The sequence below is a fragment of the Rhizobium sp. N122 genome (genome assembly GCF_002211295.1).
Taxonomy (GTDB): Bacteria; Pseudomonadota; Alphaproteobacteria; order Rhizobiales; family Rhizobiaceae; genus Rhizobium.
This window is the reverse complement of sequence record NZ_LOKU01000008.1, coordinates 112,195-167,677: the sequence shown is the minus strand read 5'-3', so window position 1 is coordinate 167,677 and position 55,483 is coordinate 112,195. Positions and strand designations below refer to the sequence as shown.

60 protein-coding genes, 1 tRNA gene and 2 pseudogenes (2 of these 63 running past the window's edge) are annotated in these 55,483 nt (G+C 61.8%); 22 read left to right on the top strand and 41 right to left on the bottom strand.

Annotated elements, in window-relative coordinates:
- Positions 1-445, top strand: partial view of a DUF2778 domain-containing protein gene (locus ATY75_RS08200; protein WP_088937142.1) — the final stretch only. Its footprint begins 890 nt before the window's first position; only the last 445 of its 1,335 coding nucleotides appear in the window; the start codon falls outside the window, past its left edge; its stop codon occupies positions 443-445.
- A 40-nt stretch (positions 446-485) separates the two neighbouring features.
- On the opposite strand, the gene ATY75_RS08195 is transcribed toward ATY75_RS08200, so the two are convergent.
- Entirely contained in the window at positions 486-1,643 is a 1,158-nt protein-coding gene (locus tag ATY75_RS08195; protein ID WP_088937141.1) for an aminotransferase class I/II-fold pyridoxal phosphate-dependent enzyme, read from the bottom strand.
- A 210-nt stretch (positions 1,644-1,853) separates the two neighbouring features.
- Here ATY75_RS08195 and ATY75_RS08190 point away from each other — a divergent pair, with 210 nt between their 5' ends.
- The 6 genes from ATY75_RS08190 to ATY75_RS08165 all read left to right on the top strand — a co-directional run bounded on the left by ATY75_RS08190 (position 1,854) and on the right by ATY75_RS08165 (position 6,697).
- Positions 1,854-2,612 carry a DsbA family protein gene (locus tag ATY75_RS08190; RefSeq protein ID WP_064838267.1) on the top strand — a complete coding sequence of 253 codons (759 nt, stop codon included), beginning with the start codon at positions 1,854-1,856 and terminating at the stop codon, positions 2,610-2,612.
- Between the two features lie 161 nt (positions 2,613-2,773).
- Positions 2,774-3,211: a type II 3-dehydroquinate dehydratase gene (gene aroQ, locus ATY75_RS08185; RefSeq protein WP_088937140.1), complete on the top strand. Its 438-nt coding sequence runs from the start codon at positions 2,774-2,776 to the stop codon at positions 3,209-3,211.
- Positions 3,212-3,231: 20 nt separating this feature from the next.
- Positions 3,232-3,708, top strand: a complete 477-nt coding sequence (accB, locus tag ATY75_RS08180) for an acetyl-CoA carboxylase biotin carboxyl carrier protein (protein WP_088937139.1) — start codon at positions 3,232-3,234, stop codon at positions 3,706-3,708.
- Positions 3,709-3,712: 4 nt separating this feature from the next.
- A complete protein-coding gene (gene accC, locus ATY75_RS08175; RefSeq protein ID WP_171899769.1) occupies positions 3,713-5,068 on the top strand; it encodes an acetyl-CoA carboxylase biotin carboxylase subunit in 1,356 nt (451 codons plus the stop codon).
- Positions 5,069-5,075: 7 nt separating this feature from the next.
- The gene (aat, locus tag ATY75_RS08170; RefSeq protein WP_088937138.1) at positions 5,076-5,690 is read left to right on the top strand and encodes a leucyl/phenylalanyl-tRNA--protein transferase; all 615 of its coding nucleotides are present in this window, start codon (positions 5,076-5,078) and stop codon (positions 5,688-5,690) included.
- A 77-nt stretch (positions 5,691-5,767) separates the two neighbouring features.
- Positions 5,768-6,697, top strand: a complete 930-nt coding sequence (locus ATY75_RS08165; RefSeq protein WP_190241329.1) for a DUF2167 domain-containing protein — start codon at positions 5,768-5,770, stop codon at positions 6,695-6,697.
- A 121-nt stretch (positions 6,698-6,818) separates the two neighbouring features.
- Here the strand turns inward: ATY75_RS08165 and ATY75_RS08160 are convergent, their stop codons facing one another.
- The 5 genes and pseudogenes from ATY75_RS08160 to gatB all read right to left on the bottom strand — a co-directional run bounded on the left by ATY75_RS08160 (position 6,819) and on the right by gatB (position 10,103).
- Positions 6,819-7,259, bottom strand: a complete 441-nt coding sequence (locus ATY75_RS08160) for a DUF2155 domain-containing protein (protein ID WP_088937136.1) — start codon at positions 7,257-7,259, stop codon at positions 6,819-6,821.
- Between the two features lie 114 nt (positions 7,260-7,373).
- Positions 7,374-7,772, bottom strand: coding sequence for an NADH:ubiquinone oxidoreductase subunit NDUFA12 (locus ATY75_RS08155; protein ID WP_088937135.1), 399 nt, complete (start codon positions 7,770-7,772; stop codon positions 7,374-7,376).
- Between the two features lie 154 nt (positions 7,773-7,926).
- Positions 7,927-8,085 (bottom strand): annotated as a pseudogene (locus ATY75_RS08150) (GNAT family N-acetyltransferase); the annotation flags it as partial.
- A gap of 7 nt (positions 8,086-8,092) precedes the next feature.
- Complete coding sequence (locus tag ATY75_RS08145) at positions 8,093-8,596, bottom strand: GNAT family N-acetyltransferase (protein ID WP_088937133.1); 504 nt, start codon at positions 8,594-8,596, stop codon at positions 8,093-8,095.
- A gap of 4 nt (positions 8,597-8,600) precedes the next feature.
- Positions 8,601-10,103, bottom strand: a complete 1,503-nt coding sequence (gene gatB, locus ATY75_RS08140; RefSeq protein ID WP_088937132.1) for an Asp-tRNA(Asn)/Glu-tRNA(Gln) amidotransferase subunit GatB — start codon at positions 10,101-10,103, stop codon at positions 8,601-8,603.
- 147 nt (positions 10,104-10,250) lie between these two features.
- On the opposite strand from gatB, the gene ATY75_RS08135 reads away from it, so the two are divergent.
- On the top strand, positions 10,251-10,562 hold the full coding sequence (locus ATY75_RS08135) for a DUF1294 domain-containing protein (RefSeq protein WP_088937131.1): 312 nt from the start codon (positions 10,251-10,253) through the stop codon (positions 10,560-10,562).
- Positions 10,563-10,565: 3 nt separating this feature from the next.
- Here the strand turns inward: ATY75_RS08135 and ATY75_RS08130 are convergent, their stop codons facing one another.
- Positions 10,566-11,075: a GNAT family N-acetyltransferase gene (locus ATY75_RS08130; RefSeq protein WP_088937130.1), complete on the bottom strand. Its 510-nt coding sequence runs from the start codon at positions 11,073-11,075 to the stop codon at positions 10,566-10,568.
- Positions 11,076-11,373: 298 nt separating this feature from the next.
- Here ATY75_RS08130 and ATY75_RS08125 point away from each other — a divergent pair, with 298 nt between their 5' ends.
- Positions 11,374-11,631 (top strand): YjhX family toxin, encoded by a 258-nt coding sequence (locus ATY75_RS08125; protein WP_003586907.1) that lies wholly within the window; start codon positions 11,374-11,376, stop codon positions 11,629-11,631.
- A gap of 48 nt (positions 11,632-11,679) precedes the next feature.
- Here ATY75_RS08125 and ATY75_RS08120 read toward each other — a convergent pair whose 3' ends face one another.
- The 4 genes from ATY75_RS08120 to ATY75_RS08105 all read right to left on the bottom strand — a co-directional run bounded on the left by ATY75_RS08120 (position 11,680) and on the right by ATY75_RS08105 (position 14,658).
- Positions 11,680-11,955 (bottom strand): hypothetical protein, encoded by a 276-nt coding sequence (locus tag ATY75_RS08120; protein WP_088937129.1) that lies wholly within the window; start codon positions 11,953-11,955, stop codon positions 11,680-11,682.
- Positions 11,956-12,057: 102 nt separating this feature from the next.
- The gene (gene gatA, locus ATY75_RS08115) at positions 12,058-13,539 is read right to left on the bottom strand and encodes an Asp-tRNA(Asn)/Glu-tRNA(Gln) amidotransferase subunit GatA (RefSeq protein WP_088937128.1); all 1,482 of its coding nucleotides are present in this window, start codon (positions 13,537-13,539) and stop codon (positions 12,058-12,060) included.
- 57 nt (positions 13,540-13,596) lie between these two features.
- Complete coding sequence (gene gatC / locus ATY75_RS08110; RefSeq protein WP_049734290.1) at positions 13,597-13,884, bottom strand: Asp-tRNA(Asn)/Glu-tRNA(Gln) amidotransferase subunit GatC; 288 nt, start codon at positions 13,882-13,884, stop codon at positions 13,597-13,599.
- A 69-nt stretch (positions 13,885-13,953) separates the two neighbouring features.
- Positions 13,954-14,658: a metal-dependent hydrolase gene (locus ATY75_RS08105; RefSeq protein WP_088937127.1), complete on the bottom strand. Its 705-nt coding sequence runs from the start codon at positions 14,656-14,658 to the stop codon at positions 13,954-13,956.
- A 227-nt stretch (positions 14,659-14,885) separates the two neighbouring features.
- Here ATY75_RS08105 and ruvX point away from each other — a divergent pair, with 227 nt between their 5' ends.
- Positions 14,886-15,377: a Holliday junction resolvase RuvX gene (ruvX, locus tag ATY75_RS08100; protein ID WP_088937126.1), complete on the top strand. Its 492-nt coding sequence runs from the start codon at positions 14,886-14,888 to the stop codon at positions 15,375-15,377.
- Here the strand turns inward: ruvX and ATY75_RS08095 are convergent.
- The 3 genes from ATY75_RS08095 to ATY75_RS08090 form a co-directional block, all read right to left on the bottom strand.
- Positions 15,317-15,646, bottom strand: a complete 330-nt coding sequence (locus ATY75_RS08095) for a DUF6105 family protein (protein ID WP_088937125.1) — start codon at positions 15,644-15,646, stop codon at positions 15,317-15,319. The two genes, ruvX and ATY75_RS08095, sit on opposite strands and share 61 nt — an antisense overlap.
- Positions 15,643-15,843, bottom strand: a complete 201-nt coding sequence (locus ATY75_RS33805; RefSeq protein ID WP_143535276.1) for a hypothetical protein — start codon at positions 15,841-15,843, stop codon at positions 15,643-15,645. The genes ATY75_RS08095 and ATY75_RS33805 overlap by 4 nt, the downstream gene beginning before the upstream one ends.
- Positions 15,844-15,947: 104 nt before the next feature.
- Positions 15,948-16,607, bottom strand: a complete 660-nt coding sequence (locus tag ATY75_RS08090) for a TetR/AcrR family transcriptional regulator (RefSeq protein ID WP_088937124.1) — start codon at positions 16,605-16,607, stop codon at positions 15,948-15,950.
- A 248-nt stretch (positions 16,608-16,855) separates the two neighbouring features.
- Between ATY75_RS08090 and map the strand changes: the two genes are divergently transcribed.
- From map to ATY75_RS08060, 6 genes are all read left to right on the top strand, one after another.
- Positions 16,856-17,692, top strand: a complete 837-nt coding sequence (gene map / locus ATY75_RS08085) for a type I methionyl aminopeptidase (protein ID WP_088937123.1) — start codon at positions 16,856-16,858, stop codon at positions 17,690-17,692.
- Positions 17,693-17,699: 7 nt separating this feature from the next.
- The gene (gene radC / locus ATY75_RS08080; RefSeq protein WP_088937151.1) at positions 17,700-18,527 is read left to right on the top strand and encodes a DNA repair protein RadC; all 828 of its coding nucleotides are present in this window, start codon (positions 17,700-17,702) and stop codon (positions 18,525-18,527) included.
- A gap of 29 nt (positions 18,528-18,556) precedes the next feature.
- Positions 18,557-18,676 (top strand): DNA repair protein RadC, encoded by a 120-nt coding sequence (locus tag ATY75_RS08075; protein WP_245317546.1) that lies wholly within the window; start codon positions 18,557-18,559, stop codon positions 18,674-18,676.
- 97 nt (positions 18,677-18,773) lie between these two features.
- Complete coding sequence (gene sthA / locus ATY75_RS08070) at positions 18,774-20,180, top strand: Si-specific NAD(P)(+) transhydrogenase (RefSeq protein WP_088937121.1); 1,407 nt, start codon at positions 18,774-18,776, stop codon at positions 20,178-20,180.
- 61 nt (positions 20,181-20,241) lie between these two features.
- Positions 20,242-21,045: an endonuclease/exonuclease/phosphatase family protein gene (locus tag ATY75_RS08065; protein WP_088937120.1), complete on the top strand. Its 804-nt coding sequence runs from the start codon at positions 20,242-20,244 to the stop codon at positions 21,043-21,045.
- A 150-nt stretch (positions 21,046-21,195) separates the two neighbouring features.
- Positions 21,196-22,965: a radical SAM protein gene (locus tag ATY75_RS08060; RefSeq protein WP_088937119.1), complete on the top strand. Its 1,770-nt coding sequence runs from the start codon at positions 21,196-21,198 to the stop codon at positions 22,963-22,965.
- Between the two features lie 68 nt (positions 22,966-23,033).
- Here the strand turns inward: ATY75_RS08060 and ATY75_RS08055 are convergent, their stop codons facing one another.
- The 6 genes and pseudogenes from ATY75_RS08055 to ATY75_RS35535 form a co-directional block, all read right to left on the bottom strand.
- Positions 23,034-23,456, bottom strand: coding sequence for a nuclear transport factor 2 family protein (locus ATY75_RS08055; protein WP_088937118.1), 423 nt, complete (start codon positions 23,454-23,456; stop codon positions 23,034-23,036).
- Between the two features lie 178 nt (positions 23,457-23,634).
- Positions 23,635-25,119 carry a trigger factor gene (gene tig / locus ATY75_RS08050; RefSeq protein ID WP_088937117.1) on the bottom strand — a complete coding sequence of 495 codons (1,485 nt, stop codon included), beginning with the start codon at positions 25,117-25,119 and terminating at the stop codon, positions 23,635-23,637.
- A gap of 202 nt (positions 25,120-25,321) precedes the next feature.
- Positions 25,322-25,406 (bottom strand) — tRNA-Leu (locus ATY75_RS08045).
- A gap of 153 nt (positions 25,407-25,559) precedes the next feature.
- Positions 25,560-26,150 (bottom strand): GDYXXLXY domain-containing protein, encoded by a 591-nt coding sequence (locus ATY75_RS08040; RefSeq protein WP_088937116.1) that lies wholly within the window; start codon positions 26,148-26,150, stop codon positions 25,560-25,562.
- Positions 26,147-27,250, bottom strand: a complete 1,104-nt coding sequence (locus tag ATY75_RS08035) for a DUF2157 domain-containing protein (RefSeq protein WP_088937115.1) — start codon at positions 27,248-27,250, stop codon at positions 26,147-26,149. Before ATY75_RS08035 ends, ATY75_RS08040 begins: the two co-directional genes overlap by 4 nt.
- Positions 27,251-27,460: 210 nt before the next feature.
- A pseudogene (locus ATY75_RS35535) lies at positions 27,461-27,653 on the bottom strand (hypothetical protein).
- 464 nt (positions 27,654-28,117) lie between these two features.
- Here ATY75_RS35535 and ATY75_RS08025 point away from each other — a divergent pair.
- The 3 genes from ATY75_RS08025 (at position 28,118) to trmFO (ending at position 30,259) form a co-directional block, all read left to right on the top strand.
- Positions 28,118-28,264, top strand: a complete 147-nt coding sequence (locus ATY75_RS08025; RefSeq protein WP_003586937.1) for a DUF1127 domain-containing protein — start codon at positions 28,118-28,120, stop codon at positions 28,262-28,264.
- 296 nt (positions 28,265-28,560) lie between these two features.
- Positions 28,561-28,704: a DUF1127 domain-containing protein gene (locus ATY75_RS08020; RefSeq protein WP_003573524.1), complete on the top strand. Its 144-nt coding sequence runs from the start codon at positions 28,561-28,563 to the stop codon at positions 28,702-28,704.
- Between the two features lie 121 nt (positions 28,705-28,825).
- The gene (gene trmFO / locus ATY75_RS08015; RefSeq protein WP_088937114.1) at positions 28,826-30,259 is read left to right on the top strand and encodes a methylenetetrahydrofolate--tRNA-(uracil(54)-C(5))-methyltransferase (FADH(2)-oxidizing) TrmFO; all 1,434 of its coding nucleotides are present in this window, start codon (positions 28,826-28,828) and stop codon (positions 30,257-30,259) included.
- Positions 30,260-30,274: 15 nt separating this feature from the next.
- On the opposite strand, the gene ATY75_RS08010 is transcribed toward trmFO, so the two are convergent.
- From ATY75_RS08010 to yajC, 5 genes are all read right to left on the bottom strand, one after another.
- A complete protein-coding gene (locus ATY75_RS08010; RefSeq protein WP_088937113.1) occupies positions 30,275-30,742 on the bottom strand; it encodes a hypothetical protein in 468 nt (155 codons plus the stop codon).
- Positions 30,743-30,815: 73 nt separating this feature from the next.
- The gene (locus ATY75_RS08005; protein WP_088937112.1) at positions 30,816-31,673 is read right to left on the bottom strand and encodes a phytoene/squalene synthase family protein; all 858 of its coding nucleotides are present in this window, start codon (positions 31,671-31,673) and stop codon (positions 30,816-30,818) included.
- 2 nt (positions 31,674-31,675) lie between these two features.
- Positions 31,676-32,062, bottom strand: a complete 387-nt coding sequence (locus tag ATY75_RS08000; RefSeq protein ID WP_088937111.1) for an Mth938-like domain-containing protein — start codon at positions 32,060-32,062, stop codon at positions 31,676-31,678.
- A gap of 4 nt (positions 32,063-32,066) precedes the next feature.
- Entirely contained in the window at positions 32,067-34,607 is a 2,541-nt protein-coding gene (gene secDF / locus ATY75_RS07995) for a protein translocase subunit SecDF (protein ID WP_088937110.1), read from the bottom strand.
- 42 nt (positions 34,608-34,649) lie between these two features.
- Positions 34,650-34,997: a preprotein translocase subunit YajC gene (gene yajC / locus ATY75_RS07990; protein WP_003573534.1), complete on the bottom strand. Its 348-nt coding sequence runs from the start codon at positions 34,995-34,997 to the stop codon at positions 34,650-34,652.
- A 202-nt stretch (positions 34,998-35,199) separates the two neighbouring features.
- Here yajC and ATY75_RS07985 point away from each other — a divergent pair, with 202 nt between their 5' ends.
- Complete coding sequence (locus ATY75_RS07985) at positions 35,200-36,072, top strand: ATP-binding protein (RefSeq protein WP_088937109.1); 873 nt, start codon at positions 35,200-35,202, stop codon at positions 36,070-36,072.
- A gap of 53 nt (positions 36,073-36,125) precedes the next feature.
- On the opposite strand, the gene ATY75_RS07980 is transcribed toward ATY75_RS07985, so the two are convergent.
- The 13 genes from ATY75_RS07980 to ATY75_RS07920 all read right to left on the bottom strand — a co-directional run bounded on the left by ATY75_RS07980 (position 36,126) and on the right by ATY75_RS07920 (position 51,606).
- Positions 36,126-37,718, bottom strand: coding sequence for a peptidoglycan DD-metalloendopeptidase family protein (locus ATY75_RS07980; RefSeq protein WP_088937108.1), 1,593 nt, complete (start codon positions 37,716-37,718; stop codon positions 36,126-36,128).
- 139 nt (positions 37,719-37,857) lie between these two features.
- Entirely contained in the window at positions 37,858-38,511 is a 654-nt protein-coding gene (locus ATY75_RS07975; protein ID WP_088937107.1) for a protein-L-isoaspartate(D-aspartate) O-methyltransferase, read from the bottom strand.
- Positions 38,508-39,281 (bottom strand): 5'/3'-nucleotidase SurE, encoded by a 774-nt coding sequence (surE, locus tag ATY75_RS07970; RefSeq protein WP_003578888.1) that lies wholly within the window; start codon positions 39,279-39,281, stop codon positions 38,508-38,510. The genes ATY75_RS07975 and surE overlap by 4 nt, the downstream gene beginning before the upstream one ends.
- 4 nt (positions 39,282-39,285) lie before the next feature.
- The gene (gene serS, locus ATY75_RS07965) at positions 39,286-40,569 is read right to left on the bottom strand and encodes a serine--tRNA ligase (protein WP_088937106.1); all 1,284 of its coding nucleotides are present in this window, start codon (positions 40,567-40,569) and stop codon (positions 39,286-39,288) included.
- Between the two features lie 99 nt (positions 40,570-40,668).
- Complete coding sequence (tatC, locus tag ATY75_RS07960; RefSeq protein ID WP_088937105.1) at positions 40,669-41,496, bottom strand: twin-arginine translocase subunit TatC; 828 nt, start codon at positions 41,494-41,496, stop codon at positions 40,669-40,671.
- Complete coding sequence (tatB, locus tag ATY75_RS07955) at positions 41,493-42,116, bottom strand: Sec-independent protein translocase protein TatB (protein WP_088937104.1); 624 nt, start codon at positions 42,114-42,116, stop codon at positions 41,493-41,495. Before tatB ends, tatC begins: the two co-directional genes overlap by 4 nt.
- A 51-nt stretch (positions 42,117-42,167) precedes the next feature.
- Positions 42,168-42,359 (bottom strand): twin-arginine translocase TatA/TatE family subunit, encoded by a 192-nt coding sequence (locus ATY75_RS07950; protein ID WP_003538990.1) that lies wholly within the window; start codon positions 42,357-42,359, stop codon positions 42,168-42,170.
- A gap of 186 nt (positions 42,360-42,545) precedes the next feature.
- Positions 42,546-43,262: an SMC-Scp complex subunit ScpB gene (gene scpB, locus ATY75_RS07945; RefSeq protein ID WP_088937103.1), complete on the bottom strand. Its 717-nt coding sequence runs from the start codon at positions 43,260-43,262 to the stop codon at positions 42,546-42,548.
- Positions 43,259-44,116 carry a ScpA family protein gene (locus ATY75_RS07940; protein WP_064838228.1) on the bottom strand — a complete coding sequence of 286 codons (858 nt, stop codon included), beginning with the start codon at positions 44,114-44,116 and terminating at the stop codon, positions 43,259-43,261. The genes scpB and ATY75_RS07940 overlap by 4 nt, the downstream gene beginning before the upstream one ends.
- Positions 44,117-44,134: 18 nt before the next feature.
- Entirely contained in the window at positions 44,135-45,148 is a 1,014-nt protein-coding gene (nagZ, locus tag ATY75_RS07935; protein WP_088937150.1) for a beta-N-acetylhexosaminidase, read from the bottom strand.
- A gap of 114 nt (positions 45,149-45,262) precedes the next feature.
- Positions 45,263-48,508, bottom strand: a complete 3,246-nt coding sequence (locus ATY75_RS07930; RefSeq protein WP_088937102.1) for an SPOR domain-containing protein — start codon at positions 48,506-48,508, stop codon at positions 45,263-45,265.
- 61 nt (positions 48,509-48,569) lie between these two features.
- On the bottom strand, positions 48,570-50,327 hold the full coding sequence (gene argS / locus ATY75_RS07925; protein WP_088937101.1) for an arginine--tRNA ligase: 1,758 nt from the start codon (positions 50,325-50,327) through the stop codon (positions 48,570-48,572).
- A gap of 61 nt (positions 50,328-50,388) precedes the next feature.
- Positions 50,389-51,606, bottom strand: a complete 1,218-nt coding sequence (locus ATY75_RS07920; RefSeq protein WP_088937100.1) for a deoxyguanosinetriphosphate triphosphohydrolase — start codon at positions 51,604-51,606, stop codon at positions 50,389-50,391.
- A 222-nt stretch (positions 51,607-51,828) separates the two neighbouring features.
- Between ATY75_RS07920 and erpA the strand changes: the two genes are divergently transcribed.
- A complete protein-coding gene (gene erpA / locus ATY75_RS07915) occupies positions 51,829-52,161 on the top strand; it encodes an iron-sulfur cluster insertion protein ErpA (RefSeq protein WP_088937099.1) in 333 nt (110 codons plus the stop codon).
- A gap of 124 nt (positions 52,162-52,285) precedes the next feature.
- The gene (gene xth / locus ATY75_RS07910; RefSeq protein ID WP_088937098.1) at positions 52,286-53,077 is read left to right on the top strand and encodes an exodeoxyribonuclease III; all 792 of its coding nucleotides are present in this window, start codon (positions 52,286-52,288) and stop codon (positions 53,075-53,077) included.
- Positions 53,078-53,212: 135 nt separating this feature from the next.
- On the opposite strand, the gene exoR is transcribed toward xth, so the two are convergent.
- The 3 genes from exoR to ATY75_RS07895 all read right to left on the bottom strand — a co-directional run.
- Positions 53,213-54,016 carry an exopolysaccharide production regulator ExoR gene (exoR, locus tag ATY75_RS07905; protein ID WP_088937097.1) on the bottom strand — a complete coding sequence of 268 codons (804 nt, stop codon included), beginning with the start codon at positions 54,014-54,016 and terminating at the stop codon, positions 53,213-53,215.
- A 22-nt stretch (positions 54,017-54,038) separates the two neighbouring features.
- On the bottom strand, positions 54,039-54,596 hold the full coding sequence (locus ATY75_RS07900; RefSeq protein WP_245317545.1) for a hypothetical protein: 558 nt from the start codon (positions 54,594-54,596) through the stop codon (positions 54,039-54,041).
- A gap of 141 nt (positions 54,597-54,737) precedes the next feature.
- Positions 54,738-55,483: the 3' portion of an OmpP1/FadL family transporter gene (locus tag ATY75_RS07895; RefSeq protein ID WP_088937095.1), read on the bottom strand. Its footprint extends 502 nt past the window's final position; 746 of the gene's 1,248 nt are visible here — the last part of the coding sequence; its start codon lies off the right edge, out of view; it ends in the stop codon at positions 54,738-54,740.

Genomic DNA, 55,483 nt, shown 5'->3' with positions numbered 1-55,483 from the left:
CTTCGCGCCGAAGCTGCGCGCCGGTGTGGCGATCTACGACATCGAAAACAGCACGGTCTATCTGCCGAACGGCGAGAGGCTGGAAGCCCATTCCGGCCTCGGCAAGATGCGCGACAACCCGCGTTACGCCAACAAGAAGATGCGCGGGCCGACGCCGCCGCACACCTACGCCCTCACCATGCGTGAAAGCCTTTTCCACGGTGTCGAGGCGTTGCGGCTGACGCCGCTCGAGGGCTCGGATGCCATCTATGACCGTGTCGGCCTGCTCGCCCACACCTACATGCTCGGCAAGAACGGCGATTCCAACGGCTGCGTCTCCTTCAAGGATTACAAGCGCTTCCTCGCCGCCTACAAGCGCGGCGACATCAAGCAGCTCGTCGTCGTGCCGCGGCTGAACAACAAGCCCTCTTCGACGCTCGCCTCGCTGTTTTCGTCGCGCAGCTAAGCGATACGAGCGCGGGCAGCCGCTCGCCCTCGTAGATCCGCTACTTCAACCAGACTGCAATCCGCTCCACTGCCTCTGCAATCTCGGTTTGCGAGCCCGCATAGGACAGACGCAGAGTGCGACGTCCCTCCAGCGGATCGAAGTCGAGACCGGGTGTTGCAGCGACGTCGATTTCCGCCAGCATGCGCTTGGCAAAACCCATGCTGTCATTGGTGAAGCGGGTGACGTCGAGATAGGCATAGAAGGCGCCGTCCATCGGCGAGGCGATCGAAACACCGATCTGCGGCAGGCGCTTCATCAGCAAATCGCGGTTGGCGGCATAGCTCGCCTTATAAAGATCGAGCTCGGCGCCGGCGCCGAGCGCGGCCGTGGCGGCGATCTGGGAGAGTTCGGGCGGAGAGATATAGAGGCTCTGCGCCACCCGCTCGATCGGCCGCACCAGCCGTTCCGGCAGCACCATCCAGCCGATTCGCCAGCCGGTCATACAATAATATTTGGAGAAGGAGTTGATGACGATCGCCTCGTCGGTCAGCTCGAGCGCACTCGCCTCCTCGCCGGCAAAGGTCAGCCCGTGGTAGATTTCATCGGAGATGAAGGCGATGGAATGGGCCTCGCAGTAATCCGCAAGCGCCTTCAGCCCGTCGCGGCCGGTCACCGTGCCGGTCGGATTGGCGGGGCTCGCCAGCAGCACGCCTTTCAGCGTCACGCCGCTTTGCTTCTGCGCCGCCTCGAGGCTCGCAGGGGTGAGTGTGAAGTGGGTGTCGGCGGTTACCGGCACTTCGACCACCTTCAGACCAAGCGCACCGAGGATATTGCGATAGGCGGGATAACCGGGCCTTGCGATCGCCACCGCATCACCGGCATCGAAGAGCGTGAGGAAGGCGAGATTGAAGCCGGCCGAGGAGCCGGTGGTGATGGCGATCCGCGCGGGATCGATCTCCAGGCCATGGCGTTCCCGGTAGTGCCCGGCAAGCGCGGATTTCAGCCGCGCCGTTCCCAGCGCATCGGTATAGCCGATCCGGCCTTCGGCAAGGGCTGCGCGCGCCGCTTCTAAGGCAGCCGCGGGTGCCGGATGCGACGGCTGGCCGACGGCCATCGAGATCACCGGATGGCCGGCTGCGCGCCGTTTCGTCGCCTCCGCCAGCACGTCCATGGCATGAAAAGGCTCGACTTCGCTGCGTTTCGATATGGAAAACAAGATCGCTTCTCGCTCGGCTTCTGCAATGACGGCCTGACAATTGCCGCAATAATCGGCTCATCACAATCCCGCGAGGGCCGCGCGGGGATGAAAATTCCTGTTTGAGCAGAACCCGACGCGCCGTACCTTGACGCGACGCATTCAAGTCCATTAACCCGGCGACGGTCATCTCGATAAGGAGACGACCCCATCGCCGTTGACGAGGATATCATGGCCTTTCTTCCGAAAACCTTCACCGCACTGGCGCTTGCCGCATCGATCGCCCTTCCGTTTCCGGCAGCAGCGCTCGACGACCAGCAGAAGAAGGAGTTCGGCGAATTCATCAAGCAATACCTGATCGAAAATCCCGAGATCATGCTCGATGTCCAGGATGCGCTGCAGAAGAAGCAGGAAGCCCAACGGCTGGTGAAGGCCAATATGGCGATCGAAGAGAACACCGCCGACATCTTCGATTCGAAGAACGACGTCACGCTCGGCAATCCCAAGGGCGACGTCACCGTCGTCGAATTCTTCGATTATAACTGCAGCTACTGCCGTCACGCGCTTCCCGACATGCAGGCAATGCTGAAGAAGGACAAGAATGTCCGTTTCGTGCTGAAGGAATTTCCGATCCTCGGCCCGGATTCGGTCGCCGCCCACAAGGTGGCCGACGCCTTCCGCAAGCTGGCGCCGGAGAAATATGCCGATTTCCACGTCGCCCTTCTCGGCACGGAAGGCCGCGCTTCCGACGAAACGGCGATTGCGGTTGCCGCCTCACTCGGCGTCAGCGAGGACAAGATCCGCGCCGAAATGGCAAAGAGCCCGAATGACGGCATCGTGCAGGCGACCTACCAGCTCGCCTCCAGTCTCGGCATCAGCGGCACGCCGTCCTATGTGATCGGCAACGAACTGGTGCCGGGCGCCGTCGGGCTCGACGATCTCGAAGCCAAGGTCAAGAATATGCGCAGCTGCGGCAAGACCGCCTGCTGAGCAGACCAGCCGCCGGACGGCTGCCCATCAAATCGCCAAAATCGAAGCGTTTCAACCATGTGGACAAATGTGGCGCGATTCCTGCTGGCCAATCCGTAAGGGCTTTCATTCAGCCGTCGCGGAGTCTATAGGTTGCCGTCGTGCATTTTACGGAACATTCGATGACGCAAACGATTTTTGTCCTGAACGGCCCCAACCTGAACATGCTGGGTAAACGAGAGCCCGGCATTTATGGCGGCAAGACGCTGAAGGACATCGAGGCGGACTGCAAGGCCGCCGGCCGCGAACTCGGCTTCGATATCGATTTCCGCCAGAGCAATCACGAAGGCGCGCTTGTGGACTGGTTCCATGAGGCCGACGAAAAGGCTGCCGGCGTTGCCATCAATGCAGGCGCCTACACGCATACATCGGTCGCGCTGCATGATGCGATCCGCGCCATTTCCATTCCCGTCATCGAGCTCCACATATCCAACGTTCATGCACGGGAAGAATTCCGCCACAAGTCGATGATCGCCCCGGCATGCAAGGGCGTGATCTGCGGCTTCGGGCCTCATAGCTACATCCTGGCGCTGCAGGCGCTGAAGAACATCACGGCATAAGAAGAAGACAGGGCAACACGATGGTTGAAAAGAAATCGGGTATCGATCAGGCACTGATCCGCGATCTCGCCAATATCCTCAACGAGACCGATCTGACGGAAATCGAGGTCGAGCAGGACGACCTGCGCATCCGCGTCTCGCGCGCCGGCACCCAGCAATATGTCCAGGCGCCGATCGCAGCGCCGGCCTATGCCGCACCCGCAGCCGCCGCTCCAACAGCAGCAGCAGGCGCTGCACCGGCCGCAGCTCCCGCCCGCAACCCGGCCAATGTCGTCAGTGCACCGATGGTCGGCACCGTCTATATGGCGCCGGCGCCGGGCGCGCGTGCCTTCATCGAAGTCGGCGCGACCGTCAAGGAAGGCCAGACGCTGATCATCATCGAAGCGATGAAGACGATGAACCAGATCCCCTCGCCGAAGTCGGGCAAGGTAACCGAGATCCTCGTCGATGACGGACATCCCGTCGAATACGGCCAAGCCCTCGTCGTCATCGAATAGGCCCATGCCCATGATTTCGAAAATCCTCATCGCCAATCGCGGGGAAATCGCCCTTCGCGTGCTTCGAGCCTGCAAGGAGCTCGGCATCGCCTGCGTCGTGGTTCATTCCACCGCCGACGCCGATGCCATGCATGTGCGGCTTGCCGACGAAAGCGTCTGCATCGGTCCGCCCTCCTCACGCGAGAGCTACCTCAATATCCATCAGATCGTCGCCGCCTGCGAGATCACCGGCGCCGATGCCGTGCATCCGGGCTACGGCTTTCTGTCGGAGAACGCCAAGTTCGCCGATATTCTCGAAGCGCACGGTATCACCTTCATCGGGCCGACGGCTGACCATATCCGCATTATGGGCGACAAGATCACCGCCAAGACCACGGCGCTGGAACTCGGCATTCCCGTCGTTCCGGGCTCGGACGGCGAAGTGAAGACCGAAGAGGATGCGCTGAAGACGGCGGCCGAAATCGGCTATCCGGTGCTGATCAAGGCAACGGCCGGCGGCGGCGGACGCGGCATGAAGGTCGCCAAGAGCGAGGCCGACCTGATCGAGGCCTGGTCGACGGCGCGTACCGAAGCGGCAGCCGCCTTCGGCAACGATGCCGTCTATATGGAAAAATATCTCGGCAAGCCGCGCCACATCGAAATTCAGGTGTTCGGCGACGGCGAAGGCAATGCCATCCATCTCGGCGAGCGCGACTGCTCGTTGCAGCGCCGCCACCAGAAGGTCTGGGAAGAGGCGAATTCACCGGCGCTCAACGTCGAGCAGCGCATGAAGATCGGCCAGGTCTGCGCCGACGCCATGAAGAAGCTGAAATATCGCGGCGCCGGCACGATCGAATTCCTCTACGAGAATGGCGAGTTCTATTTTATCGAAATGAACACCCGCCTGCAGGTGGAGCATCCGATCACCGAAGCCATCACCGGCATCGACCTCGTGCACGAGCAGATCCGCGTCGCCTCCGGCGGCGGTCTTTCGGTGACGCAGGACGAGGTGCATTTTTCCGGTCACGCCATCGAATGCCGCATCAATGCCGAGCACGCGCGCACCTTCGTGCCCTCGCCCGGCACGATCACGCATTTCCACGCGCCTGGCGGTCTCGGCGTGCGCATCGATTCCGGCGCCTATCAGGGCTACAAGATCCCGCCCTATTACGACAGCCTCATCGGCAAGCTGATCGTGCACGGCCGTACCCGCGTCGAATGCATGATGCGGCTGCGCCGGGCACTCGACGAATTCGTCGTCGACGGCATCAATACGACGCTGCCGCTGTTCCAGGATCTCGTCTCCAACCAGGATATCGCCAACGGCGATTACGACATCCACTGGCTGGAACACTACCTCGCCAACACACCGGCGGCATAGGGCAGGAATGGCAGGATCGCGCAGGAAGTCACCAGGCATTACCCCTGAAATCCTCCTGCGCGCCTATTCCATCGGCCTCTTCCCGATGGCCGAATCTGCCGACGACCCGGAGATTTTCTGGGTCGAACCGGAACTGCGCGGCGTACTGCCGTTCGACCATTTCCACGTGTCGAAGAGCCTTGCCAAGACGGTGCGCAGGAAACCCTTCCAGATCCGTTTCGATCACGCTTTCGACCAGGTGATCGCGGCCTGCGCGGAGGAGACATCCGGGCGCCCGAGCACCTGGATCAACAAGACGATCAGATCTCTCTACTCGACGCTGTTCGACATGGGCCATGCCCATACCGTCGAAGCCTGGGACGGCGATGAGTTGGTCGGCGGCCTCTACGGCGTCTCGCTCGGCTCGGCCTTCTTCGGCGAAAGCATGTTCTCACGCCGGACGGATGCCTCGAAGATCTGCCTCGTGCATCTGGTCGAGCGACTGCGGGAAAGAGGCTTCACGCTGCTCGATACACAATTCACCACCGAGCACCTGAAGACGTTCGGCGCGATCGACGTTGCGAAAGCCGATTATGGCGTGTTGCTTGAAGCCGCGATGGAATCGCCACACCTGAAGTTTTAAGCAGAATCGTTTCAGCCCTGCGTTGATTTTCGAGCCGATTTGAGTAGGTTTCGGAAAATGCAATGGGGGATAGAATTTTGAGACGATATTTTGCGGCGGCGATCCTTTTCGCCTTGTTCACAGGCCAGGCCGGCGCGCGACCTTACCAGGAGATGTTCCCGGACAGGAGCGATTTTTCCGAAGCGGAAAAGCCGTTACTGGAGAAGCTCGATTTTCAGCAGGGGGCGATCAAGCTGCCTGAGGCAAAGGCGACGCTGAACGTGCCGCAAGGCTTCTATTATCTCAATCCCGCCGACACGAAGACGGTGCTCGTCGACATCTGGGGAAATCCCCCGCAGGCGGCGGAGGGAACGATGGGGATGATCTTCCCGGCCAAATACGCGCCGACCGATATCGAGGCCTGGGGTTCCGTCGTGCAATACAGCGCCGACGGCTATGTCTCCGACGCCGATGCCGCGACGACCAATTACGACGAACTGCTGCAGAACATCAAAAATTCCATCCGGGAAAACAACGTCGAGCGCGAGAAGCAGGGTTTTCAAAAGATCACGCTTATCGGGTGGGCCTCGACGCCGCATTACGACAAATCCGCGCATGCGATGCACTGGGCGCGCGATCTGTTGTTCGGCGATGACATGCGAGCGCCGCACACCCTGAACTATTCCGTGCGGACCCTCGGCCGCCAGGGCGTATTTGAGTTCGACTTCGTTGCCGGCCTGAATCAGTTGAAGGAGATCGAGGCGGTCATTCCGACCGTCACGACGCTCGTGCAGTTCGACACGGGAATGGCCTATACCGACTATGTCGAAGGCGACAAGATCGCGGCCTACGGCATGGCAGGAATGATCGCCGCAGGCGCCGGCGCCAAGATTGCCGCGAAAGTTGGGTTGCTGGCGCTTGCCGCCGTCTTCCTCAAAAAAGCCGGCATCCTCATCGTCGTCGTGGCTGGCGGCGCGCTTCGCTTTGCCAAGGGTCTTTTCACGAGGAACAAGACACCCACCGCATAAGGCTTGCGCGGCGCGCTAAAGCATGTCGTTGCGGCAAAGCGCGAAGCGCCTTTGCCGCAACGACATGCGTGAAACAAAGAGCTCAAGCGCAAGGAGCGAATCTGAAAGATCGCGATGCGCTTTAGCGCGCTGTCGCCTTCGTGCTGTCGGGAGCCGGGACGTCCGAACTCGTCTTGCAGTCCTTCAGCCAGACGTCGTAGATCGGATGCTCGACGGCGTTGAGGCCAGGGCTGGCGGCGAACATCCAACCGGTGAAGATGCGGCGAATCTTGCGGTCGAGAGTGATCTCATCGACCTCGACGAAACCGTCGATCTTCTGCGCTTCGGCCTGGTCGCGCGAATAACAGGCCTTCGGCGTCACCTGCAGCGCGCCGAACTGCACCGTCTCGTTGACATAGACGTCGAATGTGGTGATGCGGCCGGTGATCTTGTCGAGGCCGGAGAACACAGCTACCGGATTTTCGATGCGTGCGGCATTTGCCGCAACCGGCGGAAGCAGGGCCGATAGCGCCAGCAGCGACCCGGCGGCACGCAGCGCCATGTTCCGCGTGAAGAGCTTCATGTGTACCCGTCTCCAGACATTCTTCGTTCATGGCCGCGGTCAAGCGCGGCCAACCTGCGGGTAAAGGTCAATTGTGGCCAAAAGCCGGGTTTTGGATTTCCCGGTCGAGCCGTCTCAGTTGCCCGGCGTCCAGGCGTCGTAATCGCCGGTGACACGCGGACGCTCGCCCGGAACGGCGAGGGAGCCCGGCGGACGGTAGGCCTGCGGAGAACCGGTGAAGTTGGGGCGGTGCGCCTTTTGCCATTCCTTGGCGACGTAGTTTTCCTTGGAGGGCGGAACATCGGTGCGATGATGCATCCAGCCATGCCAGCCCGGCGGAATGGCGGAGGCATCGGCATAGCCCTTGTAGATCACCCAGCGCTTCGGCAGGCCGTAGGAAGACATGCCGCCTTCATAATAGACGTTGCCGAATTCATCCTCGCCGACGCGCTTGCCGAAACGCCAGGTCGCAAAACGCGTGCCCATCGTCTGACTGTTCCACCAGGTGAAGGTCTGAACCAGAAGATTCCACATGTCTTTTCCTTGTGCCCGCCAGATGCGGGCCAAACCAGAATTCATTTCCTCGCTTATGCCGTCGCCAAGCCGAATTGTCCAGCGATTCCACCACAGCCAAGGGTCATTTCAAAGCCATCTTGAAGCCCAGATGCGAGGGCGTGAAACCAGTCTTTCATCGAAACGATGGGGCATCCCTGCGGATCGCATTCAAGGTCAACGCTACCCGCCCGATACCGCGGCCTTTTGCCTCGGCGATGGCGAACTCGATCATTCCAGCGTCGATCTCCTGCCCGCGCGCCCGGCGAATGACGATCTCGGACAAGACGGCCGCCATGGACTTAACGTCCTTCGAGCGGCTTTTCGAGAATCAGCGACGGAATGCCGGATTGCCCTGCCCCGTTATTTTCGTTGCGGCCGACCTCGGTGAAGCCGTGCGCGTGATAAAAGGCGATGGCTGCTGCATTCTGCGGCTCGACTTCGAGACGCATGATTTCCGCATCCGGAAAGCAGGTTTCGAGTTCGGCGAAGAGATCGCGGCCGATCCCCTGGCGCTGCAGCGCCGGAGCGACATAGAGGAGATGCAGCATGACCGTCTTCGTCAGTTCCTGCGACATCGCCGCATAGCCCATGCCGCCGATAGTGCGGCCGTCGTCGGCAACGAGGAATTCGGCATCCTTGCGCACCAAGCGCGCCTTCAGAGCCGCCGGCGAAAAGAGCTGGGCGGTCAGTTCGTCGACCCTGGCTTTGCCATGGAGGCCGTCATAGGTGACGTGAAAGCTCTGCACCAGCAGGGCGCGGACCTTTTCCAGATCGCGCTCGCCGGCGGTGCGGACGAAATACACGGGCTTATTCCTCGATGCCGAGCTTCGACTTGACGAGCGCCTGGACGGCCTGCGGATTGGCCTTGCCGCCGGTTGCCTTCATCACCTGGCCGACGAACCATGCGGCCAGGGTCGGCTTCGCCTTGACCTTCTCCACCTGATCGGGATTGGCGGCAATGATCTCGTCCACGGCCTTTTCGATGGCGCCGGTATCGGTCACCTGCTTCATGCCGCGTGCTTCGACGATCTCGGCGGGATCGCCGCCCTCGGTCAGCACGATCTCGAAGAGATCCTTGGCAATCTTGCCGGAGATGGTGCCAGCCTTGATCAGATCGATGATGGCGCCGAGCTGGGCCGGTGAAACCGGCGTCTGCTCGATATCCTTGCCCGTGCGGTTCAGCGCGCCGAGCAGATCATTGATCACCCAGTTGGCGGCCGTCTTACCGTCGCGGCCGGCGGCGACAGCCTCGAAATAATCGGCGATCGCCTTTTCGGAGACGAGCACCGAGGCGTCGTAGATCGACAGGCCGAGCTCGCGCACGAAGCGCTCCTTCTTGTCGTCAGGCAATTCCGGCAGATCGGCCGCCAGCGCAGTGACGAAGGCATCATCGAATTCGAGCGGCAGCAGGTCCGGATCGGGGAAATAACGATAATCGTGCGCATCCTCCTTGGAGCGCATCGAGCGCGTCTCGCCCTTGTTCGGGTCGAAGAGCCGCGTCTCCTGATCGATCTTCCCGCCATCCTCCAGAATGCCGATCTGGCGGCGGGCTTCGTACTCGATCGCCTGGCCGATGAAGCGGATGGAATTGACGTTCTTGATCTCGCAGCGCGTGCCGAAATCTTCGCCCGGGCGGCGCACGGAGACATTGACGTCGGCACGCATCGAGCCTTCGTCCATGTTGCCGTCGCAGGTGCCGAGATAGCGCACGATCGAACGCAGCTTGGTCATATAGGCCTTGGCCTCATCGGACGAGCGCATGTCTGGCTTGGAGACGATTTCCATCAGCGCCACGCCGGAACGGTTCAGATCGACATAGGACATGGTCGCATGCTGGTCGTGCAGCGACTTGCCGGCATCCTGCTCCAGGTGCAGGCGCTCGATGCCGATCTCGATATCTTCGAACTGGCCCTGGCGGTCCGGCCCGAGCGAAATGACGATTTTGCCCTCGCCGACGATCGGATCCTTGAACTGCGAAATCTGATAGCCCTGCGGCAGGTCAGGATAGAAATAGTTCTTGCGGTCGAAGAGCGAGCGCTTGTTGATCTGGGCTTTGAGGCCGAGGCCGGTGCGCACGGCCTGCTTGACGCATTCCTCGTTGATAACAGGCAGCATGCCAGGCATGGCGGCATCGACGAGCGACACGTTCGAATTCTGCGGCTTGCCGAATTCCGTCGAGGCGCCGGAGAAGAGCTTCGAATTGGAGAGCACCTGGGCATGGACTTCCATGCCGACGATGACTTCCCAGTCGCCGGTGGCGCCGGGGATGAAGCGTTTCGGATCAGGCGTGCGGACGTCGACAAGGGTCATCTGATACTCTTTGCAGGCTGTTCTTTTCCACTGGTGAGGTAAAGGAAATGGCGTGCCGGTGCAAGGCTTTCGCCATGGCGTGCGGCGCGGTTTGACGGCCGGCGGCGACATTTGCCTTGGTTAACCGAGGCGCGATAGAGTTGCCGCATGACGATGATCGATATCACCAAATGGGCCGCACCGTTTCTGGCGCTGAACCTCCTCGTCTTCTCGATCTATTTTCTCGACAAGCAGGCGGCGCGCGATGGCAGGTGGCGGATCAGCGAGCGCACGCTTCTGACGCTTGCGCTGATCGGCGGCAGCCTCGGCGCGGTGGCGGCACAGCAGTTGCTGCGGCACAAAACGAGAAAGGAGCCGTTCCGGTCGACCCTGGCGGCGATCTTGATCCTGCACGGCGCAGTGGCCGCGGTGCTGATCTTCGCGCCGGAATGGCGCGCTTTCCTTCTCCAGGATTTTTGAGCGTCAGAATTCCTGCCCGTATCCGCCCTCACCGTCCGAAACCAGCGATTTCGTCAGCCCGACCGAGGGCACGTCGCGGTCGAGCTTCGGATTATAGGCGACCGAGAGCCAGTGGATGCTGTAGCCGTGCTTGCGGAAGAAGCCGATCGCCTCGTTGTTGCCGGAATGGGTTTGCATCGCCGCCGTTTCCAGGCCCTGCCCGGCGATCTCCTTTTCGATCCGCTGGAGAAGGGCGGAGCCCAGCCCCTGGCCGATGAAGGCGGGATCGATCCAGAAATCCGAAATGGTTTCGTCCAATCCCTCGCGCGCTGCCCAGCCTGCGACCTGGCCGTTCTGCTCGACGACGGTGATGGTCAGCCAGTCGTTTTCCACGAAGTTGCGAAAGGCGTTGCGGGCTGCATCGATCATCGCGTGCGATTCGCCGATCGACGCCATCGCTTTTTGCCAGGCCCTCAGCCCGATCTCGCTCAACAGCTCCGCTTCACCGTCGCGGGCATTGCGAATGTGGATCAACGACACCTCCGCGTTACCGCGCAACTAGACCATTGAGTCGGGGAATTTACCAGTGTCCCCAACGGGACGATGGCTGGAAACTGCGGTTTTCGACCGGTTTGATCGGCGATCGCGGTCTTGACCGCCTTTTACGCGCGAAATAAGAAACTCTTCATGCTGAGCCAGTCACAGACCCGGTAAAGGCCCTGCCCGCAAGTCCGCTTGCGCGCATGGGCCCGAAAAAACGAAGCCCTGACGTTCGAAAGAGCGCCAGATCGTTTTTGTGCGCCCTGCCGGGCGCGACACCGGATCTCAACACATGGACATTTCTCGCACGGAACAGCGCATCCTGCATCTCATGGCCCAAGGCGGTCGCATCGAAATTTCCCGCGACGACGACAGGAAGATCGAGGCGGTCAGTTGCTTCACCCGCGACGGCTGGCTCTATCCCGGCGTCGACCTCGATCTCTTCCGCAGACTGAAGCGGCTGAGAGCGATCAAGTCCTCCAGCGGCCAGCCCTACCGGATCACCGAAAGAGGGCTGAAGCTGGTCAGGTCGCAGCTGAACAACAGGTAGCAACCAACCATCCTGGCCGCGTTTCGAACGGCGCGGTCGGGATTAATCTCAGGCCTTTGCTGCGAGTTCCGTCCGCATCGCCGCCCATTCGTCGGCCATCGTGCCCGTGCCGCGCCGCTTGCCGGCGCGGCGATACCAGTAATCGGCGTTCCAGTCGTCGCCTTCGATGCGATGGCAGAGAGCATGGCCCCAGTCGAACGGCTGTTCGCCCTCGTGGCGCTGACAGATTTCGTGAACCGCCTGCCAATCCGCGCCCATGGTAAAGCCGCCGGCGGCAAGGCGATCCGTTGCCTCGATCAATTGCGCAAGATCATTGGTCGCCATAAGCCCCTCCTGATTCCCGTTATCGATCAGCCAATAGGTTCTTAAGATGCACCTTTTCGCATTCGACGCTCATTCTCTGGAAGAGCGGGATCGTGCGGCCTGTTACCACCACTTGGCTGGCGTAAACCGGCCGGCTGCCTGCTCGATGACATGCGCTGTCTTGAAGAGGGTTTCCTCGTCAAAGGGCTTGCCGATCAGCTGCAGGCCGAGTGGCAGGCCCTTTTGGTCGAGACCGGCGGGCACGGCGATGCCCGGCAGGCCGGCCATGTTGACCGTGACCGTGAAGATGTCGTTCAGATACATCTTCACCGGGTCGGAAGCGAGGTTCTCGTCGGCGACGCCGAAGGCCGACGACGGGGTTGCCGGCGTCAGGATGGCGTCGACGCCGGCGTCGAAGGCGAGTTCGAAATCGCGCTTGATCAGCGTGCGGACCTTCTGGGCGCGGATGTAGTAGGCGTCGTAATAACCGGCCGACAGCACATAGGTGCCGATCATGATGCGGCGCTTGACTTCCTGGCCGAAGCCGGCGGCGCGCGTCTTCTCATACATGTCGACGATATCCTTGCCGTCGACGCGCAGGCCGTAGCGCACGCCGTCGTACCGCGCCAGATTCGAGGATGCCTCGGCGGGAGCGACGATGTAATAGGCCGGAAGCGCGTATTTGGTGTGCGGCAGCGAGATGTCGACGATTTCGGCGCCGGCATCCTTCAGCCAGGCGATGCCCTGGCGCCAGAGGGTTTCGATCTCCTCGGGCATGCCGTCGACACGGTATTCGCTGGGAATGCCGATCTTCATGCCTTTCAGCGACTGGCTAAGCGCCGCCTCATAATCCGGCACAGGCAGATCGACCGACGTCGTGTCCTTGGCGTCGACACTGGCCATCGACTTCAGAAGGATCGCGGCATCGCGCACGTCGCGGGCGATCGGGCCTGCCTGGTCGAGCGAGGAGGCGAAGGCGACGGTGCCCCAGCGCGAGCAGCGGCCATAGGTCGGCTTGATGCCGACGGTGCCGGTGAAGGCGGCCGGCTGGCGGATCGAGCCGCCGGTATCGGTCGCGGTGGCACCGGCGCAAAGATGGGCGGCGACGGCGGCGGCCGAGCCGCCGGAGGAGCCGCCGGGAACGAGCTGCTGGTTGGAACCTGCTGCACGCCAGGGGTTGATCACCGCGCCATAATGCGAGGTCTCGTTGGAGGAGCCCATGGCGAACTCGTCCATGTTCAGCTTGCCGAGCATGACGGCGCCGTCATCCCAGAGGTTCTGCGTGACGGTCGATTCATAACGCGGCTCGAAACCATCGAGAATATGGCTGCATGCCTGGGTGTGGACGCCGACCGTGGCAAAGAGATCCTTGATACCGAGCGGAATGCCTTCGAGTTCGCCGGCCTTGCCGGCGGCGATGCGCTCGTCGGAGTTCTTCGCCATCAGGCGGGCGAGATCCGGCGTCACCTTAATATAGGCATTCAGATGACCATTGGCCGCATCGATCGCCGAGAGATAGGCCTCGGTCAGTTCAAGTGCGGTGATTTCCTTGCCGCGCAGCTTCCGGCGGGCTTCGGCAATGGTCAGGCTGGTGAGTTCGCTCATGATGTTTTCGCTTCAGATCTGAAAATGGCAACAGGGGTCGGAAAGAGGCGTGAAGCCTTATTCGACGACTTTCGGCACCAGGAAGAAATTGTGATCGGTGACGGGCGCATTGGCGACGATATCGGCGGCCTTGCTGCCGTCGGTCACCGCATCCGTCCGCTTCTTCATCGCCATCGGGGTGACGGATGTCATCGCTTCGACGCCATCGACATTGACTTCGGAGAGCTGCTCGACGAAGCCCAGGATACCGTTCAGCTCGCCGACCATGCGATTTGCCTCGTCCTCGGAGACGGCAATACGGGCAAGGTGGGCAACGCGCTTCACGGTGGCAAGGTCGACGGACATGGCATTCTCCGGATGGGATTTTTCCTACCCGCTATAAAGGCCATGTCCGCCCGGTGCAACGGGATTTCGTCAGATCGACAGGCTCTCGGCGGGCTTCAGCGCCTTCACATCCGTCTTCGATCCCTCCATGCCGGCAACGAATTTATCGGCCGTCTGCTCGATGATCGGGAAGGTGCCGAAGTGACAGGGAATCGCCGTCTTGAAATTGAAATAGCGCCGGCAGGCAAGAGCCGCCACGGCGCCGCCCATGGTGAAGCGGTCGCCGATCGGCACGAGGCCGATATCGGGCTGGTGCAATTCGTTGATCAGCGCCATGTCGGCGAAGATGTCGGTATCGCCCATGGCGAGGATCGAGGCTTCATCATCGAAGTGCAGCATCAGGCCGTTGGCGTTGCCGAGCGCATGCGAAACGCCGTCCTCGGTGATCTGGGCGGACGAGTGCAGCGCGTTGGTGAAGGTCGCGGAGAAGCTGCCGAGCGCGATTGTGCCGCCGGTATTGCCCATCTCGATCTTGTCGACACCCTTGGAGCCGAGCCAGGCGGCGAGATCGGCATTGGCAAGAACGACGGCGCCGGTTTCCTTGGCAAGCGCCACCGTATCGCCGACATGGTCGCCATGGCCATGCGTCAGCAGGATATGGGTGACGCCTGCAGAGACATCCTTGATATCCTGGCCGGAAAAGGAGGCGTTATGGCTGAGGAAGGGATCGAGCAGGATCGTCGCCTTTCCGGTCTCGATGCGGAAGGCGGAATGGCCGAGCCAGGTGATCTTCATGAAATCTCTCCTTTATTACGTGATGCAAAAGCCTGTTTGGGGAGATACGGATGATTTTAGGCCGGATCTGCCTAAAATCTGAATCCGTATCTCAATCAAAGAATTGGAGCATGATGTCGTCCGAAAACCACTCACACTTTTCGGCATCATGCTCTATGGACATATCTCATGCGCCGCCAAAGAAAAGCGGCGGCGACTTCAATTTCTTTTGACGGGATGAAATGGCGATGACGGTGCTGACGATCGAGGAAATGGCCGAGGCGCTTGCCCCGCGGCAGGCGATTGCCGGCCTCGATCTCGGCACCAAGACGATCGGGCTTTCGATGTCCGATCTCGGCCGGCGCTTCGCCACACCCCGCCCGGTGATCCGGCGCGTCAAATTCACCATCGATGCGCAGGCGCTCATGGATTTCGCACAATCGGAAAAGGTCGCCGGCTTCATCATCGGCCTGCCGATGAATATGGACGGATCGGCGGGGCCGCGCGTGCAGGCGACGCGGGCCTTCGTGCGCAACATGGAGCAGAAGACGGCGCTGCCCTTCGTCTATTGGGACGAGCGGCTGTCGACGGTGGCGGCGGAACGGACGCTGCTTGAGATGGACGTGTCGCGCGCCAAGCGGGCCGAACGGATCGATTCGGCCGCGGCGAGCTTCATTCTTCAGGGCGCGCTCGACAGGCTTTCCTTGCTGGCGAGATCCGATGGAGACGAATTCAGCTGACGCGCCTTCCACCAGGCGATGATCGACTTGCGTTTCCGGAAGCCCATGATGGCGAAGACCACGAGACTGTCGACGGCGATGGCGCGGGCAACGAGCGGCGGAATGGTCTCCGGCGGAATGCCGAGCGCCTCGCCATATAGCTGGAACGTCAGGTCATGCACCTGCCGCGTCAGCATGAAGACGCCGAAGTTCATGTCGTAATAAGAGAGCCAATACCATCCGCCCAGAAAGACGATGGGGCCGGCCCAGAAGATCAGAAACCACTTCATGCGGCCTCACCTCCATGCTTGCGCGCGACGGGCAGATCGAGGGAAACCAACCAGGTCGACAATGCCATGATGCACAGCACCAGCGTCGGAATTGCGATATCCAGCGCCAGGACTGCGAAGAACATCATCGCCATCAAAAGAAAGGCGGCTTTGGCGATCCTGGTTCCCATGGACGTCAACTCGGGGGCTCTACTCATTCCATCTCTGCTCTCCCCCACACTGTCGGGTTAGCCGAGACCAGGCAACGTAAACCATTTGTTAAGGTTAACGCCGCAGCCGCCCCCTGTGGATAAGACAGGTATCAGCCGTAGACGCCGCGCACGATGCGCTTCAGCGCCGTCGCCGCCTTCTCCCAGTCCTTCGGCGTCTTCAACGACAGACCGGCGCACTGCCCGCCGCTTGCGGCGGCAAGCACAAGGTGCTGGATCGCGGCGATGATGACGGCATTGACGGCTGCCGCGTCCACGCCCTTCGGCGGTGCCAGCGAACCGCGCATGCGCTCCAGCCAGAGAGCGAGCGCCTTCGAACGGGCTTCGGAAAGCCGCCTCACCTGCTCGGTGTTCTCAGATATCTCCCAGGCGAGAATGCGGCGCATCAGCGGATCGTTTCTCAGGGCGTCGAGAAGGAGAAGCGACAGCCGCTCCATCAGGTCGCCATAGGTGAGCAGGAACATGCCGCCGGCATCTTCGGGAATGCGATCCTTCACCCAAGTGCCGAGATCGGCGCCGATCGCCTCGACCAGACCGTCAAGACCGCCGTAATAACGATAGATCAGTTGCTTGTCGCAACCGGCGCGGCGGGCGACCGCATTGATGCCGAAATTCTGGAAGCCCTCCTCTGCGAGCAGTCCCTTGGCGGCGGCAAGGATGGCGCGCTCGGTGGCGCTGCGATCGCGCACGCGCCGCTCCGGCTCGCCGCCGGCCTCAGGCAAATTTTCAAGTTTTACCGCTTCATCAAGCACGAACGACCCTTCCCCGCTGTCACCAATCGGTGAGTAGCGGGGAGGTTTCACGCAATCAATCCTATCCTCTTGGGAAGATTGTGGATATTCCGCCTTGGCCGATGATTTGGCCACGCAAGGATGCAGAAGACTGTAAGCAAGAGCGATCGGACATGCTCAGAAATCTCGCCCCGACTGTTGATCCCGATGGACGAACCCGGCATAGCTGCATTATGAACAATTCTAATATTCTCCGCTAAGGCCCTGCAATGGTGAACTATATCGAAGCCTCTTCCGCGCCCTCGAAGAATACGGGCGCCATCCGGCTTTACGACGCGCAAGCATTCGAGGGCATGCGCAGGGCATGCCAGCTGACGGCGCGCTGCCTCGATGCGCTGGCCGACATCGTCAAGCCGGGGCTGGTGACCGATGACATCGACCGGTTCGTCTTCGATTTCGGCATGGATCACGGCGCCCACCCGGCAACGCTGAACTATCGCGGCTACACCAAATCGACCTGCACCTCGATCAACCACGTCGTCTGCCACGGCATTCCGAACGACAAGCCGCTGCGTGAAGGCGATATCGTCAATATCGACGTTACCTTCGTGCTCGACGGCTGGCACGGCGATTCGAGCCGGATGTATCCTGTGGGAACGATCAAGCGCGCCGCCGAGCGACTGCTCGAGGTTACCTATGAATCGCTGATGCGCGGCATTTCCGCCGTCAGGCCCGGCGCCCGCACCGGCGCGATCGGCGAGGCGATCCAGACCTATGCCGAGGCCGAGCGCTGCTCGGTGGTGCGCGATTTCTGCGGCCACGGCGTCGGCCGGCTGTTTCACGATTCGCCGAATATCCTGCATTACGGCCGCGCCAACGAAGGGCCGGAACTGCGCGAAGGCATGATCTTCACCATCGAACCGATGATCAATCTTGGCCGGCCGCACGTGAAGGTGCTGGCCGACGGCTGGACGGCGGTCACCCGCGACCGGTCGCTTTCGGCGCAGTATGAACACACCGTCGGCGTCACCTCTAACGGCTGCGAGATCTTTACCCTGTCGCCCGGTGGCCTCGACCGCCCCGGCCTGCTATCGTTTGCCGGGTGACGATGCGATGGCGAAGGGGCCTGTTGCGACATCTTCCGACGACGCGCTGCCTTTTGCGATTGAAGAGCCTGTTGCCGCCGACGAACGGTCGTTCTTCGGCGGACGCTCGCAAAAACCGTCCGTGCCGCATGCCAAGAGCGCCCTGCCCGCCTCGCTCGCCGGCCAGGAGCATTATCACGGCCATCGCGAACGGCTGCGTGACCGCTTCCGTGAGCAGGGCGACACCGCCCTTGCCGACTACGAAATCCTCGAGCTCCTGCTTTTCCGCCTGATCCCGCGGCGCGACACCAAGCCGATCGCCAAGGCGCTGATCGAACGCTTCGGCTCGCTCTCCGGCGTCTTCGGCGCGCCGGCGGCGCTGCTGACGGAAGTGAAGGGTGTCGGCGAGACCGTGGCGCTCGACCTGAAGCTGATCTCGACGGTGGCGCAGCGGACCCTGAAGAGCGAGCTCAGGAACAAGCAGGTTCTGTCCTCATGGTCCTCGGTCATCGAGTATTGCCATGCCGCCATGGCCCATGAAACGCGCGAACAATTCCGCATCCTCTTCCTCGACAAGCGCAACGTGCTGATCGCCGATGAGGTCCAGGGCCGCGGCACGGTCGACCATACGCCGGTCTATCCGCGCGAGGTGGTCAAACGGGCGCTCGAGCTTTCGGCGACGGCGATGATCCTCGTCCACAACCACCCCTCCGGCGATCCCACGCCATCGCGCGCCGACATCGACATGACCAAGGTGATCATCGATGCCGCCAAGGCGCTCGACATCACCGTCCACGACCATATCATCATCGGCAAGGACGGGCATGTCAGCCTCAAGGGGCTGAAGCTGATCTGAAGCCGTCGCGCGCTGACATCGATTTGACGATGGTGATCATCGACGCGGCGAATGCACTTGCTATCATCGTCCATGACCACATCATCATCGGCAAGAACGGCGATGTCGGCCTGAAGGGCCTGACGCTGATAAAACACAGGTCCGGCTGAAACGGCGGTCGTAAAACAATCTGTAACATTGACCGGTTACCGATAAAGGGGCGACATTTCGCGGCGCAATGATTCCTTTCCAATCCGGGGCCAGATAATGCTTCAGTACGATCTTGTTGTGGTGGGGAGCGGTCCCGCAGGGCGCCGCGGCGCCATCCAGGCTGCGAAACTCGGCAAGAAAGTGCTTGTCATCGAGCAGGGCAAACGCGTCGGCGGCGTTTCCGTGCATACCGGCACCATCCCCTCCAAAACGCTGCGCGAGACCGCGCTCAACCTTTCCGGCTGGCGCGAACGCGGTTTCTACGGCCGGTCTTACCGCGTCAAGGAAGAGATCAGTGCAGATGATTTGCGCCGCCGCCTGCTGATTACGCTCAACCACGAAGTCGAGGTGCTGGAACACCAGTTTGCCCGCAACCGCGTGCAGCATATTCGCGGCAAGGCGAGCTTCATCAATGCGTCGACGCTGCAGGTGATCAAGGATGACGGCGAGATCACCCAGGTTACCGCCGCCAGCGTGCTGCTTGCCGTCGGCACGAAGCCGTTCCGCCCGGATTATATCCCCTTCGACGGCAAGACCGTTCTCGACAGCGACGAGCTGCTCGATATCCAGGAGCTGCCGCGCTCGATGGTCGTCATCGGCGCCGGCGTCATCGGCATCGAATATGCAACGATCTTCAGCGCGCTCGACACGGCCGTCACCGTCATCGACCCGAAGGCCACGATGCTCGACTTCATCGACAAAGAAATCGTCGAGGACTTCACCTACCAGCTGCGCGACCGCAACATGAAGCTGCTGCTCGGCCAGAAGGCCGATAAGGTGGAGACGCTCGCAGACGGCAAGGTCGAGCTGACGCTCGACAGCGGCCGGCGCCTGACGACCGACATGGTGCTGTTCGCCGCCGGCCGCATGGGGGCGACCGACGCGCTGAACCTGCCGGCCATCGGGCTGGAAGCCGATAGCCGCGGGCGCCTCAAGGTCAACCCGGAAACCTTCCAGACATCGGTTGCCAACGTCTATGCCGCCGGCGACGTCGTCGGCTTTCCGAGCCTTGCCTCGACGTCGATGGAACAGGGCCGCATCGCCGCCCGCGTGGCGATCGGCGCGGTCGCCAAGGAGCCGCCGAAATATTTCCCCTATGGGATCTATGCCGTGCCGGAAATTTCCACCTGCGGCCTGACCGAAGAAGAGATGAAGGAGCGCGGCATTCCCTATGAATGCGGCATCGCCCGCTTCCGCGAGACCTCGCGCGGTCATATCATGGGCCTCGACACCGGACTTCTGAAGCTGATCTTCTCGCTGAAAACGCGGCGACTGCTCGGCGTGCATATCGTCGGCGAAGGCGCCACCGAGCTGGTGCATATCGGCCAGGCGGTGCTCAACCTCAAAGGCACGGTCGAGTATTTCGTCGAAAACACCTTCAACTATCCGACGCTTGCCGAAGCCTACAAGATCGCCGGCCTCGATGCCTGGAACCGGATGGGCGACATCAAGTCGGAACTCTGAGGGCGTCTCATAGGCGGCGGGCTTCGTCTAGATCCGGCCGTCAAAACGGAGCCGAACGCTATTGCGCATCATTTCGCTGAACGCCTGGGGCGGCAGGCTGCACGAGGCCATGATCGACTATGTCAGACAGGCCGATGCGGATGTCCTGTGCCTGCAGGAGGTGTTGCGGGCGCCGGGGGCGGATGAGGGATGGTCGATCTATCGGGATGGGGAGCTGGAACTGCCACAGCGCGCCAATCTGTTTGCAGAGATCGGCGCCGCCCTGCCTAGCCACGACGGCTTCTTCTGCCCGACATCGAGAGGCGAGCTGTTTAACGGCGGGACCGCCATAGCCGCCGAATTCGGGCTGGCGACCTTCGTGCGCAAATCGCATTCGGTCATCGCCCAGGGCCTGGACTTCGTGCATGGCGGTTTTTCCGCCAATGGCTGGGGCGAACATCCGCGGCCACGGAACGCCCATTGCATCCGCATCTTCAGCCATAAGCATGCTTCCAGCCTGACCATCGCCCACATGCATGGCCTCCGGGATCCCGCCGGCAAGGGCGACACGCCGGCCCGCGAAGAACAGGCCGCAGCGCTGGTCGCGCTCATCGAGCGCGTCTGGCCCGGCAACGAGGGGCTCGTCGTCTGCGGCGATTTCAACATCTTACCCGACAGCGCGACCTTTCCGATTCTCGCCAGATTGGGGCTTTCCGATCTCGTCACCGGAAACGGCCTTGTAGACACGCGAACCTCCTACTATCTGAAGCAGGGCCGCTTTGCCGATTACATGCTGGTGACACCGGGGGTAAAAATTGCCAAATTCGAGGTGGTCGAGGCGCCCGAGGTCTCCGACCACCGCGCATTGCTGCTCGATATCGGGTAGTATATTGAGGAATTGCCGTGCATAGCGTTTTGCGTGCATCGCCGTTTTTTACGCCTTAGTTTGACCTCCTGAATCGCATTGATACGTCCGATAGATGCCTTCAACTCCATTTTGCCGCCGGCAAAAGCTTCTGAAGAAAGATAGATCCTCTTGTCCCATGTCTTGGAAGCTGCCCGCCGACGTTTTCAGCTGATCCTGATCAAGCCGTCGCATTATGACGACGACGGCTATGTCATCCGCTGGTGGCGGGCGATGATTCCTTCCAATTCGCTTGCGGCTCTCTATGGCATCGCCGCCGAATGCGCCGAGCGCAAGGTGCTCGGGCCCGACACGGCAATCGACATCACCGTGATCGACGAGACCAACACGCGGATCGACTTCGCCGGACTGCTCGCACAGTTCAAGCGCCACGACAATTTCGGCATGATCGCACTCGTCGGCGTCCAGACCAACCAGTATCCGCGCGCGCTCGATATCGCCCGGCCCTTCCGCGATGCCGGCCTGCCGGTCTCCATCGGCGGCTTCCATGTTTCCGGCTGCCTGTCGATGCTGGATGGCAAGGCGGTCGGGCTCGAAGCCTGCCGCGACATGGGCATCTCGATGTTTGCCGGCGAAGCCGAAGGCCGGCTGGAGATGGTGCTGCGCGATGCCGCGAGCGGCGAGCTGAAGCCACTCTACAATTTCATGAACGACCTTCCCGGCATCGGCGGCACGCCGGTTCCCTTCCTGCCGAAGGACAATATTCAGCGAACGCTCGGGCTCAGCACCAGCTTCGACGCCGGACGCGGCTGTCCCTACCAATGCTCGTTCTGCACCATCATCAACGTGCAGGGACGCAAGTCGCGCTTCCGCTCGGCCGACGACGTCGAAAAGCTGGTGCGGATGAACTGGGCGCAGGGGATCCACAAATTCTTCATCACCGACGACAACTTCGCCCGCAACAAGGATTGGGAAGCGATCTTCGACCGGCTGATCGAGCTCAAGGAGCGGGACGGCATTCCGCTCGGCCTGATGATCCAGGTCGACACGCTCTGCCACAAGATCCCGAATTTCATCGAGAAGTCGCGGCGCGCCGGCGTCACCCGCGTCTTCATCGGCCTGGAAAACGTCAATCCGGACAATCTGACCGCGGCCAAGAAAAACCAGAACAAGATCACCGAATACCGCAAGATGCTGCTCGCCTGGAAGGCGCAAGGCATCATGACGCTCGCCGGTTATATCCTGGGCTTCCCCGCCGACACGCCGGAATCGATCCGCCGCGATATCGCGATCATCCAGGAAGAGCTGCCGCTCGACGTCATCGAATTCTTCATCCTGACGCCTCTGCCCGGTTCCGAGGACCATCAGGTCCTGTGGAAGAAGGACGTCGAGATGGACGGCGATCTCAACATTTACGATGTCGAGCACGTCTGCACCGCCCACCCGAAGATGAGTAAGCAGGAGTGGGAAGACATCTATCACGAGGCCTGGGCGCTTTATTACTCGCCCAAGCACATGAAGACCCTGCTGCGCCGCGCTGTGGCGACCGGCGTTCCGCTCGCAAGGCTCGTCAAAGTCCTAGTCTCCTTCGCGACCACCGTGCCGCTGGAAAACGTGCATCCGCTGCAAAGCGGCCTCTTGCGCCTGAAGACGCCGGCCGAGCGGCGCCCGGAACTGCCGCGCGAAAGTTCGCTGATCTTCTGGCCGCGCTTTGCCTGGGAAACCTTCAGAAAACATGCTTCGCTCGCCGGCACCATCATCGGCCTGACGATTTCGGCATTCCTGATTTCAAGGGAAGCCAAGTCGAAGACCTATATGGATCAGGCCCTGACGCCGGTCGCCGACGATGAGGAAGAGACACTCAGCCTCTTCACCAAAACATCGGGCGGTACGGCTGCCGTCAGCCATGTCAGGAAAGTCGCGGAGCTGACCCGGCATTGAGCTGCAATTTCCGCTGAAGCGCGTCGCACGAATCACGTTTGATGCGATACGCTTTGGCGGCGCCGAGTTTAAGCGACCTGGATGATCTGGGTTATCTCAGCCACTTGCAGCGTATCGACGAATTCGACGATCTTGACCGGTTTCCCATCCCTGAAATGGATCTTGTCGACGAATTCCGTATGGAAGCTCACGCCCGATGGGATGTGCCTGACCTCGCCTTCGCGATGGGCGAAGACCATATGCTCATCCTCGTCCACATAAATGCCGGTTGTCTTGATCTTGGATAGATCCCAAACGGTGATGAGCTGCTCTATCACCTGGCGAAAGGCCGGCCCGTCGGATTCAGTCGAAAGAGGCGCCAACCGCGCATTTCCGGCCATCCGAAAGGTGCAATCCTCCCCGATCAGCGCCAGCGTGCCCTCGATATCGCCGCGGCCACGCACGGCATAGATATCCTCAACCAGCTTTTTCATGTCGTTCTTTGCAGTCATTTTCAGGTCCCTCCGCCCATCAGCAAATCTGCATCGAATTATACGTCAATGCAACTCTTTGTTGTTGCGGTTGATACCACTTCATAACGGAGAAGCCGCTTGAAAGTGAACTGCCCTGGAGACAGCAAAAGGCCCCGCACGATGGCGGGGCCTTGCAGAGTTCAGAACTGAGAAGCGATTATTCGGCGCTTTCGTCAGCTGCCTTCTTCTTCGGAGCAGCCTTCTTCTTCGGAGCGGCTTCTTCGCCTTCACCGGCGTCGGCAGCTTCGGCCTTGGCGGCAGCCTTCTTCTTCGGGGCGGCCTTCTTGGTCTCGGCTTTCGCTTCGCCTTCTTCCTCGGCGAGCAGTTCTTCCTTGGTCACCTTCTTGTCGGTGACGTCGATTTCGGTCAGCAGGTGATCGATGACCTTCTCTTCGAAGATCGGCGCGCGGATCGAAGCGGCCGCACCCGGCTGGCTGCGGAAGAATTCGAGGATCTGCTTTTCCTGGCCCGGATACTGGCGCAGCTGATCGTAGATGGCGCGCTGCATCTCGTCTTCGGTGACTTCGACGCCGGCCTTTTCGCCGATTTCGGAGAGAACGAGGCCGAGGCGGACGCGACGCTCGGCGAGCGTCTTGTATTCCTCACGTGCCTTCTCTTCGGTGGTGTCTTCGTCTTCGAAGGTCTTGCCGGACTGGGCGAGGTCGTTGTTCACCTGGTTCCAGATGCCGTTATATTCGGCATCGACCAGCGAGGCCGGGGTCTCGAACTTGTACATCTCGTCGAGCTGGTCGAGGATCTGACGCTTCAGCTTCTGGCGGGTCAGCGAGCCGTACTGCGATTCGATCTGGCCGCGGACGATTTCCTTCAGGCGATCGGCGGATTCGATGCCGAGCTTGGAGGCGAGTTCGTCGTTGATCTCGACCTTGCCAGGCGCTGCAACATCCTTGACCGATACGTCGAAGGTGGCTTCCTTGCCGGCGAGGTTCTTGGCCGGATAATCGGCCGGGAAGGTCACGGTGATGGTCTTCTCCTGGCCGGCCTTGACGCCGACGAGCTGGTCTTCGAAGCCCGGGATGAAGCGGCCGGAGCCGAGCACCAGTTCGGCGCCCTGGTCGGTGCCGCCTTCGAAGGCTTCGCCATCGACCTTACCGACATAATCCATGGTGATGCGGTCGCCGTCAGCGGCCTTGCCGGTCTTGGTCTCGTAAGCGCGGGCGCTTTCGGCAACCTTCAGGACCTGCTCGGTGACTTCGTCTTCGGCGATGTCGATGACTTCGCGGGTGACCTTGATGCCCTTGACCGACTTCAGTTCGATCGGCGGCAGCACTTCATAGGAGAGCGTGAATTCGAAATCCTGCTCGGCGGCGAGGATCTTGTCGGCTTCGTCCTTGTCCTCGGTCATGGCGATTTCCGGCTGCGTGGCCGACTTCTCGCCGCGGCTGGACAGGATGGCGGCCGGCTGCTCGCGGACGATCTCGTTGACGAGCTCGGCCATGATCGACTTGCCATAGACCTTCTTCAGGTGAGCAGCGGGTACCTTGCCCGGACGGAAGCCGTTGATGCGAACCTTGTCCTTCACATCGGCAAGACGCTGATCCATCTTGTCCTGCATGTCCTTGGCCGGGATAACGACCTTGATTTCGCGCTTCAGCCCTTCAGCGAGCGTTTCGATAACCTGCATGTCTTCCTACCTTCATGTCCTGGCGGCCGTGCCCAGACGCCGTTCGTTTCGATGAGCACGACGCCGGCAGCGTGCCGCGCGTGGCTTTTCCCAATTCCTGTATCATTCCGCCAAAAGGGGAACGGCACTCACTTCCGAGTATTCGGAACAACCTTCGTCATTCGGGGACAACTAAGTTCTTAGTCTCCCCCTGCAAACAGCCTGGTGCGGGTAGAGAGACTTGAACTCCCACGCCTTGCGGCACCAGAACCTAAATCTGGCGTGTCTACCAATTTCACCATACCCGCGTCCACAGAACCGCATGCCTATGCCTGCGCATGAGGCCTTCCGGAGCGCGGCGTCTCTATATCACCCGATTTGGTCGAGGCAAAGGAAAAATGAACGGCAAATGACAGGGGATTTGCGGCCCGCAAGCCGCCCTCTTGCGAGCAGCCGCCGCATCAGTAGAGCGGCTCGTCGTAAACCGGCTTGCCGTCGACGACCAGACTGCGAATCTGCGCGCTGCCGGCCGGCGAGACGCGCACGGCAATGGCGACATTGCCGTCGTTTCTGGCTTCCTCGATCGGCTTGCCCTGACCTTCGGGAACATAATAGCGCTCGATGCCGTATTCGACGCGGATGCTGTCGCCAGCGGCAAGTCCGCCACTGTAAAATGGCTGGCTGCGCAGGATCACGGTTTCCGGCAGCGGCGGCAGTTCGCGAAAGGACGATTCGATCACCGTCCAGAAACCATCGTCCTGCTTCTTCAACCGAACCCACAGCGTGCGCTCGCCGGGCTCTGCCGGAATACCGCCTGAGACCGTCTGCACCGGCACCGAGGAAATGTCATAGTTCATGACGACATAATCGCCGCGCAGGAAATCGCGCGGATCGACGGGCGCCGTTTTCAGCAATACCTCGGCGCCGTTGGCGAGGATCGATGCCCGGCTCTGGATGATCGTGCCGAGGATCACGGTCTGCAGGCCGGCGACGATGATTGCCGAAAGCAGATAGCCCTTGCCGGATTGCAGCCTTGCCATCAGCGAGTTCATGCGCTCTCCCCCTGTGCATCGGCCGAAAAGCGCCGTTCGAGCCGAATGACGATCCACGCAACCAGCGCGACGACGAGACCGGAGAAGAGAAAGAGGCTCGACGTGCCGAGGATCGAACCGACGGTCACGGAGGCGAGATAAAGCATCTCGGCGGCAAAGGTCGTATAAGCGAGATAACGTACCGCGCCGTTGTCCCTGCCATGCAGGGCGATCGCCAGCACCGAAGCCCCAAGCGTCGCCACCCCGAGCACCACCAGCCGCCAGCCGTCCTCGATCTCGATATGGAGCAGCAGGAAGCCGATGGCGGCGACGAGGAAGCTGTAGAAGGCCGGAGCCGCACCGGCGCTCCTGACCAGGGAGGCAACAGGCCGGGTCGGCAACGCCGTCAGGACGAAGGCCGCCATGCCGCCGAGCGCGAAGGCCAGCGCCACGGCGATCTCCTCATAAAGCGTATAGAGCCAGGCAAGCCAGCCGATCAGCAGCAGATAGGAGAGATGGCGGGCCCGCTCGGCGCCGGTATATCGCACCAGGGCAATGACGATCGCCGCCATGACGGGCGCCATCCAGGGATCGAGCCCGATCCAATGGCTGTCGTAATTCTCGAGATAGACGGCAAAGGACGCCCAGGAGAGGAAGCCGGCGACCACGGCCACCGCGCCCGAACGGAACAGGATCGCCGAGATGGTCGCGATGGCGAACCAGAGATACATCACCGTCTGCTCGTCGCCGGAGAGATGATACATCTGCCCGACCAGCGAGATGGCGCCGCCGAAACTCATCGCGCCGATGATCAGCAGGCCGCTTGCCACTGCGGCCGCACCGCGGGCCAGCATCCGGGCGGCGGCGATGTGCACCACCCAGATCAGGGCCAGGATGGCGCCGACGCGCACGAGGCGCGGGATGGCCTCCCAGTTGGAGGCGACGACCAGCAGGATGGCCGCTGCCAGCAGCAGCCCCGCCAGCGCCATCAGCACCCTGCCGAGACTGAAGCTTGCCGGGCGGCTGTCATATTCGGCGAGAAGCGCAGTTGCCGTTTCCTGCCCCAGCAGGCCCTTGCCCACCCAGAGCGAAAGATCCCGCTCCAATCTGCCGCGATACATGCTCCACCCCTCGTTTCCGCAATGCCTACTGCGGCGCTGCGGCCCATCCGTTATAGACGCAGCATGGGGCTTCGCAAACGCCCTTCCGACAAAATACAACTTCCTCACTGGTCTAACTTGTATCGCGCATTAACCGGCCGCTAACGCCGGAAGCGTTAATCTAAGCATATGGACGGAGAGGTATGCGCCACTTGCACACCACTCATGAAATTATTGCACTGCAAAATATTCATTAGTCATACTATTTAAAGAGACATCAAGCACGGGGATGGCGCCCCGGCCCGGGTTCTGCCGGACGCCCTCGGACCTCTTTGTCCGTGACGATATTCGTAGCCGCGCACTCCTCCTCCCAGCGCGCTATGATAGGCTGGCAACACTCCTCCTCCCAGTTGCCAGTCACCATAATGCGCCCGCCGGATCCTCCCCCGGCGGGCGTTTTTATTGTTCAAAAACGCAATTAAAACATGAGCGACCCCAGGATTTCCGTTGCGTGGCGCGTCGTGCGGCTCAGCCGTCACACCGCCCCGCCGACACTGCGGACAAATAGGCGGGTTTAATCCGAAGCGAAATGCCTCGAGAAAAGCCGTTGCACGGGAAAACCGCCGGAGTAAGCAGCATTTTTAGCAAAAGGCACGTGTTCGGCGCGCCAAACCAGATCGCTTTTCTCGGAGTCATTCTGCCTATTCATTGACCAAAAAACGGCAAGTCTGCGTTAAGCACCCCCGAAGCGTTGCATACATCGCATAGGTGATCTGAAAACTTGGCTGTTTTAGTCTTTCGCGCCGCAACATATATTCCGGTCATCAAATAGAGGTCAGCGCCGATCGGTGGCTGCTGGCGGATGAAACCCTCGGAAAGGGGCTTAACATGAACTTCTCTCGCTCTTTCAATAATTGGCGCAAGTATCGTCAGACGGTCACTGAACTTGGCCGCATGAGCAACCGCGAATTGCATGATCTCGGCATCGACCGTTCGGACATCCATCGCGTTGCCCGTGAGGCTTCTGCCCGCTAATTCCAGGCGATCCGCTGCTCCTCCCAAGCAGGATCGCTCTCGGTCGAAACGCCCGCTGTTCCCACAGCGGGCGTTTTCTTTTGCCCGCATGCCCCGGCGGTTGCATGTTTATTGCGGGTCGTTGGCCCGCTCAAAAAATATTCACCGCTTAATTGGCGGGCATCACATTGCACAATTGCATGGCAGACGCCAATTATTTGCACTGCACAATAAGACGGTTCTCGCCTATATAAACATCAACCGCAGAGAGATAGGCGATCCCGCCATCCAGCGGACATTTGTTTGAGGAAAAGACAATGAACCCGATCCGCATTGCAAAAAGCTGGCTCAGCTACCGCCGTACGCTCAACGAACTCGGCGGCCTTTCGAACCAGACCCTGTCCGATATCGGCGTCAGCCGTTACGACATCCGCAATATCGCATCCCGCTCTTTCCGCTAATAGCCGGCCGTCGATGACGGCCCGCTAACGGCGAGCGCGATGCTCTCAAGACGGCGCCGTAGGGCGCCGTTTTTGATTCCGGGGTGTTGGATCGCACCTGCCGACATGATATCAGCCCGGGATGAACACGATCTCTTCCTATTCCCCCATCCACGTCGTCGGCGGCGGGCTTGCCGGCTCGGAGGCCGCCTGGCAGATCGCCAGTTCCGGCGTCCCCGTCATCCTGCATGAAATGCGCGGGGTGCGCGGCACGGATGCACATAAAACCGACGGCCTTGCCGAACTGGTCTGCTCCAACTCCTTCCGCTCCGACGATGCGACCAGCAATGCCGTCGGCGTCATCCATGCCGAGATGCGCATGGCCGGCTCGCTGATCATGGCCACTGCCGATCGGCACCAGGTCCCGGCCGGTGGCGCGCTCGCCGTCGATCGCGACGGCTTCTCCGACGCGGTCACCAAGGCAATCCATGACCACCCGCTCATCACGGTCGTGCGCGAGGAAATTACCGGCCTGCCGCCTGCTGACTGGGATCTTGCCATCGTCGCCACCGGGCCGCTGACGGCGCCGTCGCTCGCAAGCGCCATCCAGGCGGAAACCGGCAAGGATTCGCTCGCCTTCTTCGACGCGATCGCGCCGATCGTTTACCGCGAAAGCATCGATATGGATATCTGCTGGTATCAGTCGCGCTACGACAAGGTCGGCCCCGGCGGCACCGGGAAGGACTATATCAATTGCCCGATGGACGAGGCGCAGTACAATGCCTTCGTCGATGCGCTGATTTCGGGTGACGCGGTCGGTTTCAAGGAATGGGAGGGCACGCCTTATTTTGACGGCTGCCTGCCGATCGAGGTCATGGCCGAACGCGGCCGCGAGACGCTGCGGCACGGGCCGATGAAGCCGATGGGGCTGACCAACGCGCATAACCCGACGGTCAAGGCCTATGCCGTCGTGCAGCTGCGCCAGGACAATGCGCTCGGCACGCTCTACAACATGGTCGGCTTCCAGACGAAGCTGAAATATGGCGCGCAGGCGGAAATCTTCCGGATGATCCCGGGGCTGGAGAATGCGGAATTTGCCCGTCTCGGCGGCCTGCACCGCAACACATATATCAACTCCCCCACCCTGCTCGACCCGTCGCTGACACTGAAATCGCGGCCCGGCCTGCGTTTTGCCGGCCAGATCACCGGTTGCGAGGGTTATGTGGAAAGCGCCAGCGTCGGGCTGATGGCCGGCCGTTTCGCCGCCGCCGAACGCAAGGGAGAAGCGATCTCGCTGCCGCCGGCGACAACGGCGCTGGGCGCGCTGCTCGGTCATATCACCGGCGGGCATATCGTCACCGACGAGGAGCCGGGCAAACGCTCGTTCCAGCCGATGAACATCAATTTCGGGCTGTTTCCGGAGCTCCAGCCCGGTTCGATCGTCAAGCCCGAGGGCGTCAAGCGTTTCCGCGGCAAGGACAAGACGATCATGAAACGACAGCTGATCGCGAAGCGCGCCCTTGCAGACTGCGCCGCCTGGCTCGGCCAGACTTCGCCATTTGCCGAAAGCGCCTGATCGGTCGCTTCTGATCTACTGCTTGTTCGCCGCCGCAATAGTGCCCGACGGCAGGTCCTTATCCGGCTCGGCAACGTAGTTGCCGAGCAACCAGAGCGCGACCTCCGAGGACTCCTTGGCGGAAGCGAATTCGAAATCGCCGTTGTGATGGGGCGCATCGAGGAAATCGATCACCAGGCCCCTGCCCGTTTGCGAGCTGACGACGCGCACGCGGCCCGGCTCGATCAGATGGCAGGCGAAGTGGCGCGACATGTTCCGCATGAAGCCGGCCTTGTTGTCGTGCAGGCGCACAAAAATGGCTTGGCCGTTCTCAGTCGCCTGCAACTGGCGGATCGCCTCGTTCGGAAAGGCACGGCCGAACTCGATGATGGCGAGGCCGGTGTCATGCAGGCCGTCTTCCTTGTTTTGCGCGGCCATGCGCGTTGCCACGAAGGCAAAGAAGATGACGATGGCGAAAAGAACGCACCAGACGATAATGCCCACGCCGAGTCTCCGATCAAAGCAGTAGCGGTTCAAGCCTTGTAACGCGTGAGACTTGCGCGAGTTTGACCGGTCGTCAGATTTTTCTGCGGACGGCCGAGAGCGCCATGCTGAGCTGGCGGCGCCATTGCGGCGGCTGCAGCGGCCGGTCGAACAGGAGCGCGCCATGCTTCTGCGCCTTGACGAGCACCGGTTGCGCCAGGGTCGCCGGCAGGAAGGCTGGAAAAACCGCCGACGCGATCGGGCCTGCCCCTCTCGCCCTTGCCAGATGTTCACGGCCGAGGCCGGCGAAGGCCTCGATGGCGGCTGAGATGCGCGGCCTGTCCTCACCGGCCAGGAAGGTATCGCGGTCAAGACCGGTGGCGGTAAGGATCTGCAGCGGAATATAGACCTGGCCGCGGCGGCGATGCAGCGGCATCAGCAGCAACAGGCCGGCGACCGCCTGGGCCACTCCGGCATGACCGGCCGCGTTCGCCGATCTTGCAGCCTCTTCAGGCGACAGCACGAGGCTTGCAAGCTGGATCAGCGCCGATGCCGTCTCGCCGGCATAACCTTCGAGCGAAAGACGCGTTTCCATCGGATCGTCATAGAGATCGAAGGTGCGGGCCTCGATCATGTCGATCAACGTCTGGCGCGGCAGGCGGTGCGTTTCGATCGCCGTCAAAAGCGCTGCAGCGACCGGGTTGGCCGCCGTCGATCCATGGGCGCTGCCTTCCAGCAGGTCGCGCCAGTATTGCAGCCGCACCTCGCCGGGCAACGGTTCGTGCACAAGATCACGGATGCGGGCAAGCTCGGCATTGAAGGCGTATAGGGCTGCAAGCGCGCCGCGCTTTTCCTCCGGCGACAGCAGGCAGGCAAGGTAGCGGTCGCGATCGTTGTCACGCAGCATCGCCAGGCAGATCTCCTGGTTCGTCGCCGTCTTCGCTTCACTCATCGTCAGACCGCGATCAGTGCCGCGGCGACGGCGCGCTGCTCGGCAAGCATGATATTGAAGGTGCGTACCGCTGCACCTGTGCTCATCGGATCAGAGGCGATGCCGCGCGATTTCAGCGCCTGCTTCAATTCCTCCGGCAGCCGGCGAAGCTCGGGTCCGGTGCCGACAAGCAGAACCTCGATATCATCAGCCTCTTCAAGCACGCGACGGAAATTTTCGGGCGATAGCGGTTTCGACATATCCATGTCCCAGCCGTGAATGCCGGAGGGAAGGCAAAGGATCGAGCCGCGATGCGACATGTCGGCAAAGCGGAAACCGCCATTGCCGTAAGTATCGATCGGCGCGCGCCCGGGGAAATGGGCGGCGCGGATTTCTATGCCTTTTGCCATGTTTTCAAACCACCGTGCCGGATTTTACACCAGCATCCGTTTTGTTGCTCTCTTCCCCGTCGGGGCTCTCCGGCCGCAGCCGGAAGACGATCAGCACAGGAGCGGCGATATAGATCGAAGAGAAGGTGCCGAGGGCGACGCCGAAGAGCATCGTAAAGGTGAAGGAGCGGATAACCTCGCCCCCGAAAATATAGAGCGCGAACAAGGCGAGCAACGTTGTCGCCGCGGTCAGGATGGTGCGCGACAGCGTCTGGTTGATCGAGGCATCGATCAGGATGGGCAGCGGCATCTTCCGGTATCGCTTCAGATTCTCGCGCATCCGGTCATAGACCACCACCGTGTCGTTCAGGGAATAACCGACAACGGTCAGCACGACGGCGACGCTCGTCAGGTTGAATTCCATGCCGGTGAGGACGAAGAGGCCGAGCAGAATGACGACGTCGTGCAGCGTCGCGACGATGGCGCCGACCGCAAACTGCCATTCGAAACGGATCCAGATGTAGATCAGGATCGCCGCCAGAGCAGCCAGCACGCCGAGCGTTGCCATCATCGTCAATTCGCCGGAGATGGCGGGACCGACGACCTCGACGCGGCGAAAATCATAATCCCCTTCAAGTTCGCCCCGCACCAACGTCGCCGCCGACTGCTCGGCATTCTCGCCGCCGCCCTGGGAGGCGATGCGGATGCGGGCATTCGACGGTCCGCCGGCGCGCTCGACGCCGACCTCGCCGAGGTTGAGATCGTTGAGGCGGGATTGAATATCGGCGAGGTCGGCATTGCCCTGTTTCGCCGTCACCTCGATGAGCGAGCCGCCGGTGAAATCGATGCCGAGACGCAGGCCGGCGGTGGCAAAGGCCGCCATGGCGATCAGCGAGATGATCGCCGACGCGGTAAAGACGTAACGGCGGATCCCCATGAAACGGATGTTGGCGTGTTCGAATAGATGGGTCAGAACGCTCTTCGGCAGATGCCGGGGATGGCGCCCTTCCAGCCAGACGGCAACGATCGAGCGCGTCAACGTGAACGCCGTGAAGACGGTTGTCAGGATACCGACCGCCAGTGTCACCGCGAAACCGCGGATGGATTCGCTGCCGAGGAAAAAGAGGATGATGGCGGCGATGAAGATCGTCACATTTGCATCGACGATCGTTGCGAAGGCGCGCGAGAAACCGCGGTCGACGGCCTCCGTAAAGGAATGGGCGGTTTTCTCCTCCTCACGGATGCGCTCGTAGATCAGCACGTTCGAGTCGACCGCCATGCCGACGATGAGCACGATGCCGGCAATCCCGGGCAAGGTGAGCGTCGCGCCGGCAAGGCTGAGCACCGCGACGATGAAGATCAGGTTGAAGACGAGCGAGACGACGGCGATGACACCGAGAATGCGGTAAAGTGCGATCATCAGTGCGGCGACCAGCACGACGGCGACGAGACCGGCAATGAGGCCGGAGAAGATGGAGTCGGCGCCGAATCTCGGGCTGACGCTACGTTCCTCGACACTCGTCAGCGTCGCCGGCAAGGCGCCGGCGCGAAGCATGATCGCAAGGTCGCGAACGCCGTCTTCGGAGAAATTCGCCGAAATCGTGCCCTCGCCGCCGGTGATCGCCGCATCGATAACCGGTGACGACATCACCTGGTCGTCGAAGACGATGGCGAGGTGCTTGCCGATATTCTGCCCCGTCACCTCAGCCAGCCGCCGCGTGCCTTCGGCATCGAGACGGTAGGCAATCGAGCGATCCTGAGTCTGCGGATCGACGACAGGCTCGATATCGACCATGTTGCTGCCGGCGACGAAAGCCGTGCGGTCGACGAGATAGGGCACCGGCGGATCGTCAAGCGAATAGAGCACTTGCGATGTCGCCGGCCAGCGGCCGTTCAACGCCTCCTGCCCCGACATGCTTGGGTCGATCAGGTGAAAGGAAAGCTTGGCCGGCTGGTTCAGCAGGCTCTTCAGCCGCTCAGCATCGACCGATCCCAGCACCTGGACGACGATCCGGTCAACGCCGTCGGGGCGAACGAGAAAATTCTGATTACCGAATCCGGCGATGCGGCGGCTGACGATATCGAGCGACCGGGTCCGGGCGGCGGCGACATCGGCGGTGATGCCGGCGTCGGAAATCTGCAGCGATAGCTGCCCCTCTTCGCCCTGCTGCAGCGCGACACCGGGTTCGGAGCGGCCGCCGGCCGCCGTCAAAGGCTTCAGAAGATCGACCGCCTTCTGGGTTTCAGCCGGATCGGTGATGCGGACGGTGACTGTCTGGTCGTTGCCGGTCAGCCCGGTATAGCGGATACCGGCGCCGCGCAGCGCGTTGCGCACATTGGCGACCGCCTCTTCCAGGCGGTCCTTGACGATATCGAAACGTTCGACCTTCAGGACGATGTGCGAGCCGCCCTGCAGATCGAGACCGAGCGTCACGCGGTCGTGCCGGAGCCAGTCCGGCAGAGAGGAACGCTGCGCCTCGCTCAGCAGATTGGGCGCAGCGATGACGATGGCCGCAAACGCGGCCAGCCAGATCAGAAGTGTTTTCCAGCGGGAAAAATGCAACATTCTCTCGACGATCTTCCGATCCGGCGGCTGAGTTATCGATTGTTACGCTGCGTCGGCCTTGACGGGTTCACCCTTGACGCGCACATCCGAAATACCGCTGCGGACGATGCGCACACGAACGCCATCGGCGATTTCGACTTCGACTTCCTTGTCGTCGATGACCTTGGTGACCTTGCCGACAAGACCGCCACCGGTGACGACCTGATCGCCGCGGCGGATCGCCTTCAGGGTTTCCTCGCGCTTCTTGGCCTGTGCGCGCTGGGGACGGATCAGCAGGAAGTACCAGACGACCATCAGCGGCACGAACAGGATGATCATTTCGAAACCGGAGCCGCCGAAACCGGTTGCCGTATCGGTCGCACTCTGGGCGAATGCCGGGGTGATGAACATGCTAAACTCCTCAGGCTTGGCGGCGGAACTCCGCCTGTTTTTTCAGGTTGCCGGACTATAGTTGCCGCTTCGATGAATGCAACAGAAACAGCCGGAAACAGTACCGATTCCGCTGCCTCATAACCTTTCCGCCGTCAAAACGCCATGCTACCCCGCATCGAAAGATAAAGCGGATTGCCGCAGCAAGAAATCAGGAGCCGCGATGACCGAGGAAATCAACACCGCCCTGCTTGCCGAACTGAAACGGCTTGCAAATGCCGTCGAGCGCCTTGCCGGGCCGGCGCCTGCCGTCAACGATTGGGATGCCGCCGACTGTTTTGTCTGGGCGCCGTCGCGTCAGCATCTGCAGCCTGTGGCCAAGCCGAACCGGGTGGCATTGAAGCTCATCCGCGGCGTCGACCATGTGCGCGATATCCTGCACGAGAATACGGTGCGGTTCGCCGAGGGTTATGCCGCCAACAATGTGCTGCTCTGGGGCGCGCGCGGCATGGGAAAATCCTCGCTCGTCAAAGCCGTGCACGAGGATGTCAGGCGTGAAAGCGGCGTCGCGCTGAAGCTCGTCGAAGTGCATCGCGAGGATATCGCCAGCCTCCCTACCCTGCTCGACCTGCTGAAGGACACGCCGTACCGCGTTATCGTCTTCTGCGACGATCTTTCCTTCGATCACGACGACACCGCCTATAAGTCGCTGAAGGCGGCGCTCGACGGCGGCGTCGAAGGGCGGCCGGACAATGTGCTTTTCTACGCCACCTCGAACCGGCGCCATCTGCTGCCGCGCCACATGATGGAAAACGAGCAGTCGACGGCGATCAATCCGTCGGAGGCCGTCGAGGAGAAGGTTTCGCTTTCCGATCGTTTCGGCCTCTGGCTCGGCTTCCACAAATGCAGCCAGGAAGATTATCTCGGCATGATCGACGGCTATGCCGATCATTTCAAGCTCGGGCTTGACCGCGCCAAGATGCATGCCGAGGCGCTGGAATGGGCCACGACGCGCGGCGCGCGCTCCGGCCGCGTCGCCTGGCAGTATATCCAGGATCTGGCCGGACGCATGCGCGTTCACATCGACCGCGGTTAAAATACAAAAGCCCGGCGGGCGGCCGGGCTTTTGCGCTTCCTGGGACGCTGTACCTATTCCAGGAAAGTCATCGGGTTGACCGGAGATGCGTCCTTGCGCACCTCGAAATGGACCTGCGGCTGCTTGACGTCGCCGCTCATGCCGGAGACGGCGACGGTCTGGCCGCGCTGGATCTTCTGACCACGGGCGACGCTCAGCGTATCGGCATTGCCGTAGACGGTGACGGTGCCGTCGTCGTGACGGACGAGAACCGTGTTGCCGAGTTCCTTCAGGCCGTTGCCGGCATAGATGACGACGCCGTTTTCGGCGGCCTTGATCGGCGTTCCCTGCGGCACCGAGATGTCGATGCCGTCATTGCGGTTGCCGTTGACGTTGGCACCGTATGAAGCGATGACCTGACCGCGGACCGGCCAGCGATACTTGCCGATGCCGGTCGATTCCGGTGCGGCGGAGCTGACGTCGGACTTCTTCTCGACATCGTCGACCGTCTGGGTGGCGACCGGCGCCTTGTAGGGTGCGGGTTCAACGGAGGCCGCCTGCTGGACGGGCGCCGTCTGCGCCGGCTTCGGGTCGGCCTTCTCGGTCGAGATCGAGGCGGTCTTGATATTGTCGGCGGTGCCGTTCGGGATCTTCAACGCCTGACCGATCCGGACCGAGCTGGCCGACAGATTGTTGGCGGCCTTGAGATCGTCGATCTTGGTGCCGGTCGCCTTGGCGATCTTTGCCAGCGAATCGCCTTGCTTGACGACATAGGTGCCTGCAGGCGCTTTCGGATCCTTACCGGCGCCGGCCGGAAGCTTGCCGGCGGCATCGGCGCTCGCCACGGTCTTGTCGCGGGCGGAATTGGCGCCGGGAACGACGGCGACGTTCTGCTCAGGCGCCTTCACCGGCTCCGGCATCTTGCCGGGCTTGGAGAGGTCGGCCGCCTGCGACGCCGCCTTGGCGGCATTGCCGCCATTGAAGGTCGGGATCAGGATTGCCTGGCCGGGCGTGGCGGCGGAAGCCGTCTTCAGGTTGTTGACCCGCAGGATTTCCTTTTCCGGAACACCGAAGCGCCTGGACAGCGTGGCGATGCTTTCACCCGGACGCAGCGTCACGGAAGGGGCATTGGTCCCGGACCAGCCGGAAACCTTCGGCGTCGTGCTCGTCGTCAAAGGATCGGGCGCCAGCTTCGGCGCAGTCGGTGCCACCAGCCGGTTTTTTTGCGCCTGGGGGGCCGAAGGGAAAGGCTGGGCGAGAGCGACTTCCTTTTCCCGCTGCCGGGATGGTGCCGCCGCCGTCGGAGCCGAAAGTTCCGAACGCTGCACCGCAACCGGCGCGGAGGCCATACGGGCACTGGACGTGCGGACCGGATCGTAACTCGGGCTAGACGGATAAGGCTGGTTCAGCGCGCCATTGCCGCCACCATAGCCAGACTGGCTGGCAACGGCGGAGCCGCCGAGATCGGCGCGCGGCACCGGATCACCCTGAACACCGCCCCTGCGCGGAATCGAGCTCGTGGTGATCTGATCCTGCCCTGAGGAGGAAAACAAGCCGCCAAACCGTGTCACATCGGAACTGCAGCCCGTTGCGGCACTTGCCAGCAGGCCCACAACCAGAAGATTACCGGCCGACTTCCCGAACTTCGGCGAAAGACTGAAACGCATTGACTCGACCCACTGAGAACGCAACCATTTGTGAGTCTATTAAAACGCGTTAGTATTACCACGCAGTTAAGATGCTGGAATCAGTGCGATATTTTTGAGAAGTTGATAACCATAGCTTACGGGTGAAAAATCGCAGCGCCTACAGCAGCGAGGCAAGGCGCGGAACGATCGGCAGATAAGGGGCTTCGAACAGTTCCTCGCGCTCGAAACGGCTGCCGGTTTTCGTCAGCCGCACCATGCGGCATTCGTTCTCGGAGATCATCAGCGGCGCGATCATCGAGCCGCCGGAAACCAACTGGTCGGTATAAAAGCGCGGCATCGCGTTGAAGGCAGCCGTCACCAGGATGCGATCGAATGTGCCCTCTCCCTGCATGCCGGCGCTGCCGTCGGCATGGCGGATGATGACGTTGCGCAGGCCAAGTGATTCCATGCGCCGCTGCGCGGCCGATGTCAGCGTCTTATAGCGGTCGACGGACAGAACCCGCTCGGCCATGCGGCCCATGACCGCGGCGGTAAAGCCGCTGCCGGTGCCGATTTCCAGGACGCGCTGCCCGGGTTTGAGCTTCAGGTGATGCAGCATGCGGACGACAAAATCGACGCCTTCGAGAAAGGAGCCGCATTCAATCGGGATCGTCCGGCTCGAATAGGCGTCATCGGAATATTGCGGCGGCACGAAGAGCGAACGCTGCGTCTGCTCGACCGCCGTCAGCAGATCGAGATCGGAGATGCCTTCGGCACGCAATCTGAGGACGAGCGCGGCAAAGCCCTCCTTCTCGGCCAGTCTTGCCGTCAAACCTGTGCTCCGTATCCCAGGGCCCGCGCCACGCGGTCCGTTACGGAATAATCGGTCAGATCCAGTTTCAAAGGCGTTACCGAAATCTTGTTATGCTTCAAGGCGTGAATATCGGTGCCTTCGATGAAGGCGCCGGCGCGTTCTCCGAATTTCAGCCAATAATAGGGAAAGCCCCGGCCATCGGAGCGGGCATCGACCTGCAGGTTGAAGGCGAGCTTGCCCTGCATGGTCACCTCGGCGCCGTCGACCTCGCCGGGACGGCAGTTCGGGAAATTGAGATTGAGGAACGTGCCCTCCGGCAGATCCAGAACCATCAGCTTTTCCAGAAGAGCCGGCGCATGCGCCTCGCAGACCTCCCAGGGCACGATGCGCGCGCCGTCCTCGTAGAGATAGGCCTGGCTCAGCGCGAAGGAGCGCACACCCTGCATCGTGCCCTCGATGGCGCCGGCGATCGTACCGGAATAGGTCACGTCATCTGCGACGTTCGAACCCGAATTGACGCCGGAGAGGACGAGATCAGGCTTGATGTCCATCACCTGCCGGATGCCCATGATGACGCAATCGGTCGGCGTGCCGCGCAGGGCGAAATGCTTGTCGGAAATCTTGCGCAGCCGCAGAGGCTCGGACAGGCTCAGCGAATGGGCAAGGCCGCTCTGGTCGGTCTCGGGCGCCACGATCCAGACGTCGTCGGACAGTGTGCGGGCGATCCGTTCCAGCGCGGCCAAGCCTTCGGCATGAATGCCGTCGTCATTCGTAAGCAGGATGCGCATCGCCTCAGGCCGCCCGTTCGATCTTGGTCAATCCGCCCATATAAGGCAGCAAAACGTCCGGAATCGTGACGGAACCGTCCTCGTTCAGATAATTTTCAAGCACGGCGATCAGGCAGCGGCCGACGGCGGTGCCGGAGCCGTTCAGCGTGTGGACGAATTTATTGTTTTTGTCGTCCTTGCCGCGATAGCGCGCATTCATCCGGCGGCCTTGGAAATCGCCGCAGACCGAGCAGGAGGAGATTTCGCGGAAGGTATTCTGTCCCGGCAGCCAGACTTCGAGATCGTAGGTCTTGCGCGAGCCGAAGCCCATATCGCCGGTGCAAAGCGTCATGGTGCGGAAATGCAGGCCGAGCCGTTTCAGCACTTCTTCGGCGCAGGCGGTCATTCTTTCATGCTCGGCAATGGCGCTCTCGGCATCGGTGATCGACACGAGTTCGCATTTCCAGAACTGGTGCTGACGCAGCATGCCGCGGGTGTCGCGACCGGCCGAGCCCGCTTCCGAACGGAAGGACGGCGTCAGGGCGGTGAAGCGGAGCGGCAGCTTTTCCTGGTCAAGGATTTCCTCGCGCACCAGATTGGTCAGCGTCACCTCGGCCGTCGGGATGAGCCAGCGGCCGTCGGTCGTCCTGAACAAATCTTCTGCGAATTTCGGCAGCTGATTGGTGCCGAACAGCGCCTCGTCGCGAACCATTAGCGGTGAGCTGACTTCGGTATAACCGTGCTCGCGGGTGTGGAGATCGATCATGAACTGGCCGAGTGCGCGCTCGAGCCTGGCGAGCGGCCCGGTCAGCACCGTGAAGCGCGAACCGGAGAGCTTGGCGGCGCGCTCGAAATCCATATAACCGAGCGCCTCGCCGATTTCGAAGTGCTCCTTCGGCGTGTGGTTCCAGCGCGGCTTTTCGCCGACGGTGCGGGTGACGACATTGTCATGCTCGTCCTTGCCGACCGGGACATCGTCGAAAGGTATGTTCGGGATGCGCGAGAGCGCGTCGTTGAGCTCGGCCGTCAGCTGCCGATCCTCTTCCTCGATCGTCGGCAGCAGCGCTTTCAGCTCGGCGACCTCGGCCTTCAGCTTCTCGGCGAGGTCGCCGTTCTTCTGGGACAGCGCCGCGCCGATCTCCTTGGAGGCGAGATTGCGGCGGGACAGCAGGTCCTGCGCGTTCTGCACGGCAGAGCGGCGCTTTTCATCGAGGGCAACGATATTTTGTGCCAGGGGCTCCGCACCGCGCTTGGCAAGGGCGGCATCGAGCGCTTCGGGATTCTCACGGATCCATTTGATATCGAGCATCGTCGTTCCAGGTCGTTGCAACTGAAGTGACCCGGCCAAAGCCTGACCGGGCTTCGACCGGATAAGACGGCGTTCCTGAAAGGATTTCCGGATTGCCGCTCAGACGCTGTCCGTCTTGGCAACGTCCGCGGATTCGGTGTCCTTTTCGACCGCCTGCCGGGCACGCTGGCGCTCCACGAGTCGCGCCGCATGGATGGAAATCTCGTAGAGAAGGATCGTCGGTATCGCAAGGCCGATCTGGGACATCGGATCCGGCGGCGTCAGCACCGCGGCGACGACGAAAGCAAGCACGATGGCGAACTTGCGCTTTTCGGCGAGCCATTGCGATGTCAGCAGGCCGACACGGGCAAGCAGCGTGGTGATGACGGGCAGCTGGAAGACGAGACCGAAGGAGAAGACCAGCGTCATGATCAGGCTCAGATATTCCGAGACCTTCGGCATCAGCGAGATCGCCACCTCGTCATGACCCGGCGCCTGCTGCATCGACAGGAAGAACCACATGACCATTGGCGTGAAGAAGAAGTAGACGAGCGCCGCGCCCATCAGGAACAGGACCGGCGAAGCAATCAGGAACGGCAGGAAGGCCTGGCGCTCGTTTTTGTAGAGACCGGGCGCGACGAACTTGTAGACCTGGGCGGCAATGATCGGGAAAGCGACCACCAGGCCGCCGAACATCGCCACCTTGACCTGCGTGAAGAAGAATTCCTGCGGCGCGGTATAAATCAGCTGCGCCTTCTCGACGTCGAGATGCGCCCACTCCACGGCCGTCTTGTAGGGAATGACCAGATAGTTGAAGAGATGCTTGGCAAAAAAGAAGCATGCGATGAAGGCGACGAAAAACGCGCCGATCGACCAGATCAGCCGCGTGCGCAGCTCCATCAGGTGCTCGATCAGCGGCTGCGGCTTGTCTTCGATATCACCGCTCATGCCTCGTCCTTCTTGTTCTTCTGCACGGACGCTTTCGGTGCTGCGGGCTTTCTGGCAGCCGTCGTGCGCTTCGGCTTTTCCGCAGTCGCGCTTTCCACGGGCGCGGCGATGGCAAAGGCGGCCTTATCTGCGGCCTTGGCGCGCGGCTTGCGCGCCGCTTTCGGCTTGGCGGCAACCGCATCGGCCGTAGCGACGGCTGCAGCAACGGGTTCCGGCGTCGGCGCGGGCGCCGGTACCAGCGGCGGCGTTTCCGGCAGGCTCATTGACGGCGTCGGGGCAGAAACCGCAGCCGGCGGCACTTCGGTCTTGTTCTCGGGCGCAGCAGCCTTCTGCAGGTCGGCCTTGATCTCGTTGCCCATCTGGCGAAGCGGGTTCATCGCCTCGCGCAGGCTGTTGACCGGATTGAGCTTCTGGGCGTCACTCAGCGTCTGGCGGACATCATCAAGCTCGGCCTCGCGCAACGCTTCGTCGAACTGCGCCCGGAATTCACCCGCCACCTTGCGGGCGCGCTGCGTCATCTTGCCGAAAGCGCGCAGCATCGGCGGCAAATCCTTGGGACCGACAACCACGATCAGGACGACCGCGATGACCAAAAGCTCGGTCCAGCCAATATCGAACATGCAAGGCTCCTGGACGGGAAGCGCGGGGGCTGCGCTTTTTCCCGCACTTGGTTACTTCGTTTCGTCGGCCTTGTGATCGACGGTCTTGGCCGTATCCGGCGCGTCTTCGTCCGTCATGCCCTTCTTGAAGCTTTTGATGCCCTTGGCGACATCGCCCATCAGTTCCGGGATCTTGCCGCGACCGAACAACAACAGCACGATGACCAGAACGATCAACCAGTGCCACATGCTAAAAGAACCCATCATTTGCGCTTACTCCCTTTATTCGATGTTCCCATGATGTAAGGATTTCCGACATCGTTTCCAACATCAAGCCCTTCGAACTGCGCTTAATGTCACGGTATCGCCCCGTGTGACAAGCCACAGCCCCCGGAAAAATCATGAGCACCATTGTTTTCGTCATGCGTGGCGAAAGCAAGACGAAGCCCTTCAATCTTCGGAGGTAGAACGCGGGGCGAGCAACCCAAGTTCTTCGAGATCCATCTGGGTAATGGGGTCTTCGTCCTCGCTCAGCTCGTCGTTCATCAATGGCGAGGGAATATTGAAATTCGCTGGAATGCGGCCCGAGAGCAGGCCCGCGCCCTTCAATTCTTCGAGACCGGGCAGATCGCGCAATTCCTCGAGGCCGAAATGGTCGAGAAAGTCGCGCGTGGTGCTTAATGTCACCGGCCGGCCAGGCGTGCGGCGGCGACCGCGAAACCGCACCCAGCCCGCTTCCATCAGCACGTCAAGCGTGCCGCGCGAGGTCTGCACGCCGCGGATATCCTCGATCTCGGCGCGCGTCACCGGCTGGTGATAGGCGATGATCGCCAGCACTTCCAATGCGGCGCGCGAAAGTTTCTTCACCTCGTTGTCGTCGCGACGGATGACGAAGGAGAGATCGGAGGAGGTGCGGAAAGCCCAGGCGCCCTCGATCTGTACGAGGTTGACGCCCCGCGGCGCATAGTGCGCTTTCAGGCGCTGCATGATGGCGCGCACGTCAGTATTCTCAGCTAGACGCTCAGCCAGGAAGCTCTCGGAGACCGGCTGCGAGGAGGCGAAGACCAGCGCTTCGGCGATGCGTTCCGCCTCGATCTCCGCCTGCAGGTCGCGGCTCCTGCCTTCGAAATCGTCATCGAAATCCTCTTCGCTCTGCGGATCGATCAAACCGGCTGCTCCTGCTCCACCACCTGCAGCGTGGCGTGTTTGGGTCCGCGACGCATATATATCGGCTGAAAGGCGCCGTCCTGGCGGATTTCCAGCTTGCCCTCGCGCACCAGCTCCAGCGAGGCGGCGAAGGCGCTGGCGATCGCTGTGACGCGTTCCTCGGGCGTCGCGAGATAACGCAGCAGATAATGCTCCATCGCGGTCCAGTCGCCGACCTCGCCGATCATCTGGGTCAGCAATTCACGCGCATCGGTCAGCGACCAGACGCTGCGTCTCTCGATGGTCACCTGGGTAACGGCGTTGCGCTGGCGCAGCGCCGCGTAGGCGGTCAAAAGATCGTAGAGGCTTGCCGCATAGGCGGATTGCTGCCGGTCGGGAATATGCTCGGGCGCGCCGCGCACGAATATGTCGCGGCCGAGGCGGTTGCGGTTGACGAGGCCCTCCGCCGCCTGGCGCATGGCTTCGAGGCGTTTCAGCCGGAAGGCGAGCGTTGCCGCCATCTCCTCGCCCGAAGGACCGTCATCCTTGATCTGCTGGGGTATCAGCAGCCGCGACTTGAGATAGGCAAGCCAGGCCGCCATGACGAGATAATCGGCGGCAAGCTCGATGCGGATACGCCGGGCGCTCTCGACGAACTGCAGATACTGCTCGGCGAGCGCCAGCACCGAAATGCGCGACAGGTCGACCTTCTGATTGCGGGCGAGATAGAGCAACAGGTCGAGCGGGCCTTCGAAGCCGGCGACGTCGATCACCAGCGCCGGCTCGTGGCTGGCGCGCTCGGCGCCGTTATCCTGCCACAGCTTGTCCATCGGCGTTGCCGCCTGCGGACGCTCCGTGCCTTTGACCGTACTCACCACCCTGCTCCTCTGCGATCACACCATCGCAAACATCGCCTCGAATTCCGCCCGCAACTCCGCCTCATCGGCGGCATCCGGAGCGCCAAAACCTGCTTCCACCGCTTTGGCGCGGGCAAGCGACGCGCCGCGGAGCGGCGGAACATTTGCCACGACATCCAGCATCTCGTCCATATGGCCATTGCAATGCAGCACGATATCGCATCCGCCTGCAATGATATTCGCCGCACGTTCGCCGATCGTGCCGGAAAGAGCATTCATCGAACTGTCGTCGGAAAGCAGCAGACCGTTAAAGCCGATATGCTTGCGGATAATGCCCTCGGTCACCGTGCGCGAGGTCGTCGCCGGATTGTCCCGGTCGATGGCGGTGAAGACGACGTGGCAGGTCATCGCCATCAGCTCGTCCTTCATCGCGATAAAGGGCGGGAAATCGTGAGCCTCAAGCTCCTCGCGCGAGACGGTGACGACAGGCAGTTCCAGATGCGAATCGGCAAAGCCGCGGCCGTGGCCGGGCATATGTTTCATCACCGGCAGCAGGCCGCCGGCTTTCAGCCCTTCGGCAGCCGCTCGGCCCATGGCGATGACGGTCTCAGGATCGCCGCCATAGGCGCGGTCGCCGATGACGTTGCTGCTGCCTTCGACCGGCACGTCGAGCACCGGCAGACAATCGACATCGATGCCGAGGCGTGAAAGATCGAAGGCATGCAGCCGCGACATCGCCCAGGCGGCGCGCAGGCCGAGCGCCGGGTCGTGGCGATAGAGATCGCCGAGCGCCTGGCCGGAAGGATAACGTGCGAGAATCGGCGGACGGATGCGCTGAACGCGGCCGCCCTCCTGGTCGATCAGCACCGGCGCATGCCAGCCGACGCTGTCGCGCAGTTCGGCGACGAGATCGGCGATCTGCCCTGCTTCGGAGATGTTGCGCCCGAAGAGGATGAAGCCCCAGGGCCGTTCGCCCCGGTAGAAGGCCTTCTCTTCGGATGTGAGGGCAAGGCCGCTGCAGCCTAGGATCATCGCTTTTGATTCGGTCATGTGAGAATCATAGACCGCGCCCGGCCAAATGCGAGCAAGCTCGGGCGCGATGCACAAAAAAGAGCGGCGGGCCGAGAAGGCCCGCCGCTCCTTAAATCAATCAAAGACCCGATGCTACTTGGAGATCAGGCAGCTTCCGCCGGCCGCGCGATACTGTTCGCAGAGGGCCGCGGCCTCGTCCTTGGAACCGGCCGGAATGCGGACGCGGTAGAAAGTGCCCTTGCCGGCGACATCGGCCCTGCGGATCTCATGAGCGCGACCACCCAGCACGCCGGCGAATTTCTTCGACAGGCTGGCATAGGATTTGTTCGCCTCGTCTTCCGAAGGCAGCGAGGCGATCTGGATGCCGTAGCCGCCGGCGGAGGCGGCCTGCTGCTGCGGCTTGGCAGCGGCAGGTGCTGCGGCCGCAACTTCCGTCTTCGGCTGCTGGGCGGTCGGGCGGACATTGCCCTTCTCGGTCACCGTGCCGACGACGTTGACCGGCTGATCGACCGGACGGGCGGTCGGAACTGGCGCGGTATCGCCGATCGCCGTGGTCTTGACCGGGCGCACCGGCGCATCGACCGGGGCCGGATTTGCAGCCTGCGCATCGGCGTCGGCGGCAATCGGCGGCTTTGCCGGCGCGGTTTCCACAGGCGCCGCGGAGCGGGCATCGGCGGAGGCAACCTCGGCGTTGGACGGGAAGCTTGCGGCTGTTCCGGCGACCGGCGGCACTGGTGAAGCCGATTGCGCCGACGGGGCCGTCAACGCCGGCATCGGCTGAGCGGCCTGTGCAGACGCTGTTGCCGGGGCAGCAGGCTGCTCGGCGGGCGCTGAATCCTCACGGGCGACCAGGGTGCCGTCAGGCTTGACGATCATCGTGCGGACCTTGCGCGGCGAAACCGACGGCGTCTTGTCGGCACCGCCTGCGGCAGCGTTGTCCGCATTGTCCTGGTTCGGCAGCAGACGCGGATCTTCCGTCTCACCGACCGCAGTCGGCGTGACCTGATCACCGGCACTGGCGTTCTCGTCGTCCTCAGGCAGCGCTTCCGGTGTCAGCGTGCGCTGGACGACATCGACCGGCGCCTCGTCGGAAGAAACCAGCGCCTTCTGCTTCGGCTCCTCCGCGGAACCGGCAACACGGTCGTAGACGGCCTTATCCTGGTTCGGCACGGTCTTGCCGCCGGGATTTTCCGGGACGACCTTGACCGGCTCCTTGTCGGCGGTGATCACGCGCGGCTCGCCGGATGCGACAATGCCGAGCCCCTCGCCGTTCCAGACGGAGGAATAGACACCGTAACCGACACCGGCAAAGACCACGAGCACGACGGCTCCGGCCAGCAGCCGGCGCATCGACCGGGCACGGCTGAAATCGGCCGCCTGGCTTGCCGATTCGATACGGACCTCGGAGGTCTCGCGGCGCTCGACCGGCTCGCGCACGCTGCGGCGGAAATCCTCCTCAAGCGCCCGTTCGAAATCATCGAGGCCATCGGCGATGGTTGGCTTGACCGGCTTTGCTGCGGCGGCAGCCGTATCGCGAACCGGGGCCGGCGTTTCGCGCGGCTTGGCCGGCTCGAAGAAGCTGGCGATCTCGGCGTCGAGATCGAAATCGAAATCCTGGGTTTTCGCGACCGGCGCGGGCTGCTCGACCGGCGGCAGCGCCGGCACGTGCATGTCCTCGACCGCCTCAGGACGATCCTCCGGATCGGAGATCATCGCCGGATCAAACGGCAGATCCTCGGTCGATTCGCCGGCAGGCGCCCAGTTGAAGGCCGGAGCCGGGGCCGCGGTTGGAGCCTGAGACTGAACGATGACCGGAGCAGGCGGTGCAGCAATGGAAGCCGCCTGCTGGAAAGCCGGAATTTGCGGCTCCGGCACAAATTCCGCGGGCGCAACCTCCGGGGCGGACCGCGAAGAGACGGCGGCGGCCTGCTGAGGGGCACGGACCGGCGGCTGCGGCGCAGGCTCGGACGGTTCGGAGAAATCGAGATCGGAGAGCTCCAGCTCGATGCCGGCAAGATCCAGCTCGAAATCATGGCCGGCGAAGGGGTCGTCGGCCTCAGGCACAGGCTGTGGCGCCCGCGAATAGGCCATTGCGGCGGGCTGGGGCGCTATGACCTCGACAGGCTGCGGCGCGACCGGCCTTGCGGCCTCGGCAGCGTAGACTGGAGCCGGCTCGACCGGGGCGGGCCGCGCCGGGGGCGCGGCAACCGATGCAGGCGCGATCACCCGCGGCTCGACAAATGCGGCGGCCACAGGCGCGGCGACAGCAATGGGCGCGGTTTCGCTCGGTTCGGCCTGCGGCGAAACGGGCGACGAATTGGGGCGCTGCGGCACCGGATAGCGCGAGACGTCGGCGAGCAGATCGTCAAGATCGAAAGTGCCGGCAGTGTGCGGAACTTCGGGCACGACCTCGGTCAGCGCCGCATCGGCCTGGATCTCGCCTTCAACGGCGGCGGCAAGGAGATCGAAACCGGCGTCGGACCCGAAATCTTCAAGCTCGCCTTCGATTTCGACGAAATCCTCGGTCTCGGCAACCTTTTCGGACGCGATCACCTCGTCATGGCGATCGAGCTCGGCCGGGAAGCCAAGCGACGGAGAGGCGGATTCGAACTCCTCGGACGGCTCGGCAGCGACGACGGGCGCCGCCGGCTCGACGACCGGGGCGGACGGCTCGATTGCGGGCCGCGGCTCTGCAGCGACAAGATCGGCGGACGGCACTTCAGCCAACGGCTCTGCGGCCGCTTCGACCACAGGCTCCGGCGCAACCACCGTTTCTTCTCGTTTAGCGGCGTGGAAATTGGCAAGCGGCAGCCGGATGCTGGCGGCCGACCACTGCGGCGCCTTGGCTGGCTGCGGCACTGCTGAAACCGGAGCAGCGCCGATCGACAGCTCGAGCTCTTCGATCAGGTCGCGCGCACCGCCGAGGGCCGATTGCACCGGCGTCCCGTGAGCAGGCTCGACGGAGAGCTGCTGCGGCCAAACCGCCTGGTCGTCGGCGGGCGCGTCCCAGGCAACTGAGGGAGCTTCTTCCTCAGCCTCAACAGAGGCAACGGAAGCCGGCTCAGGAACCTCAGCCCTCTCAACGGCGGGAGAGACATCGAGAACGGGCTCGATGTAATCTTCGGGCGTGTCGTCATCGGAGATCGGCTCGGCGGGCCGGTCGAGTTCTGCGAGCGGACGGGGCGAATCGTAACGGTCGAACTCGCGCCCAAGCTCGTCTTCGAGATCGAGGGCGGGCTCGCGCCGCGCTTCGGTCATCGTATTTGCTGCAACACGCGGCTCGAAGCCGACGATACGGGCAAGTTCGGCCAACGGATCGTCGTCGGCAAACAGTTCGTCTTTTCCGCGCGTATCATACGCAAGTTGTTTATCAGCCATGCCTATCCCACTCGCAAACGCCAACTCTGAAATGCCAGCGCATTGTGGGGAAATGGTGACGTTATCGCATTTCGTCCGGTGCGGCAGTGCCTGTAATGGCAAGTCCCGACTTCAAAACCGACGCGACGGCGTACACCAGCCCAAGTCTGGCAATAGTTGATTCTCGGTTTTTATCATTAACAAATCGTAATTCCGGCTGATCTTTACCTTTGTTCCAGTGCGCGTGGAAAGAACTTGCGAGGTCGTAGAGGTAAAAAGCGACCCGATGCGGCTCCTGCGACTGGGCTGCCGCTTCGACGATCCGCGGGAATTCTGCGAGCTTGGCGACGAGCTGCAATTCGGCCGGATCTCCAATGCCTGCAATGGTTTGCGCCAGTTCGGCTGTGGAAACATCGAGGTCGCCGAAAGCCTCCCTCGCCTGCCGGAAAACCGACATGCAGCGGGCATGCGCATATTGCACGTAAAAAACCGGATTATCTTTCGACTGTTCCGTCACTTTGGCGAAATCGAAGTCGAGCGGCTCGGAATTCTTGCGGTAAAGCATCATGAAACGGACCGAATCACGGCCGACTTCCTCGACGACATCCCGAAGCGTGACGAAATCGCCCGAGCGTTTCGACATCTTCACCGGCTCGCCGTTGCGATAGAGCTTGACGAGTTGGCAGAGCAGCACCGTCAGCTTGGCCTTACCGTCCGAAACGCCGCGCGCCACCGCTTCCAGGCGCTTGACGTAGCCGCCGTGGTCGGCGCCGAGCACATAGATCATCTCGTCGAAACCGCGATCGAACTTGTTCTTGAAGTAGGCGACGTCGGCGGCGAAATAGGTGTAGGAACCGTCAGACTTGATCAGCGGCCGGTCCATATCGTCGCCCACTTCGGTCGAGCGGAACAGCGTCTGTTCGCGATCCTCCCAATCCTCGGGTAGCTGGCCCTTCGGCGGCGGCAACGTGCCTTTGTAGACATAGCCCTTGAACGTCAGATCGTTGATCGCCGTGCGGATGGCGGCCGCGCCATTGGCATGCAGGGTGCGCTCGGAGAAGAAGATATCGTGATGGACGTTCAGCGAAGCCAGATCTTCGCGGATCATCACCATCATCGCATCGATGGTGCGGTCCTTGACGATCGGCATCCATTGGTCTTCCGGCATATTGTGCAGCCGCACGCCGTAATCGGCGGCAAGCGACTCGCCGACCGGAACCAGATAGTCGCCCGGATAGAGACCCGAGGGAATTTCGCCGATCTTTTCGCCGAGCGCCTCGCGATAGCGCAGGAAGACGGACCGGGCGAGCACGTCGATCTGCGAACCGGCATCGTTGATGTAATATTCCTTCTCGACGCCGAAGCCGGCAAAGGCGAGCAGGTTGGCGAGCGCGTCGCCGACGACGGCGCCGCGGCAATGGCCGACATGCATCGGCCCGGTCGGATTGGCCGAGACATATTCGACGTTGACCTTCCGCCCCTCACCCAGCGTCGAGCGGCCGTAATCGGTGCCGGCGCCGATCATCGCGGCGAGCAGCCGCTGCCAGTAGCCGACAGAGAGACGGATGTTGATGAAACCGGGACCGGCGACCGAAACATCGGCGACGTCGGCGTCCTCCCTGAGCTTGGCGATGATGATGTCGGCCAGCGCGCGCGGGTTGGTTCCGAGCGATTTTGCCAGCACCATCGCGGCATTGGTCGCAACGTCGCCGTGGCTCGCGTCACGCGGCGGTTCGACGGCAATGCGGCCGAAATCGAGCTCGGATCGCTTTTCCCTGACCAGATCGATCTGTTCAAGGGCGGTTTTGATCCTGGCTTCGAAGTCGGTAAAAAGGTTCATCGCACTCTTCCATGCATAGGCTGTGCCAAAGGCAAATCGGCCCTTGGCGGGCGACCGCTGCCTATCGCAAATCCGGAGTGTGGTCAAACAATCGCCTGTGGGCGCTGATCGCATAGGTGTCGGTCATGCCGGCGAGATAGTCGCCGACATGGCGGGCTTTCGGCGCATCGGCGAGGCCGGCGATGTGATCGACCCAGTAATGGCTCTGCATCTCCTTGGGATTGGCCATGTAGGCGCCAAAGAGATCGGTGACGATCTTTGCCGCACCGGCGCGGATGCGCATGATATCGGGATTGCGGTAGATGCGCTTGAACAGCATCGCCTTGATCTGCCTGTCGGTTTCACCCATGCGATCGGAGAAGGTGGCGATAACCTGATCGGCGGCGCGGATGTCGGCGGCGCTCTCGGGGCGCAACAGGGAAAGGCGCTCCTGCGCAACGGCGATCACGTCCTCGACCATGCGGGTGATCTGCCGGCGCATGATCTCATGGGTGAAGCGGCTCGGCTCCAGATGCGGATATCGCGCCCTCACCTCGGCCATCAGCCCGGCTAGGAACGGGATTTCCTCCAGCATATCGAAAGTCAGGTAGCCGGAGCGCAGGCCGTCGTCGATATCGTGGGTGTTATAGGCGATGTCGTCGGCGATCGCCGCGACCTGGGCCTCGAGGCTGGCATAGGTTGCCAGTTCGAGATCGTGCAGTTCGCAATAATCGAGGATCGGCTGTGGAACCGGGCCGCGTGTGCCCACGCCTTCCGGCGTCAGCAGCGGCCCATTATGCTTGACCAGGCCTTCGAGGCTTTCCCATGTCAGGTTGATGCCGTCGAATTCGGCATAGCGCCGCTCCAGCTTGGTCACGATGCGCAGCGATTGGGCATTGTGGTCGAAGCCGCCATAGGGCAACAGCACCTCGTGCAGCGCATCCTCGCCGGTGTGACCGAACGGCGTGTGGCCAAAATCGTGCACCAGCGCCACGCCCTCGGCCAGATCCTCGTCGAGCTTCAGCGCGCGGGCGAGCGCGCGGGCGATCTGCGCCACCTCAATCGTATGCGTCAGCCGGGTGCGGTAATGATCGCCGTCCTGGGCGATGAAGACCTGGGTCTTGTGCTTCAGCCGGCGGAAGGCGGTGGTGTGGACGATGCGGTCGCGGTCGCGCTGGAAATCGGAGCGCGTCGGGCTTCCATCCTCCTGATAGAGCCGCCCGCGGCTCGTCCAGGGGTCCGCCGCATAGACCGCCCTTTCACTGCTGCCGAAACCTAAAGCACGCGTATCGATCGTCATTCTTCACCGTCATCCTGCATGTTGCCGCATCTGCCCATTGACGCCGCTTTGCGCTCTTCATACCTATAGCCCGAAGAAACGGCAAAGAGGCGCTTTCTCAACCACCTCGGCGCATCATGGCCTTTTTCCGAAGATCATGATAAGTTTGTTTGATATCAGGCATTTGAACATTCAAGTGCCAAAACCCATTCTCTCCGGATCTTGACCCCGGCAGGAGGAAACATGACGGATACGAGTGTAACCCTTTCAGATGCCGCCGCAAAGCGTATCGCGGCGATCGTCGGCGCCGAGGCCGGCAAGAGCGCGCTGCGCGTCTCCGTCGAAGGCGGCGGCTGTTCCGGCTTTTCCTACAAGTTCGACCTTGCCGACCGCGCCGGCGACGATGACGTCGTCGTCGAGAAGAACGACGCCAAGGTGCTGATCGACAGCCTGTCGCTCGTCTACATGGCGGGTTCGGAGATCGACTTCGTCGACAATCTGCTCGGTCAATCGTTCCAGATCAAGAACCCCAATGCAGTGGCAAGCTGCGGCTGCGGCACCAGCTTCTCGATCTGAATATTCAGCCGCATCGCACTGTCCCAATGAACTGGCCGAAGAAGTGCCTCCGGCCGGTTTATCGTCTTGTCCTGTCATGGAAGACCACGATAAAAGAAGCGCACGAAGCGAACAGGACAGAGCCATGAAGATCGCGACCTGGAACATCAACGGCGTCAAGGCGCGCATCGACAATCTCACGCAATGGCTCAAGGATTCCGATCCGGATATCGTCTGCCTGCAGGAGATCAAGACGGTCGACGAGGGGTTTCCCCGGCTGGAGATCGAGGCGCTCGGCTATCATGTCGAGACGCACGGCCAAAAGGGCTTCAATGGCGTGGCGATCCTCTCCAAGAGTTCACCTTCCGAAGTCAACCGCGGCCTGCCCGGCGATCCGCTGGACGAACAGTCGCGTTTCCTCGAAGCCGTGTTCACGCTGCCCGACACCCGCATCCTGCGCGTCTGCTGCATCTACCTGCCGAACGGCAATCCTGTCGACACCGAGAAATATCCCTACAAGCTCGCCTGGATGGAGCGCCTGCGGACCTTTGCCGCCGAGCGGCTGGCCTATGAGGAGATGCTGGTGCTTGCCGGCGATTACAACGTCATCCCGGAACCGCACGACTGCTTCGATCCCAAGGTCTGGGAAAGCGATGCGCTGTTTCTGCCGCAGACGCGGGAGGCGTTCCGGCGGCTCGAAAATCTGGGGCTGACGGATGCGGTGCGCGCGACGACGGACGCGACGCAGTACTATTCCTTCTGGGATTATCAGGCCGGCGCCTGGCCGAAGAACAACGGCATCCGCATCGATCATCTGCTGCTGTCGCCCGAGGCGGCCGACCGGATGACGTCGGCTGCGATCGAAAAACATGTGCGGGCGTGGGAGAAACCGTCCGACCACGTGCCTGTGATCGCCTATTTCGATTTCGCGGCCTGAGGTTCTGCCTAAAGCGCGTCGCGATCTTTCAGATTCGCTCCTCGCGCTTTAACTGCTTGTTTTGCGCATGTCGTTGCGGCAAAAGCGCTTCGCGCTTTGCCTGCGAAAACCGCTGCACACTTTTGCGCGGCATGCTTAGTCGTCGGAGCCGCTGGCGATGCTGTGCGAGAGGGAGACGGCCGTGCGGCGGTCGGCCTCGTTGGCAACGGAGAAGGCCTGCTCCTGCAGCGCTTCCATCCAGCCGCAATCCTTGGGCTTGCAGCGGTCGAGTGCCGCCGTCATCAGCGCCAGGCCGCGGGCCGATTGGCCTTCGTCGAAAAGAATATTGCCGAAGACCGCCATGGCGCCGGGATGACCGCTCTTGCGGGCCTGGTTCAGCCATTTCTTCGCCTGCTGCGGGCTGGCATTGCCGCCCTCGCCGGCCAGCATCATCTGCGCCAACTGGAACTGCGCCTCGGGGACGCCGAAGGTGGAGGCCACCTGAAAATAGAGCTGGCGCGCCTGGCTGAGGTCGATCCGGACAGGGCTGCCCGAAATGCCGTGCTTGTAATAATTGGCGAGCGAAAGCAGCGCGTTGACGAAGAAGCCGGTATCTTCCGAGCCGGGCTCGACGCCCTGCTGGGCGATCTCGCTGTAAATCTTGAAGGCTTCGAAATCATCCTGCGTGACGCCGTCGCCATCGGCATACATATTGGCCAGCGCCCAGCGCGAGCCGGTGTGGCCCTTTTCGGCAGCGTATTTATAGGCTTCAACCGCCTCTTCCTTCTGGCCGTTCTTATAGGCTTTGAAGCCGAACTTGAAGAGATCGAAGGGGCCGGATTCCTTGCTGACACCCGCCTTGATGTCGAAGGCGCGGCACGGACCGGACAGCGCCAAGGCTACGGCCATCGACATGCCCATCAGCATGATCTTGAACAGTTTGAACTCGGACGTTACCATTTCAACCGATTTCTTTCGCTCATCACAGGCAGGAGGCAGCGGCGCTCGCGCCGTGCATTCCGCGGATGTATTTCGTCGAGGCGAGCGATCCCGCGGCGAGCTCCATGGCTCCTTTGCCCGCGTCGCATCCAGCCCACTGGCCTTCTCTCGAAGGCCGAATTCTCTGCGCATCATTCAGAACCACCCGGCTCCCGGCATGGCTCGCCTGCAATCTCCGTGGCACTCTCTTGGCAGGTGCTGCATCCGCCTTCCCGCCTTCACCATATTCGTAAACGGCAAATGTGACGAAACCGGTATCGACATCTCCAGCAAGGCCGGGCTGTTCATCCGAGTGAACCGAAAACGACAACAACGAATGGCCCGACGGCGCCGCCGCGAGGCCGGATCGGCGGCCGGTACAGCCTTGTGCGGAAAGCGAAACGACCGAAATCGAACGATTGCCGCCAATCGTATCGCGCGATCTGGTGTTGTCGGAAAAAAATCGACCCATGCTACTATTTACACGCACCGTAAGCCTGCCCATCTCCTCGTCCGCAAATATCGCTGCGCTCTCTTTGTGGCGGGAAATGGACAAATTCACCCCGCCGCCACCTTACGCCAATCGTCGTAAAAAAGTGTTGCGGAATCGTCACAAAACGGGACCAGAAAATAGTATGATTAACGGGCGCCGATAAAGAAGAGCCCGGCAGTGCCGGGCTCATCAATTCTTCAAATCGGGGAATTAGAACTTGATCTTTAGGCTCGTCGATAGTGCAGCGACCAGATCATTGCCAAAGGAATAGGAAACATCATCTCCGAACGTGACGCCGTCCTGGGTCACAACGCCGGACGAACCGCTCGTCAACACGCCCACGGCACCGGCGACGCGCCATTCGATATGTTCGGTCGGCGTGTAGGCTGCACCGAGACCCACCGTCCAGCTGTCGGTCTGGGCGCCATAGCCCTGGCTGGTGCCGCGGTCCCATGTCAGGCTGACCGCACCCGACCACTGATCGTTGAACTTGTGGCCCACGCCGCCGGAGATGGTCCAGCCGTCACGATAGAGAAGATCGAGCGAGGTCAATTCGGTCGCGCCGCCGGATTTGCAGGCGACGACGCCCTTCGTCGATGTCGGGCAGAAAGGCACAGACTGCAGCACACTCCAGTTCGTCCATTTCACCGATCCGAACGCGAGCCAATCCGGAGCGATACCGCTCTGCAGCTTCAGCTCGAGCGAATCCGGCGCTTCGGCGGAGCCGAAGACAGGCGTGACTTGGCCTCCAAATGTCGGCACAACTGGAACCTGACGGAGATCAACAGTGCCGGTCAGATTATCGTACTTAACGCGGCTGTTGTAGACGAGGCTCGCGCGCATCGCATATTCCGGAATCTCGTAAGCCAGACCGGCGCGCCAGCCCCAGCCGCTATCGTCGAGATCGAGGCGGCCAATGCCGGTGCCGAGCATGGGCGGAAGCGCTACAACCAGAC

Coding starts and splice junctions, on each gene's coding strand:
- ATY75_RS08035 (WP_088937115.1), bottom strand. CDS start 27,250: ATGTATCGCGGCAGATTGGAGCGGGATCTTTCGCTCTGGGTGGGCAAG.
- ATY75_RS08160 (WP_088937136.1), bottom strand. CDS start 7,259: ATGAAGCTCTTCACGCGGAACATGGCGCTGCGTGCCGCCGGGTCGCTG.
- gatA (WP_088937128.1), bottom strand. CDS start 13,539: ATGAGCGAACTCACCAGCCTGACCATTGCCGAAGCCCGCCGGAAGCTG.
- tig (WP_088937117.1), bottom strand. CDS start 25,119: ATGCAGGTTATCGAAACGCTCGCTGAAGGGCTGAAGCGCGAAATCAAG.
- yajC (WP_003573534.1), bottom strand. CDS start 34,997: ATGTTCATCACCCCGGCATTCGCCCAGAGTGCGACCGATACGGCAACC.
- map (WP_088937123.1), top strand. CDS start 16,856: ATGGTGAACTATATCGAAGCCTCTTCCGCGCCCTCGAAGAATACGGGC.
- gatC (WP_049734290.1), bottom strand. CDS start 13,884: ATGTCCGTCGACCTTGCCACCGTGAAGCGCGTTGCCCACCTTGCCCGT.
- ATY75_RS33805 (WP_143535276.1), bottom strand. CDS start 15,843: ATGAGTAGAGCCCCCGAGTTGACGTCCATGGGAACCAGGATCGCCAAA.
- ATY75_RS07950 (WP_003538990.1), bottom strand. CDS start 42,359: ATGGGTTCTTTTAGCATGTGGCACTGGTTGATCGTTCTGGTCATCGTG.
- tatC (WP_088937105.1), bottom strand. CDS start 41,496: ATGAGCGGTGATATCGAAGACAAGCCGCAGCCGCTGATCGAGCACCTG.
- tatB (WP_088937104.1), bottom strand. CDS start 42,116: ATGTTCGATATTGGCTGGACCGAGCTTTTGGTCATCGCGGTCGTCCTG.
- gatB (WP_088937132.1), bottom strand. CDS start 10,103: ATGACCCTTGTCGACGTCCGCACGCCTGATCCGAAACGCTTCATCCCC.
- radC (WP_088937151.1), top strand. CDS start 17,700: ATGGCGAAGGGGCCTGTTGCGACATCTTCCGACGACGCGCTGCCTTTT.
- ATY75_RS08095 (WP_088937125.1), bottom strand. CDS start 15,646: ATGAAGTGGTTTCTGATCTTCTGGGCCGGCCCCATCGTCTTTCTGGGC.
- ATY75_RS07980 (WP_088937108.1), bottom strand. CDS start 37,718: ATGCGTTTCAGTCTTTCGCCGAAGTTCGGGAAGTCGGCCGGTAATCTT.
- secDF (WP_088937110.1), bottom strand. CDS start 34,607: ATGTTGCATTTTTCCCGCTGGAAAACACTTCTGATCTGGCTGGCCGCG.
- accB (WP_088937139.1), top strand. CDS start 3,232: ATGGTTGAAAAGAAATCGGGTATCGATCAGGCACTGATCCGCGATCTC.
- accC (WP_171899769.1), top strand. CDS start 3,713: ATGCCCATGATTTCGAAAATCCTCATCGCCAATCGCGGGGAAATCGCC.
- trmFO (WP_088937114.1), top strand. CDS start 28,826: ATGAACACGATCTCTTCCTATTCCCCCATCCACGTCGTCGGCGGCGGG.
- ATY75_RS08155 (WP_088937135.1), bottom strand. CDS start 7,772: ATGTGGAATCTTCTGGTTCAGACCTTCACCTGGTGGAACAGTCAGACG.
- exoR (WP_088937097.1), bottom strand. CDS start 54,016: ATGGTAACGTCCGAGTTCAAACTGTTCAAGATCATGCTGATGGGCATG.
- xth (WP_088937098.1), top strand. CDS start 52,286: ATGAAGATCGCGACCTGGAACATCAACGGCGTCAAGGCGCGCATCGAC.
- ATY75_RS07930 (WP_088937102.1), bottom strand. CDS start 48,508: ATGGCTGATAAACAACTTGCGTATGATACGCGCGGAAAAGACGAACTG.
- sthA (WP_088937121.1), top strand. CDS start 18,774: ATGCTTCAGTACGATCTTGTTGTGGTGGGGAGCGGTCCCGCAGGGCGC.
- ruvX (WP_088937126.1), top strand. CDS start 14,886: ATGACGGTGCTGACGATCGAGGAAATGGCCGAGGCGCTTGCCCCGCGG.
- ATY75_RS08075 (WP_245317546.1), top strand. CDS start 18,557: ATGGTGATCATCGACGCGGCGAATGCACTTGCTATCATCGTCCATGAC.
- ATY75_RS07920 (WP_088937100.1), bottom strand. CDS start 51,606: ATGACGATCGATACGCGTGCTTTAGGTTTCGGCAGCAGTGAAAGGGCG.
- ATY75_RS08190 (WP_064838267.1), top strand. CDS start 1,854: ATGGCCTTTCTTCCGAAAACCTTCACCGCACTGGCGCTTGCCGCATCG.
- erpA (WP_088937099.1), top strand. CDS start 51,829: ATGACGGATACGAGTGTAACCCTTTCAGATGCCGCCGCAAAGCGTATC.
- ATY75_RS08120 (WP_088937129.1), bottom strand. CDS start 11,955: ATGGCGACCAATGATCTTGCGCAATTGATCGAGGCAACGGATCGCCTT.
- ATY75_RS08005 (WP_088937112.1), bottom strand. CDS start 31,673: ATGAGTGAAGCGAAGACGGCGACGAACCAGGAGATCTGCCTGGCGATG.
- aroQ (WP_088937140.1), top strand. CDS start 2,774: ATGACGCAAACGATTTTTGTCCTGAACGGCCCCAACCTGAACATGCTG.
- ATY75_RS08055 (WP_088937118.1), bottom strand. CDS start 23,456: ATGACTGCAAAGAACGACATGAAAAAGCTGGTTGAGGATATCTATGCC.
- ATY75_RS08025 (WP_003586937.1), top strand. CDS start 28,118: ATGAACTTCTCTCGCTCTTTCAATAATTGGCGCAAGTATCGTCAGACG.
- ATY75_RS08020 (WP_003573524.1), top strand. CDS start 28,561: ATGAACCCGATCCGCATTGCAAAAAGCTGGCTCAGCTACCGCCGTACG.
- ATY75_RS08125 (WP_003586907.1), top strand. CDS start 11,374: ATGGACATTTCTCGCACGGAACAGCGCATCCTGCATCTCATGGCCCAA.
- ATY75_RS08105 (WP_088937127.1), bottom strand. CDS start 14,658: ATGAAGATCACCTGGCTCGGCCATTCCGCCTTCCGCATCGAGACCGGA.
- ATY75_RS07985 (WP_088937109.1), top strand. CDS start 35,200: ATGACCGAGGAAATCAACACCGCCCTGCTTGCCGAACTGAAACGGCTT.
- ATY75_RS08135 (WP_088937131.1), top strand. CDS start 10,251: ATGACGATGATCGATATCACCAAATGGGCCGCACCGTTTCTGGCGCTG.
- nagZ (WP_088937150.1), bottom strand. CDS start 45,148: ATGACCGAATCAAAAGCGATGATCCTAGGCTGCAGCGGCCTTGCCCTC.
- ATY75_RS08000 (WP_088937111.1), bottom strand. CDS start 32,062: ATGGCAAAAGGCATAGAAATCCGCGCCGCCCATTTCCCCGGGCGCGCG.
- serS (WP_088937106.1), bottom strand. CDS start 40,569: ATGCTCGATATCAAATGGATCCGTGAGAATCCCGAAGCGCTCGATGCC.
- aat (WP_088937138.1), top strand. CDS start 5,076: ATGGCAGGATCGCGCAGGAAGTCACCAGGCATTACCCCTGAAATCCTC.
- argS (WP_088937101.1), bottom strand. CDS start 50,327: ATGAACCTTTTTACCGACTTCGAAGCCAGGATCAAAACCGCCCTTGAA.
- surE (WP_003578888.1), bottom strand. CDS start 39,281: ATGCGCATCCTGCTTACGAATGACGACGGCATTCATGCCGAAGGCTTG.
- ATY75_RS08040 (WP_088937116.1), bottom strand. CDS start 26,150: ATGAACTCGCTGATGGCAAGGCTGCAATCCGGCAAGGGCTATCTGCTT.